52 protein-coding genes and 1 pseudogene (2 of these 53 only partly in view) are annotated in these 56,971 nt (G+C 65.6%); 23 read left to right on the forward strand and 30 right to left on the reverse strand.

What is annotated here, in order from left to right:
• Together VNM24_02985 and VNM24_02990 are read left to right on the forward strand one after the other, a co-directional pair.
• Positions 1–1,434 carry the 3' portion of a CoA-acylating methylmalonate-semialdehyde dehydrogenase gene (locus tag VNM24_02985; GenBank protein HWQ37563.1) on the forward strand. 93 nt of this gene lie to the left of the window's left edge, so 1,434 of the gene's 1,527 nt are visible here — the last part of the coding sequence; the start codon falls outside the window, past its left edge; its stop codon occupies positions 1,432–1,434.
• 309 nt (positions 1,435–1,743) lie between these two features.
• A complete protein-coding gene (locus VNM24_02990) occupies positions 1,744–2,292 on the forward strand; it encodes a hypothetical protein (protein ID HWQ37564.1) in 549 nt (182 codons plus the stop codon).
• Here VNM24_02990 and VNM24_02995 read toward each other — a convergent pair.
• The 7 genes from VNM24_02995 to VNM24_03025 form a co-directional block, all read right to left on the reverse strand.
• Positions 2,282–2,749, reverse strand: coding sequence for an SUF system NifU family Fe-S cluster assembly protein (locus tag VNM24_02995; protein HWQ37565.1), 468 nt, complete (start codon positions 2,747–2,749; stop codon positions 2,282–2,284). The two genes, VNM24_02990 and VNM24_02995, sit on opposite strands and share 11 nt — an antisense overlap.
• A 10-nt stretch (positions 2,750–2,759) precedes the next feature.
• A complete protein-coding gene (locus tag VNM24_03000) occupies positions 2,760–3,497 on the reverse strand; it encodes an SDR family oxidoreductase (GenBank protein ID HWQ37566.1) in 738 nt (245 codons plus the stop codon).
• A 193-nt stretch (positions 3,498–3,690) separates the two neighbouring features.
• Entirely contained in the window at positions 3,691–4,977 is a 1,287-nt protein-coding gene (gene hisD, locus VNM24_03005) for a histidinol dehydrogenase (GenBank protein ID HWQ37567.1), read from the reverse strand.
• A 191-nt stretch (positions 4,978–5,168) separates the two neighbouring features.
• Positions 5,169–5,852 carry a DUF2306 domain-containing protein gene (locus VNM24_03010; GenBank protein HWQ37568.1) on the reverse strand — a complete coding sequence of 228 codons (684 nt, stop codon included), beginning with the start codon at positions 5,850–5,852 and terminating at the stop codon, positions 5,169–5,171.
• A 100-nt stretch (positions 5,853–5,952) separates the two neighbouring features.
• Positions 5,953–8,019: an ATP-binding protein gene (locus VNM24_03015; protein ID HWQ37569.1), complete on the reverse strand. Its 2,067-nt coding sequence runs from the start codon at positions 8,017–8,019 to the stop codon at positions 5,953–5,955.
• 93 nt (positions 8,020–8,112) lie between these two features.
• Positions 8,113–9,384, reverse strand: a complete 1,272-nt coding sequence (locus VNM24_03020; GenBank protein ID HWQ37570.1) for a D-amino acid dehydrogenase — start codon at positions 9,382–9,384, stop codon at positions 8,113–8,115.
• A 215-nt stretch (positions 9,385–9,599) separates the two neighbouring features.
• Positions 9,600–10,358 (reverse strand): SDR family oxidoreductase, encoded by a 759-nt coding sequence (locus tag VNM24_03025; GenBank protein HWQ37571.1) that lies wholly within the window; start codon positions 10,356–10,358, stop codon positions 9,600–9,602.
• A 147-nt stretch (positions 10,359–10,505) separates the two neighbouring features.
• Here VNM24_03025 and VNM24_03030 point away from each other — a divergent pair, with 147 nt between their 5' ends.
• The 7 genes from VNM24_03030 (at position 10,506) to VNM24_03060 (ending at position 19,235) form a co-directional block, all read left to right on the forward strand.
• Complete coding sequence (locus tag VNM24_03030; GenBank protein HWQ37572.1) at positions 10,506–12,182, forward strand: long-chain fatty acid--CoA ligase; 1,677 nt, start codon at positions 10,506–10,508, stop codon at positions 12,180–12,182.
• Entirely contained in the window at positions 12,179–13,852 is a 1,674-nt protein-coding gene (locus VNM24_03035; protein HWQ37573.1) for a long-chain fatty acid--CoA ligase, read from the forward strand. Before VNM24_03030 ends, VNM24_03035 begins: the two co-directional genes overlap by 4 nt.
• 166 nt (positions 13,853–14,018) lie before the next feature.
• Positions 14,019–15,329, forward strand: coding sequence for an ArgE/DapE family deacylase (locus VNM24_03040; protein HWQ37574.1), 1,311 nt, complete (start codon positions 14,019–14,021; stop codon positions 15,327–15,329).
• Complete coding sequence (locus tag VNM24_03045) at positions 15,326–16,420, forward strand: MBL fold metallo-hydrolase (protein ID HWQ37575.1); 1,095 nt, start codon at positions 15,326–15,328, stop codon at positions 16,418–16,420. Before VNM24_03040 ends, VNM24_03045 begins: the two co-directional genes overlap by 4 nt.
• Before the next feature lie 190 nt (positions 16,421–16,610).
• Positions 16,611–16,967 carry a large-conductance mechanosensitive channel protein MscL gene (mscL, locus tag VNM24_03050; protein HWQ37576.1) on the forward strand — a complete coding sequence of 119 codons (357 nt, stop codon included), beginning with the start codon at positions 16,611–16,613 and terminating at the stop codon, positions 16,965–16,967.
• Between the two features lie 174 nt (positions 16,968–17,141).
• Positions 17,142–17,600 (forward strand): C40 family peptidase, encoded by a 459-nt coding sequence (locus VNM24_03055; protein HWQ37577.1) that lies wholly within the window; start codon positions 17,142–17,144, stop codon positions 17,598–17,600.
• 168 nt (positions 17,601–17,768) lie between these two features.
• On the forward strand, positions 17,769–19,235 hold the full coding sequence (locus VNM24_03060; GenBank protein ID HWQ37578.1) for a DegQ family serine endoprotease: 1,467 nt from the start codon (positions 17,769–17,771) through the stop codon (positions 19,233–19,235).
• A gap of 49 nt (positions 19,236–19,284) precedes the next feature.
• Here the strand turns inward: VNM24_03060 and VNM24_03065 are convergent, their stop codons facing one another.
• Both VNM24_03065 and VNM24_03070 read right to left on the reverse strand, forming a co-directional pair.
• Positions 19,285–20,715: an amidase gene (locus tag VNM24_03065; GenBank protein ID HWQ37579.1), complete on the reverse strand. Its 1,431-nt coding sequence runs from the start codon at positions 20,713–20,715 to the stop codon at positions 19,285–19,287.
• Entirely contained in the window at positions 20,712–21,458 is a 747-nt protein-coding gene (locus tag VNM24_03070; GenBank protein ID HWQ37580.1) for a rhomboid family intramembrane serine protease, read from the reverse strand. Before VNM24_03070 ends, VNM24_03065 begins: the two co-directional genes overlap by 4 nt.
• 495 nt (positions 21,459–21,953) lie before the next feature.
• Between VNM24_03070 and VNM24_03075 the strand changes: the two genes are divergently transcribed.
• Positions 21,954–23,459 (forward strand): diguanylate cyclase, encoded by a 1,506-nt coding sequence (locus tag VNM24_03075; GenBank protein HWQ37581.1) that lies wholly within the window; start codon positions 21,954–21,956, stop codon positions 23,457–23,459.
• A gap of 64 nt (positions 23,460–23,523) precedes the next feature.
• Here the strand turns inward: VNM24_03075 and VNM24_03080 are convergent, their stop codons facing one another.
• The 5 genes from VNM24_03080 to VNM24_03100 all read right to left on the reverse strand — a co-directional run bounded on the left by VNM24_03080 (position 23,524) and on the right by VNM24_03100 (position 29,906).
• On the reverse strand, positions 23,524–24,651 hold the full coding sequence (locus tag VNM24_03080) for an adenylate/guanylate cyclase domain-containing protein (protein HWQ37582.1): 1,128 nt from the start codon (positions 24,649–24,651) through the stop codon (positions 23,524–23,526).
• A gap of 55 nt (positions 24,652–24,706) precedes the next feature.
• Positions 24,707–26,437, reverse strand: a complete 1,731-nt coding sequence (locus VNM24_03085) for a dihydroxy-acid dehydratase (GenBank protein ID HWQ37583.1) — start codon at positions 26,435–26,437, stop codon at positions 24,707–24,709.
• A gap of 221 nt (positions 26,438–26,658) precedes the next feature.
• On the reverse strand, positions 26,659–27,828 hold the full coding sequence (locus VNM24_03090; GenBank protein ID HWQ37584.1) for a thiolase family protein: 1,170 nt from the start codon (positions 27,826–27,828) through the stop codon (positions 26,659–26,661).
• 9 nt (positions 27,829–27,837) lie between these two features.
• The gene (locus tag VNM24_03095; protein ID HWQ37585.1) at positions 27,838–28,818 is read right to left on the reverse strand and encodes an NADPH:quinone oxidoreductase family protein; all 981 of its coding nucleotides are present in this window, start codon (positions 28,816–28,818) and stop codon (positions 27,838–27,840) included.
• A complete protein-coding gene (locus VNM24_03100; protein ID HWQ37586.1) occupies positions 28,815–29,906 on the reverse strand; it encodes a phosphotransferase in 1,092 nt (363 codons plus the stop codon). Before VNM24_03100 ends, VNM24_03095 begins: the two co-directional genes overlap by 4 nt.
• Before the next feature lie 128 nt (positions 29,907–30,034).
• On the opposite strand from VNM24_03100, the gene VNM24_03105 reads away from it, so the two are divergent.
• The 3 genes from VNM24_03105 (at position 30,035) to VNM24_03115 (ending at position 32,116) form a co-directional block, all read left to right on the forward strand.
• Entirely contained in the window at positions 30,035–30,880 is an 846-nt protein-coding gene (locus VNM24_03105; protein HWQ37587.1) for an SDR family oxidoreductase, read from the forward strand.
• Positions 30,881–31,118: 238 nt separating this feature from the next.
• Complete coding sequence (locus VNM24_03110; GenBank protein ID HWQ37588.1) at positions 31,119–31,802, forward strand: AzlC family ABC transporter permease; 684 nt, start codon at positions 31,119–31,121, stop codon at positions 31,800–31,802.
• Positions 31,799–32,116, forward strand: coding sequence for an AzlD domain-containing protein (locus tag VNM24_03115; GenBank protein ID HWQ37589.1), 318 nt, complete (start codon positions 31,799–31,801; stop codon positions 32,114–32,116). The genes VNM24_03110 and VNM24_03115 overlap by 4 nt, the downstream gene beginning before the upstream one ends.
• A gap of 3 nt (positions 32,117–32,119) precedes the next feature.
• Here the strand turns inward: VNM24_03115 and VNM24_03120 are convergent, their stop codons facing one another.
• Both VNM24_03120 and VNM24_03125 read right to left on the reverse strand, forming a co-directional pair.
• Entirely contained in the window at positions 32,120–32,647 is a 528-nt protein-coding gene (locus tag VNM24_03120; protein HWQ37590.1) for a response regulator transcription factor, read from the reverse strand.
• Positions 32,644–33,912 (reverse strand): ATP-binding protein, encoded by a 1,269-nt coding sequence (locus VNM24_03125; protein HWQ37591.1) that lies wholly within the window; start codon positions 33,910–33,912, stop codon positions 32,644–32,646. Before VNM24_03125 ends, VNM24_03120 begins: the two co-directional genes overlap by 4 nt.
• Before the next feature lie 134 nt (positions 33,913–34,046).
• Here VNM24_03125 and VNM24_03130 point away from each other — a divergent pair, with 134 nt between their 5' ends.
• Together VNM24_03130 and VNM24_03135 are read left to right on the forward strand one after the other, a co-directional pair.
• Entirely contained in the window at positions 34,047–34,991 is a 945-nt protein-coding gene (locus VNM24_03130; GenBank protein HWQ37592.1) for a hypothetical protein, read from the forward strand.
• Positions 34,992–35,223: 232 nt separating this feature from the next.
• The gene (locus VNM24_03135) at positions 35,224–36,861 is read left to right on the forward strand and encodes a peptide chain release factor 3 (GenBank protein ID HWQ37593.1); all 1,638 of its coding nucleotides are present in this window, start codon (positions 35,224–35,226) and stop codon (positions 36,859–36,861) included.
• 41 nt (positions 36,862–36,902) lie between these two features.
• Here VNM24_03135 and VNM24_03140 read toward each other — a convergent pair whose 3' ends face one another.
• Positions 36,903–37,325, reverse strand: coding sequence for a sterol desaturase family protein (locus VNM24_03140; protein HWQ37594.1), 423 nt, complete (start codon positions 37,323–37,325; stop codon positions 36,903–36,905).
• 5 nt (positions 37,326–37,330) lie between these two features.
• Here VNM24_03140 and VNM24_03145 point away from each other — a divergent pair.
• Positions 37,331–37,564: pseudogene (locus tag VNM24_03145) on the forward strand (rhodanese-like domain-containing protein).
• Between the two features lie 89 nt (positions 37,565–37,653).
• On the opposite strand, the gene VNM24_03150 reads toward VNM24_03145, so the two are convergent.
• Positions 37,654–38,043, reverse strand: coding sequence for a PA2779 family protein (locus VNM24_03150; GenBank protein ID HWQ37595.1), 390 nt, complete (start codon positions 38,041–38,043; stop codon positions 37,654–37,656).
• Between the two features lie 97 nt (positions 38,044–38,140).
• Positions 38,141–39,358: a pyridoxal phosphate-dependent aminotransferase gene (locus VNM24_03155; GenBank protein HWQ37596.1), complete on the reverse strand. Its 1,218-nt coding sequence runs from the start codon at positions 39,356–39,358 to the stop codon at positions 38,141–38,143.
• A gap of 157 nt (positions 39,359–39,515) precedes the next feature.
• On the opposite strand from VNM24_03155, the gene VNM24_03160 reads away from it, so the two are divergent.
• Entirely contained in the window at positions 39,516–40,109 is a 594-nt protein-coding gene (locus tag VNM24_03160; GenBank protein HWQ37597.1) for a DUF924 family protein, read from the forward strand.
• A gap of 72 nt (positions 40,110–40,181) precedes the next feature.
• Here the strand turns inward: VNM24_03160 and VNM24_03165 are convergent, their stop codons facing one another.
• Positions 40,182–40,841, reverse strand: coding sequence for a peroxiredoxin (locus VNM24_03165; GenBank protein ID HWQ37598.1), 660 nt, complete (start codon positions 40,839–40,841; stop codon positions 40,182–40,184).
• 213 nt (positions 40,842–41,054) lie between these two features.
• On the opposite strand from VNM24_03165, the gene VNM24_03170 reads away from it, so the two are divergent.
• Positions 41,055–42,035, forward strand: a complete 981-nt coding sequence (locus VNM24_03170) for a tripartite tricarboxylate transporter substrate binding protein (protein ID HWQ37599.1) — start codon at positions 41,055–41,057, stop codon at positions 42,033–42,035.
• Between the two features lie 14 nt (positions 42,036–42,049).
• A complete protein-coding gene (locus VNM24_03175; protein HWQ37600.1) occupies positions 42,050–42,859 on the forward strand; it encodes a methyltransferase domain-containing protein in 810 nt (269 codons plus the stop codon).
• Positions 42,860–42,910: 51 nt separating this feature from the next.
• On the opposite strand, the gene VNM24_03180 is transcribed toward VNM24_03175, so the two are convergent.
• From VNM24_03180 to VNM24_03225, 10 genes are all read right to left on the reverse strand, one after another.
• A complete protein-coding gene (locus tag VNM24_03180; GenBank protein ID HWQ37601.1) occupies positions 42,911–43,621 on the reverse strand; it encodes an SDR family oxidoreductase in 711 nt (236 codons plus the stop codon).
• A gap of 91 nt (positions 43,622–43,712) precedes the next feature.
• Positions 43,713–45,011 (reverse strand): GGDEF domain-containing protein, encoded by a 1,299-nt coding sequence (locus VNM24_03185; protein HWQ37602.1) that lies wholly within the window; start codon positions 45,009–45,011, stop codon positions 43,713–43,715.
• Positions 45,012–45,576: 565 nt separating this feature from the next.
• Positions 45,577–46,275 carry a TonB family protein gene (locus VNM24_03190; GenBank protein ID HWQ37603.1) on the reverse strand — a complete coding sequence of 233 codons (699 nt, stop codon included), beginning with the start codon at positions 46,273–46,275 and terminating at the stop codon, positions 45,577–45,579.
• A 16-nt stretch (positions 46,276–46,291) separates the two neighbouring features.
• The gene (locus VNM24_03195; protein ID HWQ37604.1) at positions 46,292–46,708 is read right to left on the reverse strand and encodes a biopolymer transporter ExbD; all 417 of its coding nucleotides are present in this window, start codon (positions 46,706–46,708) and stop codon (positions 46,292–46,294) included.
• Positions 46,705–47,403 carry a MotA/TolQ/ExbB proton channel family protein gene (locus VNM24_03200; GenBank protein HWQ37605.1) on the reverse strand — a complete coding sequence of 233 codons (699 nt, stop codon included), beginning with the start codon at positions 47,401–47,403 and terminating at the stop codon, positions 46,705–46,707. The genes VNM24_03195 and VNM24_03200 overlap by 4 nt, the downstream gene beginning before the upstream one ends.
• 246 nt (positions 47,404–47,649) lie before the next feature.
• Positions 47,650–48,666: a transporter substrate-binding domain-containing protein gene (locus VNM24_03205; protein ID HWQ37606.1), complete on the reverse strand. Its 1,017-nt coding sequence runs from the start codon at positions 48,664–48,666 to the stop codon at positions 47,650–47,652.
• Between the two features lie 249 nt (positions 48,667–48,915).
• Positions 48,916–50,091 (reverse strand): iron-containing alcohol dehydrogenase, encoded by a 1,176-nt coding sequence (locus tag VNM24_03210; protein ID HWQ37607.1) that lies wholly within the window; start codon positions 50,089–50,091, stop codon positions 48,916–48,918.
• A gap of 212 nt (positions 50,092–50,303) precedes the next feature.
• Entirely contained in the window at positions 50,304–51,695 is a 1,392-nt protein-coding gene (locus tag VNM24_03215; protein HWQ37608.1) for an aldehyde dehydrogenase family protein, read from the reverse strand.
• A gap of 166 nt (positions 51,696–51,861) precedes the next feature.
• Positions 51,862–53,229: a glutamine synthetase gene (locus tag VNM24_03220; protein HWQ37609.1), complete on the reverse strand. Its 1,368-nt coding sequence runs from the start codon at positions 53,227–53,229 to the stop codon at positions 51,862–51,864.
• Positions 53,230–53,328: 99 nt separating this feature from the next.
• Positions 53,329–54,861, reverse strand: coding sequence for an amino acid permease (locus tag VNM24_03225; protein ID HWQ37610.1), 1,533 nt, complete (start codon positions 54,859–54,861; stop codon positions 53,329–53,331).
• 274 nt (positions 54,862–55,135) lie between these two features.
• On the opposite strand from VNM24_03225, the gene VNM24_03230 reads away from it, so the two are divergent.
• The 4 genes from VNM24_03230 to VNM24_03245 all read left to right on the forward strand — a co-directional run.
• Positions 55,136–55,846 carry a gamma-glutamyl-gamma-aminobutyrate hydrolase family protein gene (locus tag VNM24_03230; GenBank protein HWQ37611.1) on the forward strand — a complete coding sequence of 237 codons (711 nt, stop codon included), beginning with the start codon at positions 55,136–55,138 and terminating at the stop codon, positions 55,844–55,846.
• Positions 55,843–56,295 carry a hypothetical protein gene (locus VNM24_03235; GenBank protein ID HWQ37612.1) on the forward strand — a complete coding sequence of 151 codons (453 nt, stop codon included), beginning with the start codon at positions 55,843–55,845 and terminating at the stop codon, positions 56,293–56,295. The genes VNM24_03230 and VNM24_03235 overlap by 4 nt, the downstream gene beginning before the upstream one ends.
• Before the next feature lie 83 nt (positions 56,296–56,378).
• Positions 56,379–56,771 carry a VOC family protein gene (locus tag VNM24_03240; GenBank protein HWQ37613.1) on the forward strand — a complete coding sequence of 131 codons (393 nt, stop codon included), beginning with the start codon at positions 56,379–56,381 and terminating at the stop codon, positions 56,769–56,771.
• Positions 56,772–56,868: 97 nt separating this feature from the next.
• Positions 56,869–56,971, forward strand: the start of a protein-coding gene (locus VNM24_03245) for a DUF3617 family protein (protein HWQ37614.1). 317 nt of this gene lie beyond the right edge of the window; the window shows 103 of its 420 coding nt (coding positions 1–103); its start codon is at positions 56,869–56,871; the stop codon falls past the right edge of the window.

Below are 56,971 nucleotides of genomic sequence, written 5' to 3' on the forward strand. Positions count from 1 at the left end.
GGCGAGGTGTACAACCCCGCCACCGGCCAAGTGACCGGCCGGGTGGCGTTCGCCACCGAATCGGAGGTGGCTGCGGCAGTTCGGGTCGCGCACGAGGCTTTTGCGTCGTGGGCCGCCACGCCGCCGCTGAAGCGCGCGCGCGTGATGTTCCGCTTCAAGGAACTGCTCGAGCGCGACATGGACCACCTGGCTGCCATCATTACTTCCGAGCACGGCAAGGTGCTGTCCGATGCGCGCGGCGAGGTGATCCGCGGGCTTGAAGTCGTCGAGTTCGCCTGCGGCATCCCGCACCTGCTCAAGGGCGAATACACCGAACAGATCGGCGCGGGCATCGACAGCTACTCGGTGCGGCAACCGCTGGGCGTGTGTGCGGGCATCACGCCGTTTAACTTCCCCGCGATGGTGCCGATGTGGATGTTCCCGCTCGCGATCGCCTGCGGCAACACGTTCGTGCTCAAGCCTTCGGAGCGCGACCCGTCCCCCGGCAACCATCTGGCCAGTCTGCTCAACGAAGCCGGCCTGCCCGAGGGGGTGTTCAACGTCGTGCACGGTGACAAGGTCGCGGTCGATGCGCTGCTCAAGGATCCTCGAGTCGCCGCGGTGAGCTTCGTGGGCTCCACGCCGATCGCGGAGTACGTCTACCGCATGGGCACCGCCGCCGGAAAGCGCGTCCAGGCGCTCGGAGGCGCCAAGAACCACTTGGTGGTCATGCCCGACGCCGACCTTGACCAGGCGGTCGATGCGCTGATCGGCGCGGCCTATGGCTCCGCCGGCGAGCGCTGCATGGCGATCTCGGTCGGCGTTGCGGTCGGTCCGATCGGCGACAAGCTGGTCGAGAAGCTCGCCGGGCGCGCTCGGGCGCTGCGGGTGGCGCCCGGCTCCGACGCCACAGCCGAGATGGGGCCGCTGGTTAGCCGGCAACACCTCGACAGAGTAACCGGCTACGTCGAAAAGGGCGTGCGGGAAGGCGCCAGGCTGGTGGTCGATGGACGGGGTCTGAAGGTACCCGGCCACGAGAACGGTTTCTTTCTCGGCGGCTGCCTGTTTGACCACGTGCAGCCGGACATGACGATCTACCGGGAGGAGATCTTCGGGCCGGTGCTGTCGATCGTGCGCGTGCCTGATTTCGAGTCCGCGGTCCAGCTCGTCAATGGGCACGAGCTGGGCAACGGGGTGTCGATCTTCACGCGCGATGGCGACTGCGCCCGCGAATTCGCCGCGCGCATCCAGATCGGAATGGTCGGCATCAACGTCCCCATTCCCGTTCCGATGGCCTTTCACAGCTTCGGCGGCTGGAAGCGCTCGCTGTTCGGCGACCACTACGTCTACGGTGCAGAAGGCGTGCGCTTCTACACGCACCTGAAGACCGTGACCAGCCGCTGGCCGACCGGCATCCGCAAGGGCGCCGAGTTTGTCATGCCGACGATGAAGTAGATCCCACCGCCCCTTCTTCGGCTTGCACAGACGACGGGCAAGCGGGCGCCGGCCATGGCAACCATCGACTCGACGACCCGGCTGCGCGAGCCGATCGGCACCCCGAGCGAGGCCGTCCGTCTCGAGATTCACCGCGGGTTGAACGCCAACGCGCGCTCCCCGGCAGGGTCGCGAGGCCTCGTCGCGGCGTTTGACGCCGGGGTACGCTCGCGCTACAAGACGAATCTGCAGTCCGGTGGCCGCCCCGCATTCAAGAACGGGAAGCCGGCACGCGAACGAAAGGGAGGGCTGCCATTCAAGGAGGCAACCATGTTTCGTTCGATCCTCGTCACCGTAGCGGCCGCTGGCGTGGTGTCTACGGCCTACGCCCAGGGCGATCCCTGGAGTCAGCGCGGCGACTGGCTGAAGAGCCAGATCGACACCTGCAAGGCCGCCACGTCGGCTTCGCGCGACGTTTGCCGTTATCTGGCCGCGGAAGCGCTGAGGGAGCTGTTCGGCATCGAGGACTTCTGCCCGGCTAGCGCGTGCATGACGGGACCGGAGATCGAGGCGGCGCTGCGCAACGATCCGCACAATTGGAGCGTGCTGGGCAGCGCCGTCGATCAGGCCGTGCTCGACAAGGCCCGCGAACTGGCGGATCAGGGCAAGGCCGTGGTCGCCGGGCACAATGCAGAGGACCGCAGCCAGGTCGCGATCATCATGCCCGGCAAAGCGGTACCCTCCGGCAAGTGGGCCATGGAACGCGTGCCGCTCGGGGTCGCGGCCCGCAGCGACGCACCGGAGCGGTCGATCTACGCCGAAGGGATCAACTGGGTCTTCTCCGACCCGGCCAGAGTCACGCTATACGTCAGGCAGTAGCGCTCGAGATCACCGCCTGAGGGCGGCCGTCGAGTGCCGCTTCGAGCGCCGCCCAGGACAGGCGGGCGCAGTTCAGCCGTGACGGAGACTGGCGCACCAAGTCCACGATCGCCGCGGCTTCCTCGGATGGGGCGCCTGCACCCAGGGAAGATTCGGAGCGCTGGGCCAGCAAGGCGGCGAATTCGCGCGCCAGGCGGCGAACCTCCCCTACCGCGCGACCCGTGACCAGCACGGTCATGATCGAGGCCGAAGCCATCGATATGCCGCAGCATTCGCATTGAAAAGCGGCTTCCCGTACGATCTCGCCCTCCAGCCGCAGGTACACCGAGAAGCTGTCCCCGCACAGAGGGTTCACGCCTCGTGCGACGTGGCTCGCGTCCGCGATCGCGCGGTAGTTGCGCGCGTTCTTGATGTGGTCCATCACCACATCGTCGTAGAGGCTGCGGCGCTCGCTCAAGGTGGCCTCCTCAGGCAAGCGGGCGCCCGCCGTCCACCGGGATGATGCATCCCGTCGAATACTTCAGATGCGTGGCCACCGCCAGCGCCGCGGCGCCCACCTCCTCGGCGCGCGCCAGCCGCTTGAGCGGCGTTCGCGCGGCCTGTTCGTCGCGCCACTTCTTGTCCAGTCCCTTCACGAACTCGGTGTCGACCAGACCCGGCGAGAGCGAGACCACGCGGATTTCGGGCGCCAGGGCTCGCGCCAGCGACTTGGTCATCGAATCGAGCGCCGCCTTGGAGGCGCAGTAGGCGACGTTGCTTCCCATGGCGGTCACGCCGGCGATGGAGGAGACGTTGATGATGAGTCCGCCTTCGCCCGCCCTGAGCAGGTCGCGGAAGGCGCGAACCGCCGCGAAGGCTCCGCGCCAGTTGACGCGAAAGATATCGTCGATCAGTTCGTCATCCAGCGCGTCCAGGTCGGCGTGAGGCACGAAACGCGTGATCCCGGCGCAGTTGACGAGCACGTCCAGCCTGCCTTCGCGCTCTTCGACCTCCCTGGCGAAGCTCTTGATCGCTGTGGAGACGTCGACCGGCACGTACTTCGTCCAGTGCCCGCCGCCGGGCAGCGAACCGACCAGATCGCGGGCCGCCTGCTCGTTGTTGTTGTAGGTGGGGATGCACCTCGCACCGGCGTGGGCGAAATGGCGGCAGATCGCCGAACCGATCGCACCCGAGCCGCCGATGACTACGCAGACCTGCCCCTGCATGTCGATGCGTTCCTTAGCCTGCCGAACCCTGGAGACACGGGGCAACAGAGAACTTCAAGGCCGAATCTACCACCCCGATGCCCCGGCACAAAGCAACCCGGCACAAGAGATCCTGGGGTTTCTTGGCGCCTTGGTAGCGAATATTGAAGTCGATTGTCTCTGTGCCTCTGTGTCGTTTTGTGGCGAAAAACCCCTACGCCGCCCGCCGCTTGCCATAGCGGCGCACGCGCAGATCGGCCTGCGCCTTGTGGCCTGCGAAGCCCTCGATTGCGCACAGCCGCGAGCAGTACTCGCCGATCATCGCCGTGGCTTCCGGCCTGACGCGCTGGTAGGTGCAGGTCTTGATGAATTTTCCGACCCACAACCCGCCCGTATAGCGCGCCGCCTTGCGCGTGGGCAGCGTGTGGTTGGTGCCGATCACCTTGTCGCCGTAGGACACGTTGGTTTCCGGCCCCAGGAAAAGCGCCCCGTAGTTGGTCATGTGCTTCAGGAAATAGTCCGGATCGCGCGTCATGACCTGCACGTGCTCGGAAGCGATGCGGTCGGCCTCCCGCACCATTTCGGCGTCGTCCTTGCACAGGATCACCTGGCCATAGTCGCGCCAGGCCTTGCCGGCAATCTCCGCAGTCGGCAGAGTCTGCAACTGCCGCTCGATTTCCTTCATCGTTTCCTCGGCCAGGCGGCGCGAAGTGCTCAGCAGGATGGCTGGGGAATTCGGCCCGTGTTCGGCCTGGCCGAGCAGGTCGGTGGCGCACATCTCGGCGTCCACCGTGTCGTCGGCGATGATCAGCGTTTCGGTCGGTCCGGCGAACAGGTCGATTCCGACCCGGCCTGAAAGCTGGCGCTTGGCCTCGGCGACATAGGCGTTGCCGGGCCCCGCGATCATGTCGACCGCTTTGATCGAGCTTGTGCCCAGCGCCATGGCACCGATCGCCTGGACGCCGCCCAGGGTGTAGATCTCGTCCGCACCCGCAAGGTGCATCGCGGCCACGATCGCCGCGTGCGGCTTGCCCTGATAGGGCGGGGCACAGGCGATGATGCGCTTCACGCCCGCCACACGCGCGGTCACGATGCTCATGTGCGCGGAAGCCACCAGCGGGTATTTGCCTCCCGGCACGTAGCAGCCCACGCTGCCGACCGGGATGTTCTTGTGCCCGAGCACCACGCCCGGCAGTGTCTCGACCTCGACTTCGCGCAGCGCATCGCGCTGGATCCGGGCGAAGCGGCGGATCTGTTCCTGGGCGAACTTGATGTCGTCGATCACCCGCCCGGGCAGACTGCGCACCAGGTCCTCGATCTGCGCCTTCGAGAGCCGGAAGTCCGGCGGATTCCAGTGGTCGAACTTCTGGGACAGCTCGCGTACTGCCGCGTCTCCGCGCTTCTCGATGTCGGCAAGAATCTCCTCTACGGTCTTGCGCACCTGAGCGATGTTGGCGGCATCTTCCTCGGCGGAAATGCCTTTCTTGAGCCAGATAGCCATGGCCGTAACCTTTCGGATCGGGGTAAGTAAACGCGTCCGGAGAAGGACGCGCTGCCTTCTGTTCGGGGAGGGACGCTGGAAGTAGCGCTATTTTCGACCGTATACGACGCAGCGTCAATGCATGCGCCCGTCCCGGGACGGGCGCCGGTGGATCGCGGGCCGATTTTCGGCCGCTCGTCCGGACGCCGCGGTCAACCCGGACGGCGCCTCGAACCGGTACAGCGGCGCCACTGCAGCAGGACTTCGGCAGCCAGCAATGGGAGAGTCCAGCTCATCCAGAGAAAAGCCGTGAAGCGTTCGAGCCGGGTGCCGGTATCGGCGAACAGCGGACTGACCAGCAGCAGGCGAAACGTCACGAACGCGAAAGTCAGGACGTAGCTGCGGATCATCCATTCGCGATGCGCTTCGATCTGCTGGTTACGAATGGCGATAAAGGCCATGCTCGTCGTGGCTACCCAAGCGCATCCGAGGAAAAAGGTCGCCACGCCGAATGTCCAACCTATCACCGAGTGGAACGACAGGTAGAAGGCACTGATCGCCCCGAGTGCGACGGCACACAGGTACACGCGGCCGGTCACGCGGTGCGCGTCCGGGAAGCGCTGGCGCAGGGCCGCCAAGAACTGCAGCAGCCCGCACAGCAATGCCAGCGACCCCGCGCTGAAGTGCAGCAGCAGCCAATAGCGGTTCGGCCAGAACCCACGGTACGAACTCTCGGTGAATACCAGATAACGCTGTGCCGCATGCGCGGCGAACGCGACCGCGAGGATCGCGGCGATGCCCCACATCACCCGGCCCGGCCATCGCCCCGCACGAGCGGCCTGCAGCGAAGCGGACGCGTTCGAGGCGGAAAGGGTCGCGGCGCCTGCTCTTCCCATGATCATGTCCTCCTTGCAACGACCAGCAGGCAGTGTCCAGCCGCGGCTGAGCGAAAACCAGCCCAAACCCTGCCCAATTCCTGACGAAAAGGCGGGAACGCTACCCGTGCGGGACGGCGGCCAGTTCCTGCTGCCAGAGCCAGGCAGCCACCCGGTCGGTCGCCCGCGCCAGCCGATAGCGGTAGGTGTTGAAGGGAAGATCGAGCAGCTCCGCAGCCTGCTCCTGGGTGGCGGCCGGTTCCAGATAGGTCTGCAGAAGGGCGAGATAGAGCTTGTGGTCCTTGGGGTTGGTTGCGAGCGTTTGCGCCGCCTCCTGCAATAGTGTGCGCAGCCGCTCGACCGGCTGTTCGGTGCCCTCATGGCCCGCCACCAGGCGGGTGTGCAACAGCGGGTTGTGACACAGGCTCGCCGGCCGCGAGTAGTCGCGCAGAGCCGCGCGTACCGCTGCCGTAAACGCTTCCTCGGTCAGCACGGCATACGGCGCGCACGCGGGCTTCTCGCTGACGCGCTCGGCCCCCGACCGCAGCCAGAGTGCGGCGGGTTCGCTGCGCCAGTCGTGCGCAAACACCGCATAGCGCCGTGCGCCGACCTCGAAGTCCGCGGCCGGGGCGCGGCGTATGCGGATCTTCTCGAACATCGGCTCGAAGCGCCCGGGGTGAGCCATCGCATGAAACCACCAGGCGAGCTTCGGGCGCCGGATCCAGCAAATCATCGATGCGACCGCCGTCAAGTTGAACACCTGCGAGACCTCCTGGTAGCCATCACGGCTCATCCAGTAGCGCCCGTGCAGGATCTCTTCGCCGGCCCGCAGTGGAGCGGTCCGTCGTACGAACTCGAGGGCTTGGGCCGCGGCCGGATCGGTAGCCACGTCCTCGGGGCTGGCCATGTCGAGGCGCACCAGCGCGCAGAATCCCAGCAAGTCGCCGTGCATCCGGCGAATGGCAAGGAACGCCTTGGGCTGCCGTGCCAGCCAGTGGCGGGCGATGGCCGCCGATTGCAAACCTTCGTGCCTCTCGACCATCGCGACGATCTCGGCATGGTCGGCCGGGGATGCGGGCTCGGCGTAAGCGTCCCCGAACGATGCCCAGTCGAAATATGGGCGGATCGCCGGGTTGTGGCGCTGGACGTGCAGCATGTCGAACCACGCGCGCTGCTGTTGCAGCCCGCGAGCGCGCTCCAGCCGCGAATGGAGATAGTCGAGAACGCGCTGCTTGAGGGTCTCGCAGAGGTCCGGATTGCGACGGCGCAGCTCGGCGTAGATCACCTCGCGTGCGAGATCGTGCGGAAACAGCCCGTGCACACCGTGCTCGATGAAGGACAGCTGGCCGAGCCACTCGAACAGCACGCCCGCGTCCGTGTCCCGCAGACAGGCGGCCAGCAGCGCCTCAGTGGTCGCCCACACGGTCACGCACACATACAGCGCACACCAATGTCGGTGACTCGGAACTTCCCCAACGAACCGGTCGAGCAGGACGCGCACGACTTCAGGCTCGTTGCCGGGGTGGACCTGCCTTGGGTCGCCGCGTGCCGCCGCATCCGCAAACAACGACAATGCCAGCGGGTGTCCATGCGTGAACTCAAGCGCCCGAAGTCTCTGCTCCGGAGGGATCTGGCGCAGCGCGAGATAGGCCAGGCTCTCTTGCGCGGAGAAGTTGCCCAACGCCACAACACGCGTGAGCGCGGACCACTCCGGATCGGTGCGCCAGCCGGGATCCGGTTCGTTTCTGCCGGCAAACACGACGAGCGTGCGCGCAGGCAGAAGCGGAAGCCAATGCATGCGCAGCCATGCGTCCAGCGGAGCCAGCCGCTCGTAGGTGTCGATCAGCAGTACAGCGCCGCTCGGCCAGCGTGCCGCGACTGCGGCGGGGTCGACGCAATCCAGTCGGAGCGCCTGGCTGAGCGCCAGGAGCAAACCGCCCGGCGAGGGATCGACGTCGCGCGCGTCCAGGAGAACTGGCAAGCGGCCCGCCTGCGTAGCCAGCCGGCGGTACTCGCGCAGCAACGTGGACTTGCCCACGCCTCCCGGCCCGTGGATGTGCAGCACGGCGAACGGCGCGTGCTCCCCGAGCAGCGCAGCACGAAACAGCGCCAGTTCCAATTCGCGTCCGACGAAACGGCTGCGGCGCGCAGCCTCGAGCCGGTCGGCGATGCGCATGGAGTCGGTCACGAAGTCGAACACAACCAGGCCAGGGCACAGGCGTCGTGAGCACCTCGCCCCTCGGGTTTGCGGACCGATACTACGACTCTGCCCGAGTTCTGTTCAAGCGACTGGGTTTCGTGCGGTCCGGCAGAAGGGAAAATCGACCTCGGGTCGGCGCCCGGAGATCAGGTCGGCGATCGCGGCACCCGACCCGCAGGCCAGCGTCCAGCCCAGCGTGCCGTGTCCCGTGTTCAGGTACAGGTTGGCGAAGCGGGTGCGCCCGATCAGCGGCACGTTTCCGGGCGTGGCCGGCCGCAATCCGGCCCAACGGGCAGCGCAGGCGTAGTCGCCGCCGCGCGGAAACAGCAGCCGCAAACGCTCGACGATCGCCTCGCAGCGTGCGGCGGTGATCGACGTGTCGTAACCGGTCAGCTCGGCCGTGCCCGCCGCCCGCAACCGATGACCGAGTCTGGAAATCGCGATCTTCGCGTTCTCGTCGGTCAGGCACAGGCTGGGGGCTGCGTCGTTCGGGCCGATCGGCACGGTCACCGAGTAACCCTTCACGGGGTACACCGGCAAATGCACGCCGATCCGGGCGGTGAGCAGCGGACTATAGCTGCCCAGAGCGACCAGATAAGCATCGGCGCGCAGCCGTTCGCTCCGCCCGCCCTCGCGCACTTCCACCGCACCGATGCGATCGCCCTCGACGTGAAGACCGAGAATCTGCGCGTTGTGGCGCAGCGTCGCACCTTTGCCCTGCGCCAGCACAGCCAGCCGTTGCGCGAACAAATGGGCGTCGCCCGACTCGTCCTCCGGCGCATAGGTACCGCCGACGACCTTGACTGTGGACTCGCGCAACGCCGGCTCCAGCGCGAGAACCTCGCCCGCGGTCTTTACCGACAGCGCGACCCCGTGACTTTGCATCAGCGCAACACGCGAGCGAGCCGCCGCAAACTCCGCCTCGTCGGTGTGCAAGTGGAGGATGCCTTTCTGCAGCTGGTCGTAGACGATTCCGGTCTCGCGCCGCAGCGCCTGCAACTGCATCCGGCTGTACAGAGCAAGGCGCAGAATGGTCAGCGTGTTGCGCCGGGTGCGCGAAGGCAGGCATTCGAACAGGAAGCGCAACCCCCAGGACCACTGGCGCCAGTCCGCGCGCAGCCTGAACAGCAGCGGCGCGTCTTCGCGCCCTAGCCACTTCAGGATCTTGGCCGGCGCGCCGGGATTGGCCCATGGCTCGGCGTGCGACACCGAGATCTGGCCGCCGTTGGCAAAGCTCGTCTCCATACCCGGCGCGGGCTGGCGCTCGATCACGGTCACTTCGTGGCCGGCCTTGGCCAGGTACCAGGCGCTGGTCACCCCCACCACCCCCGCGCCAAGGATCAGCACTTTCATCGAGGCAAGAATTCAGTGCGAAGCACCAAAGGCAACAGGAAGATCAGTACAGACACAAGACGGCGAGAAAAGACGAGGTTGCGGCTCATCGGCGAAGAAAGCCTCTGCTCGATCGCGACTCCATTTCTGGCTCAAGTACCGAGATCTACTCTTGAACGATTTCGTCCTGGCTTTCTCGGTGTCCTTCGTGTCCGTCGCGGTGATCGATCCTATTCTCATTGGGCGCACCAACCTCCGTCCATGAGCACGTCGTTGCCGGTCATGAAGGCGGCAGCCTCCGAGCAGATGAACAGCGCGAGCTGGCCGATCTCCTTCGGGTCGCCCCAGCGCGCCATCGGGGTTGCCGCCATCAGCGCCGCGTTCTTCTGCGCATCGGCCCGCAGCGGCGCGGTCAGATCGGTGGCGTAGAAACCGGGGCTGATGGCCACCACGTTGATGCCGTCGGCCACCAGTTCGAGCGCCATGCAGCGCGTGAGCGCCAGCAGGGCGGATTTGGACGCGCAATAGGCGCCTCGGCCAGGACTGCCGACATGGGCCATGATCGAAGTGAGGTTGATGATCCGGCCCCATCGATGCGCCCTCATGTGCCCAATGAACGCGCGCGACATCAGGAAGGCACCGGTCAGATTGGTGTCGATGACGGTGCGCCACTCTTCCATAGAAAAGTCCGCCACGTTCTTGCGCACCGCGGTACCGGCGTTGTTGACCAGGATATGGGCGTTGCCGAAGTGGTTGTGCACCTGGGCGGAGAGCCTGTTGACCTCGGTTTCGTTCCTCACGTCGACCTGATAGATTTCGCTCGGCGCACCGAGCGCCTTGGCCAGCGCTTGGGTCTCCGTCAGCTTGGCCCGGTCGCGCCCGACCAGCGCCAGCCGGGCACCGGCCCCACCGAGGGCCAGCGCGATCGCCCGGCCCAGCCCGCGGCTTGCGCCAGTGACCACGGCGGTCTTGCCCTCCAGAAATCTTCCGTCCATCGCCGTCCTCGCCTGCTCGGTGTTGGAAAGCCGCGAGTATACAAGCCGTCAAATATCCGGACGCCTCGGCTAGAATCCGCGCAAAGCGGTCCGCCCGGCGGCCGGACGGCACATTCGAGCGGCGCTGCGACGCCCCCAGGAGGAGACATGCAGACACGCCACTTCGCGTTCTGGCCGAAGAACGTGGCGCGGGAGGTTTCGTTGCCGCCCGTAAGCGTTTATCGAAACCTCGAGGCGGCCGCTGCGCGCTTCCCCGAGAAAACCGCCGTCGTCTTCTACGGCTCGACGCTCAGCTACGAGCGCCTGAAGCGCGAAACCGAGGCGCTGGCGGGATTCCTGCGGCAGCGCTGCGCAGTGCGCAGGGGCGACCGCGTGCTGCTGTTCATGCAGAACAGCCCTCAGTTCATCGTCGCGTTCTACGCGATCCTGCGCGCCGACGCGATGGTGGTACCGATCAACCCGATGAACCTGACCGACGAGCTGTGCCATTACCTCGCTGACAGCGATGCGCGCGTGGCGATCGCCGGACAGGAACTCTACCCGCAGTTGCAGCCGCTGCTCGGTCGGGGCCTGGACCATGCGGTTCTGGCGGCCTATTCGGAATACCTGGACGCCCCGAGCGGCCTCAAGGTCCCGGACGCGGTGGCGGCGCCGCGGCAGATGATCCGGGAGGAGCGCGTCACGCTGTGGAGCGAAGCGCTTGCCCTGTCTGCCGACCCCGGTCCGCACGAGGCCGGCCCGGACGACCTGTGCGTCATGCCCTACACCTCCGGTACCACGGGAAGGCCGAAGGGCTGCGTGCACACGCATCGCACCGTAATGAGCACCATCGTCGCCGGCGCGGCGTGGGTCGACATGGGACCGCAATCGGTGGTGCTGGCTACACTGCCGATGTTCCACGTCACGGGCATGCAATGCAGCATGAATCAGCCGCTGTACTGCGGCGCCACCGTCGTGGTGATGACGCGCTGGGACCGCGATACCGCGGCTGAGCTGATCCAGCGCTACAAGGTGGACGGCTGGACCAACATCTCGACCATGGCGATCGATTTCCTGGCAAACCCCGACCTCTCCCGCTACGACCTGTCCAGCCTGAAGCACATCGGCGGCGGCGGCGCTGCGATGCCGGAGGCGGTCGCCTCGCGCCTGGAGGCGCTCACCGGACTTTCCTACATCGAAGGCTACGGTTTATCGGAGACGATCGCCCCCACGCACATCAACCCGCCCGGGCGCCCGAAGAAGCAGTGCCTGGGAATCCCGATCTGCGCCACCGATTCGCGCGTGATCGATCCGGACGCTCTGCGGGAGCTGGGGCCGAACCAGGTCGGGGAGATCGTCTCACGCGGTCCGCAGATCTTCCTCGGCTACTGGAAGAATCCGGCCGCGACCGAAGCGGCCTTCATCGAACTCGAAGGCCAGCGCTTCTTTCGCACCGGTGATCTCGGTTACTACGACGAGGAAGGGTATTTCTTCATCGTCGACCGGTTGAAGCGCATGATCAACGCTTCGGGCTACAAGGTCTGGCCGGCAGAGGTGGAAGCCGTGCTCTACGGTCATCCCGACATCCAGGAAGCCTGCGTCATCGGCGTGCACGACTCGCACCGGGGGGAGACGGTCAAGGCGGTGGTCGTGCTCAAGGAATCGAGCCGCGGCAAGGTGCGTCCGGAAGATATCATCGCCTGGTCGCGGGAGAAAATGGCGGCCTACAAAGTGCCGCGCCTGGTCGAGTTCGTCGCGAGCCTCCCCAAATCGGCGACCGGCAAGATCCAGTGGCGCGTGCTGCAGGACGCGGAGAACCGGCGCGCTCAGGACGCGCCCGTATGAGCCAGGCGCGTCACTTCAAGTTCTGGCCGAAGAATCTCTCGCGCCACCTTTCGATTCCCGCCACTTCGCTTTTCTACAACCTCGAAGTGGCGGCCCGACGCTACCCTGCCAAGGACGCAATCGTGTTCTACGGCACCCGCCTGCCCTATTCCAGGCTCCTGCGCGAAGTGGAGCTGATGGCCGGCTTCCTGCAGCATCGGTGCGGCGTGCGCAAGGGCGATCGCGTGCTGATCGACATGCAGAACAGCCCGCAGTTCGTCATCGCCTGGTACGCCATCCTGCGCGCCGACGCGGTCGTGGTGCCGGTCAGCCCGATGAACGTCACCGATGAACTCGTACACTACTTCGACGACAGCGGCGCGGTCACTGCGCTGTTCGGACAGGAACTCTATGACCGGATGCAGCCGCTGCTCGGCCGGCAACTCAAGCACGCGATCGTGGCGAGCTATTCGGACTATCTGGCGGATGCTGCCGACCCGCAGCCGCCGGAGTTCCTGCGCGCCGAGCGCAGGCTGCTCACCGATCCGGGGGTCGTATCGTGGAGCGATGCCCTGGCTGCGGATTACAGCCCCCTGGCGTCCGAGGCATCGAGCGCCGACCTCGCCGCCATCCTCTACACCTCGGGCACGACCGGAAAACCCAAGGGCTGCATGCACACGCATTCCACGATCATGGCCACGACCGTCGGCGCGGCGCTCTGGGAAATGATGTCCCAGGACTCGGTGGCGCTCGCCACCGCGCCGATGTTCCACGTCACGGGACTGCAGCACAGCGTCAATGCTCCGATCTACGCCGGCGCAACGATCGTCATCCTCCCGCGCTGGAGCCCGGAGGCGGCCGCGCTGCTAATCGAGCGCTACGGTTGCACGCACTGGGCCAACGTGCCCACCATGGTGGTGGACCTGCTGGCGCATCCGGCCACGGAGCAACGCGACTTGTCGTCGCTGCAGGTGATCTTCGGAGGTGGCAGCTCGATGCCGGAAGCCGTCGCCCAGCAGCTCTACGAGCGCTGCGCAATCCGCTACATGGAAGCCTATGGAATGACCGAGACGATCTCGCAGACCCACATCAATCCGATCACGGACCTGCGCAAGCAATGCCTGGGCATTCCGACTTTCGACACGATCGCGCGCGTCATCGATCCGGACACCCTGCGCACGCTCGGGCCGAACGTCCTCGGCGAGATCGTCGTTCACGGTCCGCAGGTCATGAAGGGCTACTGGAATCGCCCGGACGCCGACGCGCAGACGTTCATCGAGATCGACGGCCTGCGTTTCCTGCGTACCGGCGATCTGGGACGCTACGACAAGGATGGCTTCTACTATATTGCGGATCGCCTCAAGCGCATGATCAACGCCTCGGGCTACAAGGTCTGGCCGGCGGAGGTCGAGGCCGCTTTGTACAAACACCCCGACATCAAGGAAGTGGCCGTCATTTCGGCGCCCGATGCGCGCCGCGGCGAGACGGTCAAGGCGGTGGTGGTGCTCAGGGACGAGGCCAGAGGAAAGCTCACCGCGGAAGCGCTGATCGCGTGGGCGCGTGGACACATGGCGGCCTACAAAGTACCGCGGCTGGTGGAATTCGTCGACGCGCTCCCGCGTTCCGGGACCGGAAAGATACAGTGGCGCGCACTGCAGGAAGCGGAGTGGTCCAGGGTCGGGTCTTCCTGATGACCCCTCCACTGGCGCCGAAAACCCGAAGGCACCAGGAATCGCCGGGAAACCGGCCAATCGACGGGCCGACGAATCGTGCATTCGTGTACATGCTTGCGCGCGTATTCCGGTCACCCGGGCGATCGGCGCTGTCGATGACTTACCGAATGGACACGAGCAAATCATGAACGCACCACTGGATGTGGCCGATCCGGCGCTGGAGAAGGATCTGCTGGCCGCGGTCGAAGCGAGCCGCGAGGAACTGCTGTTGCTCGCCGCCTCGCTCGTTCGATTCCCGAGCCTTTTGGGCGAGGAAGGCGCTGCGCAGGATTTCATGGAGGGGCTGTTTCGCGGCATGGGCCTGACGGTCGACCGCTTCGCGGTGGATGACGACCAACTCAAGAACCTTCCCGGCTACGCCCCGGCACTCGGGCGCTGGCCGCGGCATGACAACGTGGTCGGCATTCATCGGCCGGCAGTCGAGCGCGGGCGCTCGCTCATACTCAACGGCCATATCGACGTCGTGCCGGTTGGCGCCGAGTCCCTGTGGACGTCACCTCCGTTCGAGCCGGTGGTCAGGCACGGGCGTCTGTACGGGCGCGGCAGCGGCGACATGAAGGCGGGGATCGCGGCTTATGTCACGGCCTTCCAGGCACTGCGCAAGCTGGGGCTGCAACCCGCGGCGACGCTGTTCCTGCAGTCGGTGGTGGAGGAGGAATGCACCGGCAACGGCGCGCTTGCCTGCCTGCACCGCGGCTATCGAGCCCGGGGCGCCGTGATTCCGGAGCCGTTCGACGAGACGATCCTGCGCGCGCAGGGCGGCGTGATCTGGCTTCAAGTCGAGGTTTTCGGCAAGCCGGCGCACGTGGCCAGCGCCGGCCAGGGCATCAACGCGATCGAGGCGGCCTATGCCTTGTGGCAGGCGTTGAAGGCCCTGGCCGATGAATGGAACAAACCCGCCGCGCGCCATCCTGCATTTGCCCACCTCGATGCGCCCATCAAGTTCAACCTCGGCCGCATCGAAGGCGGGGAATGGGCCTCTTCGGTGCCGACGCGCTGCCGCATGGATCTGCGCTGCGGCTTCTACCCCGGCACCACCGCCGCTCAGGCACGCGCTGCGCTGGAAGCCACGCTGGCGGCGGCTGCGGAACACGATCCACGCCTGAAGGGCACGCGTTACGCAGTGCGCTACGCCGGTTTCCAGTCCGAGGGTTGCGTAATCGACGTGGACCAGCCGCTGGTGAGCCTGCTCGCTGACAGCCATGAGCGCGTGGCTGGATGCCGGCCGGAGTGGTTTTCCTCCGCCGCCACGACCGACGTGCGCGTATTCAACCTCTACGGCGACACGCCGGCCACCTGCTACGGTCCGCAGGCCGGCAGCATTCACGGCATCGACGAGTGGGTCTCGATCCAGAGCATGCAACGGGTGGCGGCGGTGCTGGCTTTGTTCATCGCCCGCTGGTGCGGCGTCGAAAGGCAAAGGAAGCAGCCGTGAAGCGTCCCGGCCTGGCGGGACTGGTGCTGTCTCTGTTCTGCTGCGTGGCCTGGCCTGCGGGTCCGGCACATGTCGATATCACGTGGATGTCGATTGCCAACCTGTACATCGAAGCCGGTCCGGTCAAGGCGGTATTCGACGGCTACATCACGCGGCTGCCGCAATCAGCGTTTCGCGGCGGCGGCGGCGGTTACGCCTACACGACGCGGCCGTTCAAGCCCGATGTCGCGGCGGTGTCGCGCGTGCTCGATGCACTGGGCGGTCCCCGGGCGGTCAATCTCCTGCTGACCGGCCACAGTCACTGGGACCACTCGTTCGACACCGCCACATGGTCGCGGCTCTCCGGCGCACCGGTGATCGGCTCACGCACGACGTGCTTCCAGGTGAGGGCCGAGAACATTCCCGCCGAGCGCTGCACTCCGGTGGAGGGCGGAGAAACGTTCAGGCTCGCCGATGGCGTGACGATGCACGTAATCCGCTGGAACCACAGCGGGGATCCGGCCGTGAACTGGGAACAGCACGATCCGGTGGAACTCGATGGCGTGCCGCGGCCCGATCCCGGCACAGGTGGACTGCGCCCGGGTGTGGCGGAAGACTTCCCGAACGGCGGGGGCAATCGTGCGCTGCTCTTCGTGTTCGACGGGCCACGGGGCCGCTACAGTCTGTTCGTGCAGAACTCCGCCAGCCCGATCGATCTGCACATGCCGATCGTCGTCGACGGCGTGAATTACGGCGCGCCGCTCGACAACCTGCAAAAGGCGATCGAGCAGTCCGGGCTCGCGCGCGTGGATCTGTGGATCGGTACCGGCGGCAGGCCGATCGCGGAGAGCGTCGTTCCGATCATCCGGCCGCGCGCCTACATTCCGATTCACTGGGATGGGTTGTGGGAACCGTTCGAGGCTGGGCTGCCGTGGGCGTTCAACGATACGGCGCTCGAAACCTATCTCGGGCAACAAGGCGTGCGGTTGCTCAAGCCCGGCCAGTACATGGACAAGTGGCGTCTGTCCGCGCTCGGCACGCAGCCGGCGCCCAATGCGCAAATCAAACGCGCACTGGGATTCTCCGAGGTTCAGTCGTTCGATCGGCGATAGCGGCCGGAAGCATCCGGGCCGAGAACCCAATCAGAAGAGTTCGATGCAGACGTGCGCAGCGCGTGCAGCATCAGGACGAAAGACGAGCCTGCCTCAAAACCCGAGGCCTTTTCTGACGTCTTGCTTTTTTCACGCTATCGCTTCGAGCTCGCAGTTCTTTTTTGCAGACCACACCTGAAGGAGGTGAAAGATGGGCATGCTGCAGGAGTTCAAGGAGTTCGCAGTCAAGGGCAACATGATCGACATGGCGGTGGGCATCATCATCGGCGCCGCTTTCGGAAAAGTGGTCGATTCCCTGGTCAAGGACATCATCCTGCCGCCTATCGGGCTGCTGCTGGGCGGTGTCGATTTCAAACATCTGTACGTCAATCTCGGGACTGCCCGCTACGAATCGCTGGAGGCGGCGGAAAAGGCCGGCGCGCCGCTGCTGAAGTACGGCGCGTTCATCTCCACTCTGGTCGATTTTCTGATCGTGGCCTGCGCTATCTTCATCGCGGTGAAAGCGATGAACAGGCTTCGGGCAATGGGCGCCTCCAAAACGGCCTGAACTCGGGCGCGCGGGCTGCGAGGGGGCGTCGCGTGGCAGCGACAGGTCCGGTTGGGCAGCGTCCAGCGTCGGCCGACTGACATTGAATGTCAGCGCGGCGCTGGACAGCCGCGTCCTGGGTGCACCATCCGCCCGGCATGGGGCTTGCGGGCTCGACGTGCGATCGAGGTTCTCGTGATCGCGAACACCGCACTGCGTTTTGCCCTTCCGGCGGCCATCGTCCTGACGCTCGCCGCCTGCGCAGGTGCGCCCCCGCGCGGCAGCTCCGCTCCCGCGGTGCGCGCCGCTGACTACGCGCTCGAGATGGTTGGTCGGCCCTATCGCTACGGCGGTTTCACGCCCGCCGGCTTCGACTGCAGCGGGCTGGTGCACTACAGCTTCGCGCGTGCCGGGGTGCGCACGCCACGCGATACGCCGGGGCTACGCCGCCTGGGCGAGCGGCTCGACCGCGAAGCCGTGGCCAAGGGCGACCTCGTCTTCTTCGACCAGGAGGGCAAGAAAGCCGCCCACGTCGGCATCTATCTTGGCGACGGCCGCTTTGTCCACGCCCCCTCGACCGGCGGGCGCGTTCGCGTCGATCGCATCGATTCTCCCTACTGGCGGCGGCACTTCAACGAAGCGCGCCGCATCTGACGCGTCAACCGCAGCGCATCCCGCGCGTTTGCACGGGTTTCGAGCAGCCGGCATCGTCTCGGCGGCTGTCGTGAACCGCGCGCCGCAATCTCTGTCTGTGATGTCGTAGCCGGAATCGGCAACCGCGGGCCGGAAGGTTCGCCTGCGTCCTTTTCGTGGAGGAATACGATGTCAGTCGGACAGAATCTGAAGAAGCTCCTCGCCGCGCTGCTGCTACCGGCAGTGCTCGGCGGGATTTATGTTCTCGCCCTGCCCGGAGACCGCCAGGCGGGCGCCGCCAACCAGAGTGTGGCCCCGAGCACTCCGGTCGCGCAGGTGCAGGGCCTGCCGGACTTCACAGCCCTGGTCGAGAAGTACGGGCCGGCGGTCGTCAACGTCTCGGCCACGCGCAGCACGCCGGTGGCGATCCCCTCACCCTTCCGGGGACTTCCCGAAGACGATCCATTCTTCGAGTTCTTCCGCCGTTTCGGCGTGCCCGTGCCGCCGCCGGGCGATGCACCGCTGCAGCGCGGCCAGGGCTCCGGTTTCATCGTCAGCGCCGATGGCCTGATTCTGACCAATGCCCACGTAGTGGCCGATGCCACCGAGATCACGGTCAAACTGACTGATCGGCGCGAGTTTCCCGCCAAGGTGGTCGGCGTGGACCGCCGCACCGACATCGCGGTGCTCAGGATCGATGCCAAGGACTTGCCGGCGGTCAGGATCGGAGATCCCGAGCAACTGAAGGTGGGCGAGTGGGTGATCGCGATCGGTTCGCCTTTCGGCTTCGAAAACAGCGTGACCGCGGGCATCGTCAGCGCGAAGGCGCGCTCGCTGCCGCAGGAGAACTACGTGCCGTTCATCCAGACCGATGTCGCGGTCAACCCCGGCAACTCGGGCGGCCCCCTGTTCAACATGAAAGGCGAGGTAGTCGGCATCAACTCGCAGATCTTCAGCCGCACCGGGGGTTACATGGGTCTGTCCTTCGCCATCCCGATCGACGTGGCGATGGATGTGAAGGACCAGCTGGTCAAGTACGGATCGGTAACCCGCGGACGGATCGGCGTGAACATCCAGGCAGTCGATCAGGCCCTGGCCAACTCATTCGGCCTGCCCAAGCCTCAGGGCGCGCTGGTGAGCCGTGTGGAGCCCGGCAGCCCGGCTGCCAGGGCCGGATTGAGGGAAGGCGACGTGATCCTCGGCATCAACGGCAAGGAGATCTCGCATCTCTCCGAGCTGCCGGCGCGCATCGCCGCCACCCGCCCGGGCACGACGATCGAGCTGCAGATCTGGCGCGACCGCGCCCGCCGCGACGTGACGGTCACGGTCGGCAAGCTGGAAGAGGCCGCGGTGGCGCGCGCCGACGACGACGCCACGGACGCGGCCACCGGCAAGCTGGGCCTGGCCGTGCGCGAGCTCACGCCGGAAGAGCGCTCACGGCTGCAGTCCGAAGGCGGACTCATGGTCGAGGAGGTGCGAGGGGCGGCGGCCAAGGCCGGCATACGCCCCGGCGACGTGATTCTGGCGGTCGGCAACACCCCCGTGAAGTCGGTCGAGGAGCTGCGCAAGCTCACGGCCAAGCCGTCGGGCAAGAGCATCGCGCTGCTCATCCAGCGCAACCAATCGCGCACTTACGTGCCGGTGCAGATCGGCTGAAGGGCTTCCCCGAGAAGGGCGTGCGATCCGGCGATCACTCGCCCTTCGTTCATGCGCGGTCCTCGTAACCGGGCGGCGGGACGAAACCCCCGACGGCAGCCGCCATGCAGCGCGCAAAGTGGATCGTGACGCGGTCGCCAAACTCCGGCCCGACGATCTGCAGACCGACCGGGAGGCCATTGCGGGTCAATCCGACCGGCGCGACGGTCGCCGGCAGATAAGCCATGGTGGCCAGAGCGATCCACGCAAGCTGTTCCCAGTACCAGCGCGCCTCGCCGTTGATCCGGATGGTTCTGGCCATCAGGTCTTCGCTGTGGTCATGGGGGATGGCTGCCACGGGGCTCGTCGGCATCAGCAGCACGTCGAACTCTCGGAAGAAATCGCGCAGCCGGGCACGCAACTGCTCGCGCCGCTCGTGCACCGCGAGCCAGTCCCGGTGCGCGGCGTTGGCGTAGCGCGCGAGCTTCGCATGCCAGCTCTCGGGCGGGCTTGCCGCGCCCGTCTCGATCACGCGGGCCATCGCCTTTTGCGACAGATGGGCCGTCGTGACCGGCCAGAGCAAACGCAGGTAGTCGTCGAACAGTGCGCCCAACCGCGGCACGGGTCGGGCGCGGCGGATGCTCACGCCCGCCCTGCCCAAGGCGTCCAGGCAGTTCTCGAGCAGTTCCTTGACCGCGCCGTCGATCGGAAAATCGCCGTCGTCGATCCACACCGCGGCGCGATAGTTCTGCAGTCGGCGCACGCAAGCTTCCTTCAGGGCTGCCGCCGGTCGCGCCGCTGCCAGCAGAACCGTTTCCAGATCGTCCGCATGGCGCGCGATCGGACCGACGACCGCCAAGTCGGGCGCTGCGACGTTGCCCGGCGGCGGTGGAATGTGTCCCTGGAAAGGGATGAGCCCGTAGGTCGGCTTGTGACCGTACACGCCGCAGCAGTGCGCCGGAATGCGGATCGAGCCGCCGATGTCGCTGCCCAGCTCGAAGGCCGAAAACCCGCAGGCCACCGACACTGCGGAACCGCCCGAAGAGCCGCCGCAGCTGCGCGTGCGGTCCCACGGATTGCGGGTCACGCCGAACAGCGTGTTGTAGGTCTGCAGGTCTCCCGTATAGATCGGTGTGTTGCTTTTGCCAAGCACGATGCAGCCGGCGCCAATCAGCATCTGCACAGCGGCGGCGTTGCGCTCGGGCACGTACCGGCTCCACTGCGCAGCGCCGCACGTGGTGCGCATGCCGGCCGTTTCCAGCGAGTCCTTGATTGTCACCGGCACCCCGGACAGCGGCGGCAACGCCTCGCCGCGGGCACGCGCGGCGTCGGCCCGATCGGCACTGCCGCGCGCACCCTCGTAATCGAACGTGACCACCGCGTTGAGCCTCGCGTTGTCGGTGGCGATCCGCGCAATCACGCGCTCCAAAAGTTCCCGTGCCTTGACCCGCCGTTGCCGCAGCGCCGCCGCCAGCTCCGCGACAGTGGAAAATCCGTTCATGGCCGTCCGGCGCCGCGGCGAGCCATGACCAGCGCGGCGATCGCGCCGGCGACAAAACCGCCGATATGCGCGCCGTAGGCAACTCCAGTGGCCGACGGGGCAACGACGAAGGGCAACAGGTTATCGACCAGCAGATACAAGCCCAGCGCCACCCACGCGGGCACCAGCACCACATGGGCGAAGAACGGAATCAGTACCAGGAAGCGCACGTAGTTGCGCGGGAACCACACGAAGTAAAAGCCCAGGACCCCGGAAATCGCGCCCGAGGCGCCCACCATCGGCAACGGCGAGTCCGCCGCGAACCACGCGTGCGAGAGCGTCGCCGCCACGCCCGTCGCCAGATACCAGAACAGGAACCAGAAAGAACCCAAGCGATGCTCGACGTTATCACCGTAGATCCACAGAAAGAGCATATTGCCCAGCAGATGCATGAGCCCGCCGTGCAGGAACATGGCGGTAAAGAGCGCGACCACGCTCGGGGCGGCCGGGCGGTAGCCGTACTCGAAGGTCACGAGATCGTAGGCGCTGAGCTGACGGAGCACGCTCTGCAGCGAGGTTCCCGGCGGCAAATTCTCCGCGATTGCCTGCAGATACAAAGGCAGCCGAGGATCGCCCGGCGCAGGCGCGACCGCGGACAATGGCACGCTCACCATCACGAACACCGCGACGTTCGCCATGATGAGCAGAATCGTCACCGGTCCGATGCCGCGGGGGTTGGGGTGATCTCCGATCGGGATGAACATGCGTCGAGAAGCGAACCAGCGCCCGGGCGCGCGGATCAACAGCAACCAGGTCGTAAGGATTGGGGTCCGGGTAATGCGAAGAATAGCGTGAACACCGCTACAGGGGCGCGCAGGCCTTGGCGTGATCGGGGACCGCTGTCGGTAGGGCAAGGCCCGGCATCGGTGGCGCTTTCGGGCTTGTGCCCGGGCGTGTTGCACGGCTCGAGACCCCGAGCTGGCAGCCGTGTGCGATGCCTGCCCAAGGTATCCTGGATACAAGACGCGAGGACTCAGCTGGTTAGCTCATGGTTTTAAAGTCGAGTCGCAACCTGAGGGTCCAGTGGAACGCGCCGCGCTGTCTTGCAGTTCGGCGATCAGACATCTGCAGAGGCGCGCATCTGGCGGTTGCGGTGCGCGCCGAAACATGGCTCAATTTCAAGCTACAACGAAGAACAACAAGATACGCAGCCAACGAGATCCGAAGTCCAAACACCCGCTGTGACTAGGGAGGCGGCGGTGCAGCAACAAGATTCCGCACGGGAGTATCCGGATCTCAGTCCGGAGCTGGTGGAGATCGTGCGCGCTGTTCAGGCCGCGCTCATGGAGAGGAGAGCGCGGCTTCAGCTCGAGTTGATCGACACCGGGCCATCCAAGCTCGAGTCCGCATTTGCCCGGGAGAGTGCCAGGCGCCTGCCGGTGGCCGGCGCCATCGCTTCCCATCCCCAGTTGATCGCCGCGATCGTCGAATCGGCCGACGCCGCAATCATCAGCGAAACCGTCGACGGCATCGTGCTCACCTGGAACAAGGGCGCCGAGCAGATCTTCGGCTATGGCGCGGAGGAGGTCATCGGGCAGAGCCACCTTTGCCTGTTTCCGGATTTCCTGAAACACGAGGAGGCCAAGATCTGGAAGCAGGTGGTGGCCGGCGATTCGGTCACGCAGTACGAGGCGGTACGCCAGCACAAGAGCGGACGATTGATCGATCTGGCGATGAGCATTTCGCCGATCCGCGAGAACGGCGAGGTGGTGCGCGTGGTGATCGTCGCCCACGACGTGACCGAGCGCAAGCGCATCGAGCGCGCGCTCATGGAGAGCGAGCGCAAGCAGCGCCAGCGCGCGGCCGAACTGAAGGCCGTGCTCGACTCGGTGCCGGCCGCGGTCTGGATCGCTCACGATCCCGAGTGCAAGGTAATCACCGGCAACCGTGCTGCCTATGACCTGCTGCGGCTGCCCCAGGGCAGCAACGTCTCCTTGAGTGCGCCCGACGCCGAGCGACCGAAGCACTTCGCGGTATACCGCAATGGACGCGCGCTCGCGCCCCACGAGCTGCCGGTGCAGATGGCCGCTTCGCGGGGGATCGAGGTGCGTGACTTCGAGGAGGACATCGTCTTCGACGATGGCACGATCAAGCACCTGATCGGCAACGCCACACCACTGCGTGATGCCCAGGGAAATGTGTACGGTGCGGTGGCCGCCTTCGTGGACATCACCGCACGGCGCGCGGCGGAAGACCAGATCCGCCACATGGCACACTTCGATTCGCTCACCAATCTGCCGAACCGCGTGCTTCTGATGGACCGTCTGGAACAGGCGATCGCCATGTCGGCGCGCAACCAGACGCATACCGGGGTGATCTTCGTCGATCTGGACTACTTCAAGCAGATCAACGATACGCTCGGCCACCATGTCGGAGACCTGCTGCTGCAGCAGGTGGCGGAGCGGCTGCGCAACGGAGTGCGCGAAGTCGATACCGTTTCGCGGCTCGGCGGCGACGAGTTCCTGGTGATTCTGCCGGAGCTGCGCCAGACCGAAGATGCACGCAACATCGCGCGCAAGCTGCTGTCGGTGCTGTCGGCCGATTACATCGTCTCCGGCCACAAGCTGCAGATCACCCCGAGCCTGGGCATCAGCGTCTATCCCGAGCACGCCCGGGAAGCGAGCGCTCTGATCCGGCTCGCCGATCAAGCGATGTATCAGGCCAAACAGGCCGGTCGCCACACTTTCCGTTTCTACGGCAACTAACTGCGGCGCGCGGCGCGCTGCGCGCGGACACGCATCGTCGGCCGCACGTACCCGGACGGCACGGCTAAGCCGGACGGATGTCCAGTCGTTCGCCGACCGGGATGCAGTAGATGTGCACGGGCTGACTGCGGCCGCGCAACACGAGCGGAGGCAGCGCCAGGGGAGCCAGCTCGAATTTCGCTGCCTCCAGAGAGCGCTTCACCGCCTCGGAAAACAGCATCTCGCCGGCGCGCGCCCGCTGGCCCAGGCGCGATGCCACGTTCACCGTGTCGCCGATGATGGTGTAGCTCATGAACTGCGGGGAGCCGACGTTGCCCGCGATGACTTCGCCTTCGTTGATTCCGATGCCAAGACCGACCTCGATGCCGAGCCCGCGCTTCCACTGCTCTGCCAGCTCGCGAAAGCGCGACAGCATGTCGCCCGCGGCTCGAACCGCGCGCACCGACGCGTCCGGTTGTTCGATCGGAACGCCGAACCCGGCCAAGAGACAGTCGCCGGCCATATTGAACACCGTGCCCTGGTGCTCGAAGGTGATCCGGGTAAGCAGCGAGAAGTATTCGTTGAGCAGAGGCACCACCTCCGCCGGCGAGAGCTGCTCGGAGATGCGGGTAAAACCGCGCATGTCCGCGAAGAGCACCGTGGCGCGAACCCGCGTGTTGCGATCGGCCAGCGCCGTCTGGCGCAGCGCCTCGTCGGCCAGTATCCGGTCGACCAGCGCAGGCGAAACATAGCGGCGGAACGCCTCGCGGATTTCTTCCCCGCGCCGGATTTCCGCGTCCAGGCGCGCCGCCGCCAGCGTGCGCCGCGTGGCTCCGACGCGCAGCAGCGCGCTGACGCGCACCAGGAACTCCTCGCGACCGACGTCCCGGGTCATGAATTCGTCCACCCCGACCGCGAAACCTTCGAGCCTGTGCTGCGAGGAGTCGGCCAGCACGAGAAACGGCAGCGAGACGGTCTCGGGATCGTTTTTCAGGAGCCGGCACAGATCAAGACCGGTTAGGTCGGGGCCGTCGACGTCGGCCACGATCAGATCCGGTGGCTGCCCTGCCTGCACCAGGCGCAAGACGTCCTCGCACGACTCCGCGCCTTCGACCACGATGCCGGAGCCGTCGAGATGGCGGCTGACCAGAGCATGATTCGCCCCCCCGCGCCCGACGACCACGACCCGAAACGGTCGCTCCCGTGCCAGCACGCTGCGCTCCCCCGTCAGGATGGACTTCCTGAACTACGGCATCCCCGCCGTTTCTTCACTCCTGCCGCGCGGGTGCCTTCGCCCCCCGCAGAAAATCGAAATCGCAACCGAAATGTGCCTGCAGCACGTGGTCGCGATACAGCTTTGCGTAGCCTCGCGAGGGAGTCGGCGGCGGCCGCCAGGCACTGCGTCGGCGGCCGAGTTCCTCCTCGGCGACCAGCAGGTCGAGCCGGCGCTCCCTGACCGAGAGCCGGATGCGATCTCCGGTGCGCACCAAAGCAAGGTTCCCGCCAGAAGCGGCGTCCGGTGCGACGTGCAGCACCACCGTGCCGAACGCAGTGCCGCTCATCCTGGCGTCCGAGATGCGAACCATGTCCTTGACCCCGGCCCGCGCCAGTTTTCTGGGGATCGGCAGGTATCCGGCTTCGGGCATGCCCGACGGGCTCGTCGGGCCGGCGTTTTTCAGCACCAGGAAGTCATCCGCGGTGACATCGAGATCCGGGGCGTCGATCCGCGCCGCCAGGTCCTCCAGCGATTCGAAAACCACCGCGCGCCCCTCGCGCTCGAACAGCCTTGGATCGGCGGCCGCGCGTTTCAGGATCGCGCCTTGTGGCGCCAGAGTGCCGAACAGCGCAACCAGGCCGCCGCTCGCCTGATAAGGATCCTCGAGCGGGCGGATCACGCTGCGATCGACGAACGCCGGCGGATTCGCCAGCCGTTGCCCGAGTGTCTCGCCGGTCACCGTCTTGCAGCCGAGGTCGAGCAGATCGCGCAACTCGTAGAGCACCGCCTGCATCCCGCCGGCGGCGAACAAGTCCTGCATGTAGTGGCTTCCGGTCGGCTTCAGGTCCACCAGCACCGGCGTGCGCTCCGAAATCGCGTTCAGCGTGGCGAGCGGCACGTCGATCCCGGCGCGGCCCGCGATCGCCGCGAGATGGATAATGGCGTTGGTGGAGCCTCCGATCGCCAGCAGCACGGTCAACGCGTTGCGCACCGCCGCGGGCGTGACGATCTCCAAGGGAATCGGTCCGCGCGCCAGCGCCATGCGCATCGCGAGTTCCCCGGTCGCTTCTGCCGCGCGCAGCCGGTCGGCGTGGACCGCAGGGATTGCGGCCGTTTGCGGCAGCATCATCCCGAGTGCTTCCGCCAGACAGGCCATGGTGCTCGCGGTGCCCATCACGGCGCAGGTGCCCGCGGTGGTGGCGAGATTGCCTTCGATCTGCTCGATCTCTTCATCGTCGATCTCGCCGGCGCGGTACTTCGCCCAGAAACGCCGACAGTCGGTACACGCACCTAGGCGTTCGCCTCGATAAGACAGTGCCATCATTGGACCGGTGACCAACTGAACGGCCGGCACCGCGGCCGAAACCGCGCCCATCAACTGCGCGGGAACGGTCTTGTCGCAGCCACCGATCAGGACCGCCGCGTCCATGGGCTGGGCGCGCAGCATTTCCTCCACGTCCATCGACATGAGATTGCGGAACATCAGGCTGGTGGGCGAAAGGAAGACCTCGCCCAGAGAAATCGTCGGAAAATCGACAGGAAGCCCCCCGCTTTTCAGCACTCCCCGCTTCACCGCCTCGACCAGTTCCGGCATCAAGCGATGGCAGTTGTTGAAGCCGCTGGGCGAGCTGCAGATGCCCACGATCGGCCGATCCAGCGTGTCCCTGGAATAACCCATCGATCTGGCGAACGAACGACGCAGATAGGCGGCGAAATCCGGGTCGCCGTAGTGGGTGAGATTGCGACGGATGCCTCGCGGCTGATCGCTGCGGTTCTTGGTCATGGTCGAGCATCGTCCCCGAGCGCGAGTTCGAAAGCAAATATGCCGGTGCACCTCGCAAGCCCCCGGCGCTTGCCGGCCAGTCTCACTCCCGATCCGGCGCCGCCAACCGGTCTGAAGGACGGTCAGGCCGAAGAACAACGCTTCGGAGATCCGGTGATGCGCTGCGCTGATCGGGAGTCGTCGCCGAGGGCGTCGATCGAGATCCGGCGATGCGCACAGGCTCAAAGACGCTCGAGGACGGTCGCGGTCGCCTGACCGTGCCCGATGCACATGACCTGCAACCCGAGGCTGCCTCCGGTCGCCTCCAGGCCGGCAAGCATCTTCGCCATCAGGCCTGCTCCTGTTGCACCCAGCGGATGTCCGTGGGCGATGGCACCGCCCCACGGATTGACCTTGGCCATGTCCGGCTCGACCTCTCTTGCCCACGCGAGCACAACCGAGGCGAAGGCCTCGTTGATCTCGATCCAGTCGAGATCCGAGACGGTCAGCCCCGCCCGCTTCAACGCCAGGCGCGTGGCGGGGATCACGCCCGTCAACTGCATCGTGGGATCGTCACCGATCGCCACGCGCGCGCGGAATCGCGCTCTTGGCCTCAAGCCGTCGGCCAGCGCCGCCGACCGCTCGCCGATCAGGACCGCCGATGCGCCGTCGGAGATCTGGCTCGAATTCGCCGCCGTCACTACGCCGCCCTGCGCACGGAAAGCGGGTTTGAGCGAGCGCATCTTCTCCTCGTCGATAATGGCCCGCACGCCTTCGTCCCGCTCGAGCAACATCGTCCGTCCTTCGGGCGAAACGGCAGGCGTGGGAAGGATTTCCACGTTAAGCCTCGATGCCTGAGCCCGAGCAGCGCGGCGATGGCTCTCCTTCGCGAAATCGTCCAGCGCCTCGCGCGTAAGCCCCCATTTCCGGGCGATGCGTTCGGCGCTTTCTCCCTGATGGATCAGATCGTGCCGCTTGAACAGCTCGGGATTGAGGCGCTCGAACCCCTGGTTTGCGGCTCCCAGCGAGATGTCCAGAAACATCGGCACGCGGGTCATGCTCTCCACCCCGCAGCCGATGACGTATTTCATGTCTCCGGCTGCGACCGCCTGGGCGGCGAAGTGAACCGCCTGCTGCGAGGAACCGCACATGCGGTTTAGCGACACGCCGGGCACTTCCACCGGCAGCGCGGACAACAGTACCGCCAGGCGCGCAGGATTGGCGCCCTGCTCTCCGGCCAGCGTCACGGTCCCGGCGATCACGTCCTCGATCTTTCCCGGATCGATCCGGCTGCGAGCCAGCAATCCATCGATGGCGTGAGCGAGCAGGCTGTCCGGTCGCTGCTCGCGCAGCGCGCCGCCGCGCCTGCCGAACGGCGTTCTAACCGCTTCGATGACGACAGGTTCGCCCATGAGCGTGGCTCAAGTATTCGTCACCAGCACCACCTTGCCGCTGACGCGCTTGTACATGACCTCGTTCAGCGCCTCGGCAGCGCGTTCGAGCGGATACGTCGCGTGCACGTGCGGCCTGACCCGCCCCTCGACGTAGAGCCTCATCAGCGCTTCGTTGTTGCGCCGGTTACGCTCCGGCTCGTTGCGGGTGAACGCGCCCCAGAACACGCCTACGATCGAGCATCCTTTCAGCAGGGCCAGGTTCAACGGAATTTTCGGAATCTCGCCCGCGGCGAAACCCACCACCAGAAAGCGGCCGTTCCATGCCATATCGCGCAGCGCGGGCTCCGAGTAGGAGCCACCCACCGGATCGAACACCACATCGACGCCCTTGCCGGCGGTCAGCATCTTGATTCGGCCGCGCAGATCCTCGGTTCCGTAGTTGATGAGTTCGTCGGCACCGTTGGTCTTGCAGACCTGAAGCTTCGAATCCGATGAGGCGGCGGCGATGACTCTCGCACCCATGACTTTACCGAGTTGAATCGCGGCGATGCCGACGCCGCCTGAGGCTCCAAGCACGAGCAGCGTCTCGCCCGGTGCCAGTTGCGCGCGGTCCTTCAACGCATGGTAGGACGTCCCGTAGGTCAGGACGAAGCCCGCCGCCGAGACGAAATCCATCGAGGCAGGCATGGCGATCGTGCGCTCGGCGTCGACCGCCAGTTCCTCGGCAAACCCGCCCCACGTCGTGAACGCGATCACCCGATCGCCCGGTTTCGGCGAAACGACGTCCGGCGCGACCTCCTTGACCACGCCGGCGACCTCTCCACCGGGCGAGAAAGGCGGCTCCGGCTTGAACTGGTATTTGCCCTGGATGATCAGCGTGTCAGGGAAGTTGACGCCGCAGGCCTTCACCGACAGAACCACCTGACCCCTGGCGGGCCTGGGCGATGGCACGTCCTCGACCCTGAGCTTCTCCGGCGGCCCCAGCTCCTTGCACAGGACTGCTCTCACCGGCTCACGCTCCCGAGGGTCTCACCAGGGTCGTTCCTCAGGATTTTCTCGACCTGGCGCCAACCGGCCTCGGCCATCGGGCGAGCACGCTTGCCCTGCTCATAGGCATAAGCGCTTGCGGCGGTACCGTCCTTGACTCTGCCCATGATGCCCTGAAGGATGGCCGCCAGCCGGAACATGTTGTAGGCCATGAAGAAGTCCCAGTGCGCGATGCTGGAGCGCCCGGTGCGCTCGCAGTACATGCGCACGTACTCCTCTTCGCTGGGAATGCCGAGCGCCTTCAGATCGACGCCGCCGATGCCGCGGAACTCGGCGGAGGTCAGGCGCCAGTACATGCAGTGATAGGCGAAATCCGCCAGCGGATGCCCCAGCGTCGAGAGTTCCCAGTCGAGCACGGCCAGAATGCGCGGCTCGATGGGATGGAAGATCACGTTGTCCATGCGGTAGTCGCCGTGCACGATCGTGGTCTCGTCTTCCGGCGGGATGTTCCTGGGCAGCCACTCGATCAGATTCTCCATCGCTTCGATGCGCTCGGTTTCGGAAGCGCGGTATTGCTTGATCCAGCGATGGATCTGCCGCTCGATGTAGTTGCCGGGCTTGCCGTAGTCGGCAAGTCCGAGCGTGACGTAGTCCACGCAGTGCAGGGCCGCGATGACCCGATTGAGTTCGTCGAACATTGCCCGGCGCTGCGCCTTGCTCATCCCCGGCAAGGTCTGGTCCCACAGGACGCGGCCTTCGACGTAATCCATGACGTAGAACGTCGTGCCGATTACCGATGGGTCCTCGCACAGGCAGTAAGTACGGGCCACCGGGACTTCGGTGCCGTGCAGCGCCGTGATCACGCGATACTCCCGTTCCACCGCATGCGCCGAGGGCAACAGCTTGCCAGGCGGCTTGCGACGCAATACGTAACGCCGGCCACCGGCCTTGAGCAGAAAAGTGGGATTGGACTGCCCGCCCTTGAATTGCTCGACCTGCAGAGGACCGGAGAAACCTTCGATGCGGGCGCTCAGGTAGCGCTCGAGGCTGGCGACGTCAAAGCGATGTCGCTCCTGGACCGGCATCGTGCCGATGAACTGCTCGTGCATGCCCTCCTCCTTGGCGCCGTCGAGAATAGCATAGGCCCGCCTTCGCTCCGCGCGCCGCCGGGCCCGGGCGCAAACCACTGTGCCCTTGTGCCCCTGTGGTTAAATTGCCTCCGGCAGGAAGGGTAGGGATGAGACAGTTCAAGGATCGCGTCGCGGTGGTTACCGGAGGAGCCAGCGGCATCGGGCGCGCCATGGCTCTTCGCTTCGCGCGCGAGGGCATGAAGGTCGTTCTCGCCGACATCGAGGGCCCGGCCCTCGAGGCCACGGAACGGGAGTTTCGCGATCTCGGCTTGTCGGCGACCGGCGTTCTCTGCGACGTCTCCAAGGCCCGGGACGTCGAGGCGCTGGCGCAGGCTGCGCTGCGCGCCCACAATGGGGTGCACGTCGTTTGCAACAACGCGGGCGTGGCACCGCTCGGGCTGGTTTGGGAACACTCGGTCAAGGACTGGGAGTGGGCCTTGGGGGTGAACGTCTGGGGCGTGATTCACGGAATCCGTGTCTTCACGCCGATCCTGCTCCGACAGGGCGACGAGGGCCATATCGTCAATACCGCTTCGGTCGCGGGATTGCTCTCCCTGCCCGGAATGGGCATGTACTGCCTGACCAAGCACGCGGTGGTCGCACTCACCGAGACCCTGTATCACGACTTGACCAGGCGCTCCGACAGGGTGCGCTGCTCGGTCCTGTGCCCGGCCTACGTGCCGACCCGTATCTCGGATTCCGAGCGCAACCGTCCGCCCGACCTGCGCGACGGCCGCACCAGGTCCGAGGAAGAACAGGCCCTCGAGCAACAACTGCGTCACGCGGTGCAGTCGGGACGGATCTCTGCCGAGCAGGTGGCCGACATGGTGCTTGAGGCCATCCGGGCCGAGCGCTTCTACATCCTGCCGCACCAGAGAATCAAAGGCGCGATCGAAACCCGCATGCAGGACATCCTGATGGAACGCGCGCCGACCGATACGCTAAAGCGCTGACGACTGATCGTCGGCGCCCGCGGTCAGGTAGTCTTCCGGAAGCCCTACGCGATTGCCCAAGGCAGTGTGAGCACCGCCCACAAGGCGATCATCAAGGCCAGCGGCAGTGTCAGTTTCAGAACTTTTTCGAGCATCGTCGTCGCGCGAGCGCCGGGCCGGCGCCTCGGCACCCGACAGGCATCTTAATTAAGAATGATTATCATTTCCTAATCATTTGTCAACCGACCGACAGCTCCAAATGCCTTCTTCAAGAATCGCCTTTCTGGCGGGATTGCGCGACGTTGTCCCCTTGCTCGTAGGCGCCGCCCCGTTCGGAGTCATCTACGGCGTGCTGGCCGTGGAGGCCGGCATTGCACCGGCTGCGGCGCAATTCATGTCTCTGGTCGTGTTCGCCGGCTCGGCGCAACTCATCGCGGTGCAGCTCACGAGCGCCGGGGCGTCGGGCGTTGTGATCGTGCTGAGCGTGTTCATCGTCAACCTGCGCCACGCCCTGTACAGCGCCTCCCTCGCGCCCCACACCAGGGCGCTGCCGCGCAGCTGGAAGTGGCTGCTGTCGTACCTGCTGACCGACGAGGCGTACGCCGTCGCGATCAATCGCTACCGAGAGCAGGCCGATCAGTCTAACAACCACTGGTATTTTCTCGGTGCAGGGCTTGCGCTCTGGACCACGTGGCAGGTCGCGACCGCGGCCGGAATCGTTCTCGGCACCGAGATTCCCGCCGGCTGGTCGCTCGATTTTGCCCTTCCGCTCACGTTTATCGCCATCGTGGCGCCCGGGCTCAGGACAAGAGCCGATCTCGCGGCGGCACTGGTCGGCGGGATAGTGGCGCTGCTCGCTTGGGCCTTGCCCTACAAGCTGGGGTTGATCGCTGCGGCTTTGGCGGGTATTACGGCCGGCCTTTTGGTCGCGAGGCGCGGATGACCGAGCTATGGATGGCGCTGCTCGCAGGTGGGGCGCTGACCTTCCTGAGCCGGCTGTCGTTCATTTCGCTGCTCGCCGGCCGCGAGATTCCGCCGCTTGCCATGCAGGCGCTGCGTTTCGTACCACCCGCGGTGTTGAGCGCGATCGTCTTTCCCGAGCTGCTGATGCGTAACGGCACGCTGGACGCCGCGCCCGACAACCCGCGCCTGATCGCGGGCTGCATTGCGATCTTCGTGGCGTGGAAATTCAGACGGATCCTTCCCACGATCGCTGCGGGGATGGTGAGTCTGTGGCTGCTTCTGTCGCTTGCCTGAAGCTCACATCCTGATTGGTTTCTTGGCGAGTTTTCGCTGCAGCGTTCTGCGGTGCATCTTCAGCGCGCGCGCGGTGGCGGAGATGTTCCCGCCATGTTCGGCCAGTACGCGCTGAATATGCTCCCATTCCAGGCGCGCGAGAGAGGGTGGATCGGCAAGCGGCACATGCGCATCGCCCGCTTCGCGGCACAGCGCCTCGAGGATCTGATCCGCATCCGCCGGCTTGGCGAGGTAGTGCACGGCGCCCAGTTTGATCGCTTCGACCGCGGTGGCGATGCTGGCGTATCCGGTCAGCACGATCGTGCGCGTGCGCGGCAACGCGGCTTTCAGCCGCGACACCACTACCAGCCCTGAATCGCCGGGGAGTTTGAGATCGACGATTGCATAGGTGGGCCGCACACGCATGGCGAGCTCCAGCGCCTGCTTGGCCGATGTCGCCAATGACACGTTGTACCCCCGCCGAACGAGAGACCGGCCGAGGACCGCGCCGAATGTGTCGTCGTCCTCCACGAGCAGAACGGTGCAGCTCATGCCGCACCTCTGGCCGTGGTCGGCAGCGTTACGCGCGTGGTGGCACCGCCTTGCGCACGGTTCCCGAGGTCAACGCGGCCACCCAGTCGTTCGACAGCGGCCTTCGCAAGCAGCAGCCCGAGCCCAAGTCCCCGTCCTGGCTTTTCCGTATAGGGCACCACACCGGCCATCCGTCTGGCTTCGTCCGACATCCCAGGCCCTTCGTCTCGGATCTCGATCGTCACTTCGCGCGCTGACCAGTCGCACACCACCTCAATAGGCTCCGCCGAGGCGTCGGCAGCGTTGTTCAGCAGGCTTACCAGCGCCTGGACGGTCGTCTCCTCCACCATGACGGCCGGCGCCTCACCATCTCCTGCGATACGCACAGTCAGACGAGACGCGGGGCGAAGGATGCTCCATCGGTTTTCCGCCTCAGCGATCAGTTCGCGCAAAGCGATCAGCCGGACGCTCTCGGCCCGAGCGCTTCCTGCGCGACCGACCAGGCTGGTCACGATCCGTTTGCAGGCTTCCACCTGTTCGCGCAAGGCGCGCAAGTCTTCGACGAGGCGGGAACCTTCAGGACGTTCCCGCTCCATGTCCTTGACGATCACCGCCATGGTCGACAGCGGTGTGCCCAGCTCGTGTGCCGCACCGGCAGCAAACGTACCCAGCGCCACCAGCTGCCGATCACGCAACGCCCGTTCTCGTGCCGTCGCAACCTCGCGATCCCTTGCCCTCAGCGACTCCGCCATGCTTGCGACGAAGGACGCGATCAGCGCGGCGCTCAGCAAGAAGTTCAGCCACATGCCCAGCACGTGGAGCCCGAATGCGTCCGAGTGCCGCGCATGATCGTCACCGAGCGGCTGGTACCAGAAGAGCAGAACGGTGTACGCAGCAACCGTCAGGATGGTCATGGTCCATGCGTAGCGCATGGGCAGCGCTGTGGCCGCGATCGTGAGCGGAAGAAGATAGAGCGACACGAAGGGGTTGGCTGCCCCGCCCGTCAAGTACAACGCCACGCTCAGAAGCACGACATCGACCGAGAGCTGCCCGAACACCTCCGGATCGCTCGCGGGCCGACGATCCCGCAGCCGCCAGGCGGTGAGCGCGTTGAAGGCGGCAAACGCTCCTGTGATCGCTGCAAGTGCAGCAAGCGGGAGTTCGATGTCTAGCACAAAGGCGGCGATCAGCACCGCCACGAGCTGGCCGGCGATGCTTACGTTGCGCAGCCAGAACAACCTGCCGAGACGGGCCTCGGCAGACACTGCAAGCATGCGGTCCGGCATCCTGGTCTCCAGTAGCGAAAGTTGGAATTCTACGGTGCGCACGCGCCGCGCCCGCGGTGCGACAAAGTGTCGCATTCCCTCGGCGGCACACCTTCGCCTAGCATTCGCAAAGCTTTTCCACCCGTGAGCTCGCGATGCGACCGATTTGGTGGTTTCTCGCCGCGTGTCTTGCCGGCAGAGCTGCCCCCGCAGCGGCCGGCTGTGGCACTGCATTCTGCTCGCTCAGCACGGATTGGAGCATTCAGGGCGCCTGGACCGATCCGGGCAGTCGCGTTGATCTGCGCTACGAGTTCATCGACCAGAATCAACCGCGCACAGGCACTCGCAACATCTCCGTCGGAGACATCCCTCAGCACCACGATGAGATCCGCACCATCAATCGCAACTGGATCGTTGGATTCGAGCATACCTTCGGGCCCAACTGGAGCACCGGCTTGCAACTGCCCATAGCGAGCCGCAGCCATTCGCACATCCACAACCACCATGGGGCACAGCTGTTCGAGGCCTGGAACTTCACGGAAGTCGGCGATGCGAGGATCGTCGGCCGCTATCGCTTCGCGCCCGAGCTGCCGGATTCCGGCGCTTTCGGTTTGCAGTTCGGCTTGAAGCTGCCCACCGGCAAACACAACGTCAAGAACACGCAGGAAGACTTAGCGGAGCGGTCGCTGCAACCGGGCTCCGGTACCGTCGATGCGATTCTCGGCGGATTTTTCTCTGGTCAGCTGGGAGACGATGCACTCTGGTTCACGGATGCAACATGGACCTCCGCGCTCGCCGAGCGGGACAACTATAAACCTGGCAAGCGGGTCGTGGTTATCCTGGGGGCTACGCTTCCCTGGACCACCCACCGCGCCTTTCTGCTCCAGTTCTATGCTCAGTGGAAGGACCGCGACTCGGGCTCGGAGGCAGACCCGGAGAATACCGGTGGCGCCTATCTGCATGTCTCTCCGGGCGTGAGCTTCGAGGGCCGCAGGACACAGATCTACAGCTTTGTGCAGCTTCCCCTGTATCAGCGGGTGAATGGAGTCCAGCTCGTCGCAGACTGGGCTCTTGTCGCGGGCTTGAGCCGCAGATTCTGACGCGGGTACATCCCGCACCTACGCGTGCCATGGGCCGCTCGTGGCGATTCGCGCCAGCTGCGCTGCACGCGATGTCCTGTGTCGATTGCAGGTGTCGGCCATTGGTCCTAAAATGCCGCGCGCCATGTAGATCGCCTTCCATCGCCGCCTTCGGCGGCACCCGCGGCCCCTGGTGTTTCCGGGGGATTCCCCAATCGCGGCCTCACGTGCCGCCGTAGCCAGTAGTACCGTCATGGATCGATTCAATCCGCCCTTGTCTCCGGAAGTCGCCCGGCGCCGGACGTTCGCCATCATCTCTCATCCGGATGCCGGCAAGACCACGCTCACCGAGAAGCTGCTGCTGTTCGGTGGCGCCATCCAGGCAGCGGGTACCGTGAAAGCCAGAAAGAGCGGCCGCTACGCGACCTCGGACTGGATGGCGATTGAAAAGGAGCGCGGCATCTCGGTAGCCAGCTCGGTCATGCAGTTCGAATACAAGGACTGCGTCATCAATCTGCTCGACACGCCGGGCCACCGCGACTTCTCGGAAGACACCTACCGCGTGCTGACCGCGGTGGATGCCGCGCTCATGGTGATCGATTGCACCAAAGGCGTGGAGCCGCAGACCGTCAAGCTGCTCGAGGTGTGCCGCCGCCGCAACACGCCGATCATCACGTTCATCAACAAGCTGGACCGGGAGGGCCGCCATCCCTTCGAACTGATCGACGAGATCGAAGAAGTGCTCAAGATCCACTGCGTGCCGGTCACCTGGCCGATCGGCATGGGCAAGCGCCTCGCCGGGATCTACGATCTGGGAGCCGATCGCATCTTGCTCTACCCCGGCGCAGGGGCGGCGGACGAGCGCGCGGTCGAGGACGTTCCGGGGCTCGGCGGCGACGCGCTGCAGACCCGGTTTTGCGCCGAGATCGCCGATGCGCGCGAGGAGATCGCGCTGCTGCGCGCCGAAGGCCGCGCATTCGACCGCGAACATTTCCTGGAGGGAGAGTTGACCCCGGTGTTGTTCGGCTCGGCAATGAACAATTTCGGCGTTGACCGGGTGCTGGACACACTGGTTTCGCAGGCGCCCGCTCCGCGTCCACGCGCGACCCTGCAACGCGAAGTCCATCCGGACGAGCCTCGCTTCTCCGCGTTCGTCTTCAAGATCCAGGCCAACATGGACCCGCAGCACCGCGACCGCATCGCTTTCCTGCGCGTATGTTCAGGCCGTTTCGAGCGTGGCATGCGCCTCTTGCACGTGCGCTCGGGAAAAGAGCTGCGCGCCAACCAGGTCGTGAGCTTTCTGTCCCAGCGCCGGGAGACCGTGGAGGACGCCTGGCCTGGGGACATCATCGGCTTGATGAACCACGGCAGCATCGACATCGGCGACACCTTCACCGAGGGCGAAACGCTGTCGTTTCTCGGCATACCCTATTTCGCGCCCGAGCTGTTCCAGGCGGTGACGCTGCGCGACCCGCTCAGGAGCAAGCAGCTGCAGAAGGGGTTGCAGCAACTCGGCGAGGAAGGTGCGATCCAGGTCTTTCGCCCGCTGCTCGGCAACGAAGTCATTCTCGGCGCGGTCGGCGCGTTGCAGTTCGATGTCGTTGTGCATCGCCTCAGGACAGAGTACGGGGTGCAGGCCACGACCCGGCCGCTGTCCCTGTATGGCGCACGCTGGATCACTTCGCGCAATCCCTCGAAGCTCGCCCAATTCCGTGAGAAGCTCGCGGCGAACCTGGCGATCGACGCCTCGGGCAGTCTCGCCTACTTGGCTACCTCCCGCCCCAACCTCGAACTGACCATGGAACGTTGGCCGGAGATCGCGTTCCACGACGTCCGCGAGCACGCCGGACAGCCGGCCGGCGCTGCGACGGAGGGTCCGGGCCGCGCCTGAGAAGGGCGTTGAAGCTGCGCTCCGATCCGTAGGGCGGATCGTTAAGGATGAATAGCGCCTTCATGTCGATCGCGATGAGTGACGGCGTTGTCCGTCACCGGCAGAAAAGGAATCATGAGCAGGCCGTGCAGTTTCAGCGACCGTCGCGGGTTCTCCAGCCCGTTCACGCCGATCTGCATCGCGCGATGGCCGAGGCGCGGTTGAGCGCGGTTGCTGCCGAACAGCCGGTCCCAAACCGAGCGGTTGAACCCGTAGTTGCCGTTGGTTTCTCGCGGGTCCTTTGAGTGATGCACGCGGTGCATGTCGGGCGTGACGATGAGCCAGCGCAGTATCCTGTCCGGCCCCGCGGGCAGGCTCGCATTGGCGTGGTTGAACACTGCGGCGCCGTCCAACACCACCTCGAAGATCATCACCGCCTGCGCCGTCGGGCCGAAAGCAAAGATCACCGCCGCCTTGACGAGCATCGACGGGGGCGATCAACATTCCGCTGCCGGAGCTGCAAAAACGGCTCGGCGATCTGTCCAAGCGCAAGGAGATCGTCGCCTACTGCCGAGGGCCTCATTGCCTGATGGCGTTCAGCGCCGTGAAGACATTGCGCAGCAAGGGCTACAAGGCGCGCAGACTGGAGACCGGACTGCCGGAGTGGAAGAGCGCCGGCTTGCCGGTCGAGGCAACCGGCCCGGCCCCGCTCCATCGAGCTTGAGCAGGCGGGCAAACAACCGGCGTGAGTTCTCCGGGTCTTGCCCTCCGGCGGTCCTCGAGCGTGCCCCGCGGCAAGCGCGGGAGCACCCGTTACCTGGGCTTGCCGCTGCCGTGCTTGACGAACGGAAAGATCTGGGTATAGCCGAGGATGTCGGTGATCAGCAGCACGATGAAGATCACCAGCAAAAAGCCAAGCACGCTCACTCCGCCGGCGGGCGCGCTCTCGATCTTGTGCGCCAGCGTCGAGACTTCCTCGTCGGAGAGCGCCGCCACCCGTTCTTCGGCTGCCCGGGGATCCACGCCGAGTTCCTGCATCTTCGCCCGCACTTCGGCCCGTCGCAGCGTCTCCAGCACAAAGCTCCGGTCGGCGGTTGCGTCGCGCGCCGCGACGATCTGCTCGGTCGTGATCAGGCCCGCGGCCTGCACCTGGCCCAGCAACGCCATCCACACAACCAGAAACCCCGCAAGCAGTCTTTTCACTTTTCGATCTCCCTGGTAAAGAGCGGTTGAGTCACGCAGGCCGCGCAGATCGCAGACAAGAGTCGTCGATGCCCGTTGCTCTTCATGTCCCCTCTGGCTAGGCCGTTTTCTTGAGTTTCGTGTTCTTCCGGATGAAGTCCGCCATGCGTTCCACGCCTTTGTGGATGGCCTCGTTGGAAGCGGCATAGCTGAAGCGCAGGTGCTGGCCTTCATTGGGCACGCGGGGACCGAAGTGGATGTCGGCCAGCACCGCCACACCGGCTTCGTTGAGCAGCCGCTTGCGGAACTCCTCTGAGTCCTTGGCGCCGATCATGGCGCAGGCCTCGCTGATATTCGGCCACACGTAGAACGCGCCGCCCGGCGATTTGCAAGTCACGCCCGGCACCTCGTTCAGCAGCCTTACGATCAGGCTGCGCCGCTCGCAGAAGCTCTCGCGCATTCTCTTGGCATCGTCCTGCGGGCCGGTGAGCGCTTCCACCGCCGCCCACTGGCTGATCTGAGAAGCGCAGGAATCGGTGTTGGTGACCCAGCGCGTGAACACCGGTGCAAGCATCTGGTTCGCGGCGAATCCCAGCCGCCAGCCGGTCATGGCCCAGGTCTTGGAAGCGCCATCGCAAATGATCGTGCGCTCCTGCATGCCGGCAAAATGCGTGAGCGACACGAATTCGCCCTCATAGCACAGCTGCGAATAGATCTCGTCCGCGAACACCCAGACCTGGGGATGCTTGCGCAGGATTTCGGCGATCGCCGCCATGTCGTGCTTGGGAATGATGCCGCCGGTCGGATTCTGCGGAGAGTTCAGAATCAGCAGCTTGGTCTTCGGCGTGATCTTCGACTCCAGCTCGTTCGGATCGAAGCTGAAATTGCGCGCCTCGTGCAGGTGGACGGCAACCGGTACCGCACCCATGGCGCGAATCTGCGATTCGTAGATCGGGAAGCCGGGATTGGGGTAGATCACTTCGTCGCCGCTCCCGTGGTCGGTGGTGGCGAGAATCGAATACATGATGAAAGGCTTGGCGCCGGCTCCGACCACCACGTCGTCGGCATCGATCTGGATGCCGCGGGTATGGCTCAGGTACTTCGCTGCCGCTTCGCGCAGTTCGAAAATGCCGGCTGAAGGCGTATAACCGTGCCTGCCCGCGTGAATCGCCTCGACCGCGGCTTCCTGGATATTCTTCGGCGTGTGGAAGTCCGGCTGACCGATGCAGAACGAGATGATGTCCTTGCCCGCGCGAAGCAGGTCGCTCACCTCGGCCAGCACGACGAAAGCGTTCTCGGTGCCCAGCTCGTTGGACCGGCGCGATATCGAAGGCATGATTCCGATTGCTCCCCCGGGAATTGAAAAAGGCGGGATTCGCGGCTCCGCGACCCGCCCGTAAGTCATTAATAGTGCTTAGCTTTATATCACGCGGTCGAATACAGGGTCAAACCACCTGTCCCATCGTCTTGAGGCCCGGGCGCGGGCGAGCGGCATGACCCAGGAAATCCTTCGCTTCTGGTTCGGTTCGAACGCCGATGACGCCGCTGCGGCCGCGGAGAAGTCCAGGCTGTGGTGGAGCAAGGATTCCGCGGTCGACGCGCAGATCAGGGAGCGATTCCAGGATCTGGTCGAAGCCGCGGGGCGCGGCGAGCTCACGCACTGGGCCGCTACCGCACACGGGCGACTGGCGCTTATCCTGCTGACCGATCAGTTCCCGCGCAACATCTATCGCGGGACGCCGCGGGCCTTCGCCTTCGATCCGGTGGCGCGGCTGCAGTGCCAGGAAGGCATCGCTGTGGGCGACGACCGGACGCTGCGACTCATCGAGCGGGTGTTTTTCTACCTGCCGCTCGAGCACTCCGAATCAGCCGAGGACCAGGCACAGTCCGTCGGGCTCTTCAGCGAGTTGGCAAACCGCGCACCGGCTGCGCAGCGCGCGCTGTTCGACGGCTTTCTCGATTACGCCGTGCGCCACCGCGACATCATCGAACGGTTCGGCCGATTTCCCCATCGCAACGCGATTCTCGGTCGCCCCTCCACGCCCGAAGAAATCGCGTTTCTTCGGACACCGGGATCATCGTTCTGATTCCGACATGCGGCGCTCTCCGCCAAGAGAAGACGCCCAAGGCGCCTTCCTCTCATGTCCATGCGACCGGGGCTACTTCGGCTGCGGCACGATGCGCAGGTAGGGCTTTGGCGCCTTCCAGCCGCCGGGAAACACCGTCTTCGCCTCCTCGTCGCTCACCGAGCCGGCGATGATCACCTCCTCGCCCTGTCTCCAGTTGACGGGCGTGGCCACCCGATGTTTGGCGGTCAGCTGGATCGAGTCGATCGCGCGCAGCACTTCGTCGAAGTTGCGCCCGGTTGTCATCGGGTAGTACAGGATCATCTTGATCTTCTTGTCCGGGCCGATCAGGAATACGCAGCGCACGGTCTGGTTGTCGGCGGGCGTGCGCGAGCCTGCGTCGCCGCTGGCGCTGGCCGGCAACATGTCATAGAGCTTGGCAATTCTCAGATCCGGATCGCCGATCATCGGGTAATTGGGCGCGACCCCCTGGGTCTCCTCGATGTCCCTGGCCCATTTGCGGTGGTCTTCCACCGAATCGACGCTCAGACCGATGATCTTGACATTGCGCTTGTCGAACTCCGACTTCACGCGCGCCATGTAGCCCAGCTCGGTGGTGCACACCGGAGTGAAATCCTTTGGGTGGGAGAACAGCATCGCCCAGCCGTTGCCGATCCATTCGTGAAACCGGACCGTTCCTTCGGTGGTTTCGGCCGTGAAGTCCGGCGCTTCATCTCCGATACGCAACGACATATTCATTCACCTCCAATAGGGTTATTGATGCCGGTCCCGGACTGGATGTCGCCGCACGCACCGCGGCAGGCATTGCTCTCGCCATCCAGTCGGGCGAAAGTCCCGCAAGAGAGGGGCGTTCATTCTACGCCGCGCGCTGTGCTGTGAGGAGCGATTCCGTTCTGCGTCGCGGTGACGCACCGCGCGTGTGCGCCGATGCGATAAGCTTGACCCATGTCACCGCGCATGCACGCGCTGCTCTGTCTGGCAGCGGCCACGGTCCTGCTGCCGCCGGGCGGCTCGGGACTGGCCGACAGTTTCCCGAACAGACCCATTCGCCTGGTCGTCCCTTATGCGGCAGGTACCACGGTGGACATCCGCGCGCGCCAGGTGGCGGAGCGGATCAGCGGTCCGCTCGGCGTTTCGGTACTCGTGGAGAACCGGCCGGGCGCAGGCGCAACCATTGGCGCGGCCTACGTGGCGAAATCGCCGCCGGACGGCTACACGCTGCTGGTTGGCAGCGTGGCAGAACAGGCGGTGGCCCCGGCGGTGCAGTCGAGCCTCCCTTACGATCCGCGCAGGGACTTTGCGCCGATTACCCAGTACGCGGAAACTGCGGCGATTCTGGTTGCAGACCCCGCCCTCGGAGTCGATTCGATGCGGGAGCTGATCGCGCTCGCCAAACGCAAACCGGGCGCGCTCACGATCGGTTCCTGGGGCAACGGCACGCTCAGCCATCTGCTCTGTTTCCAGCTCAACAAGGTCGCGGGCATCGAAATCGTCCACGTCCCCTACAAGAGCTCCAGCCAGGGATTGATCGACGTAGCCGGCGGCCGCTTGTCGCTGATGTGGGATTACCCGGTGTCCAGCGGCCCGCTGATCAAGGCGGGCAAGCTCAAGGCGCTGATGGTCATCGGCGAACAGCGGGTGGCGCCGCTGCCCGACGTACCCAGTGCGTCCGAGGTGGGCCTTGCGCAGATGCGACACAAGTCGTGGGGCGGATTCTTCGCGCCGGCGGGCACACCGAAGGACATCGTGGCGCGCCTGAATCGGGAGATCGTGCGCGCGCTGCGATCTGCCGAGATGGAGCGCATCCTCGCCGAGCAGGGCAGCCGGGTCGTCACCAATACGCCGGAGGCATTCGCCGCCTTCATTCGGCGCGAACAGGAGGCGCTCGCGGCGCTCGCCCGGGCAGCCGGCGTGCGCGTCGACTGAAGTAGGCCTAGGCCATGGACGCGTTCGGTGCCTTCGAGCACGAGGGCTGGCAGAAGGTCGCCACGACCTACGACGATGTCTTCGGTGAACTCACCGCACAGTGCATCCAGCCGCTGCTCGACGCGGCGGATGTGCGAGCAGGCAAGTCCCTGCTCGACGTGGCGAGCGGTCCCGGCCATCTGGCCGGCGCAGCTCAGGAGCGCGGCGCCATGGTCACCGGCATCGACTTTTCTTCCGCCATGGTTACGGAGGCAAGCCGGCGCTATCCGCGCGTGGTGTTCTGTGAAGGCCTTGCCGGACGGCTGCCCTTTGCCGATCGCAGTTTCGATGCCGTGACCATCGCCTTCGGCTTGCTGCACTTTCCGGATCCGGACAAGGCCCTCGCCGAAGCGCAGCGCGTGCTGCGACCGCAGGGAAGAGTCGCCTTCACGGTCTGGGCACAGGCGGACCGGGCGGTGGGCTTCGGGCTCGTCGCCGGGGCGGTCGAGCGATTGGGCAACCCGGCGGCGGGCTTGCCCGAAGGTCCGCCCTTTTTCCGCTTCAGCGATCCCGGCGAATGCCGCCGCACGCTGACCGGCCTGGGTTTCACCGACGTGAAGACGACAGAGATCGCCCAGACCTGGCGCTTTACTTCGGCGAGCGCGTGGATCGAAGGCGTGGCGCGGAGCACGGTTCGCACCGCGGCCCTGTTGCGCGCGCAGTCCGCCGAGGCCATGGCCGCAATTCGCGCGGCGCTCCTGGAAGCGGCGCTACCCTACGAGGCGAAAGACGGCGCAGTGGAATTGCCCATGCCCGCGGTGCTTGCCAGCGCCCGCAAGCCCTAGGCTGCCGTCACCGAGGAGCCTTCGTGTTTCGCTGCCACCCCGCTCAGCCCCTCACGACACCTTTCCGACGTCGGCACGCTTCCGCAGATGCACGACGGCCTCCCTGTCGCTGGCCGGGTCTGCTGCCAGCGCGATCAGGTGGCGCGCGACCTCGCGCGGCGTGATCCAGGCCGGGTCGACACTGCCGCCGTGAGCGCGGGTCGCGATGGTCGTCCAGACCATGAGTTCCTGGATGCGGATCGGCTGCCCCTTCGCCTCGGCGCGCAGGACCCTGGTCAACATCGCCTGGCCCGCCCCCGCGATCGATACCGGGCCGGAGTTCGGAATCGGGATTTCCGCCGAAGCTCCCCCGATCAGGAAGTAGAAGCCCGCGGGCTTCTTCAAGATCAGCGGGACGATCGCTTTCGCGGCAAGAAAGTGCGAAGTGAGCCGCTGCGCGATGACGGCATCGAAATCGTGCAACGCCGTCTGCAGCAGCGGCGGACCCTGCCACCAGCTTCCGATCGACGCGATGGCGCCGTCGATCGTCGCGCTCACCCCGCTCACGTCCCGCGCGAGGCGGGCAGCCTCTTCTTCCGAGCCGGCGCCCCCTGTAACGCCCTTCAGAGCCGCCGGACTTCCGAGTCGCGATCGGAGTTCTTCGAGCTTTTCGGGTGAGCGCGACGTAGCGATGACATTGGCTCCGGCCTCCAGGAACTCCTCGACCAGACCTTCGCCGACTCCGCCTGTCGCTCCAATGATCACCACGGTCCTGCCGCGCATGACGCACCTTGTCTCATCAGGTTCGAGATAGCGAACAAGCTATGCGAGCAAAGCCGCCGAGGCAACTGGCCCGAGAGCCGGCGCTGGCGGCTCAGGGTAACGGAGTGGCGGAAGGCCAGCGGCAGATGCGATTGCGGCCTTCGGCCTTTGCCCGGTAGAGCGCGGCGTCCGCCGCTTTCAGGACTTCACCCGGCGTGCTCTGATGCTCGTTGCGCTCGGCCACGCCGACGCTCACCGTGACCGAGGCCGGCGTGCGCGGCGCATCCGCCGGCATGGCGGCGCGGGCCTTGGGGCTGTCCCTCTCGACGCGGCGGCCCTCGCGAATCAGAAAACGGTAGTTCTCGATGTCGCGCCGCAGACTCTGCAATCGCGGCAGCACCTCGAGCAGCCGCCGCCCGGGAAACAGGAGCGCGAACTCCTCGCCCCCGTATCGATAGGCCTGACCGCCGCGGCCGGGGTGGCGCAGGCGCGAGGCGACCAACTTGAGCACCTGATCGCCCACGTCGTGCCCCCAGCGATCGTTGAACGACTTGAAATGATCGACGTCCACCATCGCGATGGTGTAGCGCCCGGCCAGACTCAGCATTCTCTCGTTCAGCGCTCGACGGCCGGGCAGGCCGGTCAGTTCGTCGTGAAAGGCCATCCGGTAGGAGTCCTGCAGGACACCCACCGTGATCATCCCGCCCGCGGCCGCGACGTAGATCGCCAGGCCTTCCGGCGCCGACAAGGCGGCGGAGGCGACGGCGAAAGCCACGATCGCCCCGCAGAACGCCGCGTCGATCGGCGCGTTGCGGATCGTCGCGTTCAGCCCGGTCACCAGCAACGCTAGCGCCGTGACCGGCAGGGCGAGCTGGGGCAGGCGCGCGTCCCAGAAGGATAGAGCGCCGAACAGTGGATAAAAGATCAGATCGGTGATCTCGGTCTGACGGTCCAGCAGCACCAGGACCAACAGACACTCGAAAAGGATGAGCGCGCCCCTTCGCAACCCGTAGACATTGAGCGCGCCGCGCTCCTGCACCAGCGAATACACCGCGATGTTGAGCGGCACGAGGATGGCCGCCGCGCCTCCCAACGTCCTGGCCACGAAACCGCTCGCTTCGCCATGCAGCAGGAAGCGAAGCACGGCGTAAGCCACGGCCAGCGACAGGATCGCGAACAGCGCGCGCCCGCGCCGGAAAGCGAGGCTGACCAATGCGCCCACGAAAAGCACGAGCGCCGGTCCGAACGCCCTGAGCGCGGAAAGCGCTCCGGGACGATCCGGAAGATGCTCCGCGAGCAGCAGCGCCAGTCCGAGTACGCCTGCTGGCGCGGCGAAGTTCAGAGCGGCGCGTGAGGCCGGGCTGGATGCGGACAGGTCTCGGGACGCACCATGGTGACCGATGATCACCATGCCGGCCCCTGGGTCATCCCGAGGGGCGCGGCTGTCCGTGACGGATGGCACGCCTCGGGGCCGCATTCCATCGAGCGCGTGGACGCGCGGGAATGCGGTTCGAGCGCTGGCTTCGCACGCATGGTCACTCCTCCGATCGCGCTGCGGCCGGTTTTCTGCTATCGGTCCTTTTGAGGCCGCAAATCCGGGCGCAAGTTCAGTGCCATTCGTCGACCCGCAAGGAAAGACTCAATACAACAAAGTTGTACTCACGCAGCGGGTATCGACCGGCGCTGCGCGCAGGCAGGGGACGTAGCCGAACGGCGACAATTGCCCCGCGGATTTCCGCAAGCGGACGCAGTCCGGAAAATTCCCGCCGGCTGCGGCCGCGCAGGCGCGAACCGCGGAGCGCCCGTACTGCCATGCATCATGCTCGATGCGTCGGGCCCATCTGAGCCGACAGCGTAGTCGAAGCGAGCTACGCAGACCGGACCCCTGTGAAACGGCCCGCCCGAGTGAAGTCTCGAGCGTCCACACCACCCGGTGTGCATCGATGGCTGACGCGCCGACCGATTCGCGCGCCCTCTTATTCGTCGATCTTGAAGAAGATCTCCTGGTCGGCCTGATAGGTCGTGCCGTCCTTCTTGAACTTGTACTGGCGCACGGCTTCGAGCACAGCCGCGTCGAACACGCCGGGCGGTTCGGACACGAGGATTTCGGCGTCGGTGACCGAGCCGTCGAGCGCAACGCGAAGCCGCACCTTCACCCGGCCCTGAATGTGTTGAGCCTCCGCTTCGGACGGGTACTTCGGTTTCACTTTCTTCACCGGCTTGACGTCGCGAAACACGGAAGGCAGCGGTGGCAGCTCGGGTGGAGCCTCCGGCTTCTTCTCTTCTTCCTTCGGCCTGGGCAGCGGCTTGGGTTCCGGCTTCGGCAGTTCGATCTTCGACGGTGCCTCGTCCGGCAACGGCTTCGGCGCTACGACGGCGATCGGATTACGCAGCGGCGCCGGGCGCTTGGGCTGTGGAACCCGCTCGGGCTTGGGCTTTTCCGGAGGCGGCAGCGCAACGGTCTCCGGCGGCTGCTCCAGCCGCACCGACACGACCGGAATGGGTGGCGGCTCGTAGAAAGCCAGAAAGGACCAGTCGACGCCGAAGACCAGAAAGGGAACGATCACCTCCAGACCGAGCGCGATCAATGCCGCCCGCCACCACGGCAAAGTCTGTTCGCTCAGATCTTCGGGCTGCGCCCACAGGGCACCGCGCACCGTCGAGGCCTGCCACATCAGGCGTGAGCGCCGCTCATTTCTTTTCGGCCCTGGCTGCGATACCCACCGAAGAGATGCCGGCCCCGCGAATCGCGTCCATCACGCCGAGCAGCACTTGCAGCGACGCCTCCTTGTCGCCGGCGAGAACGACGTCGACCACCCCATCCTTCTTCAGCTGCACCAGCCGGTTCTTCAACTCGTCGCTGCTGACTTTTCTTCCCTCCAGCACGATCTCGCCGGCGCGCGTGACCCCCACCGTCACCGTCGACTTCTTGATTTGCTGCGTGGTCCTGGAGCCCGGAATTTCCAGCGCAACACCGCTACCGGCGATCATGTTGAGCGAAATCACGACGAAAAAGACGAGCAGAAACATCATGATGTCGATCATCGGAATGACCTCGACCCTCGGCCGATCCGCCTCGAAATAGCCGGTGCGCACGTGCCGCTTCACTGGGTCCTCCGGTCGCGGATCGCCATCACGTTTCCGGCATGGGCCTCGCGTACCGGCACGCCCTGGTGCGCCGAGCCGCCGCCATAGAAGCGGTTGATCACCATTACCTTGAGCAGATCCATCTGATGCAGCGCCAGCCTCACGCGCTTGTTGAAGTCATTGAGGAACAGCACGGCGATGATGGCGATGAACAGGCCTGCGCCGGTGGCCACCAGTGCCTCGGCGATCCCTCCGGTCACCATCTGCGTGGCCGCCCCGCCGGCGCCCGTCGTGCCGAGCACGTCGAAGGCGTGAACCATGCCGATGATCGTGCCGAGCAAGCCCATCAACGGCGCCAGTGTGACCGAGGTGTCGAGTACCCAGACATAGCGGTCGATCTTCGGCAGCTGCCACATGATCGCCTCCTCTATGTGCCGGTCCATCGTGTCCGCGTCCTGGCCGCGCGAGGCCAGGGCCGCGGAGATGATCGAACGCTGCAGCGAGCCTTCGTAGTGCGCCGCGAGCTTCTCCAGCTTTTCAACGTTCTGATATTCGACCAGTTGCAGGTCGTGCTCCATCGCCAGGCCGGATTTCAGCACCCGGTGGAAGAAGTACGAGCGCTCGACGATCACGGCCAGCGTGACGAGCAGCAGCACGGCCATCAGCGGCAGCAGGCCGCCGGACATGACGCTCAGCTGTATCAGTTTCTCGAACATTGATCGTTTCCTATGACAATCCGGCTGGAGAAAAGCAAACCCAAAGAGCGAAACACGAGACACGAAGGCACGACGAAAGCAATCGAATCAGGCCACTGCAAGCACCTTGTTGGGCAGACTGCACGCAACCCCGGCCGTTACCGAAGGAGGAACACAGCACGGGGCCTGCTCGGTGGTGACCCAAGTCCCTGGTACATTCATTCTGCGCTTCACATTCTTCGTGTCGTCGTGTTTCGCTTTGCTGGTCTAGTTCTCGACAGGCGGGTAGAAGGGCATGCCGTAACGCTCCACGATGCGCTTGATCTCTCCGCTTTTCAGCATCTGCTGGAACGATTCGTCGATGAACTTCTTGAACTGCACTTCCTTCTCCTTGACTACCCAGGCGCTGTTCCAGCGCATCTCCGGTATCGGCACGTAGCCCTTCACCATCTCGAACTCCGCTTCCGGGTGTTCGAGTCTGGCCTGGGAGATCGAGCCAGACCAGATCATCGCCGCGTTGATCTCCCCGCGCACCATGGCGTCGATCACCTGGTAATTCTGGAAGAACGTGGTGTACGGGATGCCGTGCGCCTGCGCGTACTCCGCGACAGGCGAGTAGGCGGGCACGCCGACCTTGATGCCCATGGCCCTGGCATCCTCCAGCGTCCGCACGGACTTCGCCGGGCCCTGTGTCACCAGCACGAAGCCGGTGCTCATGAACGGACGCGTGAAGACAAGCCGGTTGCGCGGCATGTGATGATCGTCTCCGGTGATCGTGAGCCCCAGCACGATGTCGCAGACGCCCTTGTTGATCGAGCGATCGTACGCCGCTCCCGGCGCCCCCGGCCCGAAGCGCGTGGACATGTTGACCCACGCCATGTCGACCTGCCAGCCGTGCTTGGCGGCGATCGTCTTCAGCAGTTCGATCTCGATGCCCGCCGGCTCGTTCTTTCGCGCGGTGCGTGAAAAGGGCCAGAACCAGCCGTCGGCGCAGGCCAGGATGCGGCCCATCTTCTCCACCCGCGTCATCGCATCCACCTGCTTGAGTTCGTCGGGAACGGCGGTGGGCGGGTAGTCGCGGTAGCCGGACTGGTAGAGCCGGTCGGAAAGCGGGTCGAACACTTCGGGCGGTCGATAGCCGAGGCGCGGTTTGCGATTCTTGCCCCAGACGTATTCCGGTTCGAGCGCGAATACCTGATCCTCGGCCAGCACACGCCCGGGTCCCGGGGCGCCCACGGCCAGAATGAGCGCGAGGAGCGTGGCCCGTCGAAGGTATCGGAGCATCCGGGTATTCTCGAAATCGTCGTTCGGTCTTAGGCTGCGCGAGACAATGCTGCATGGCCGGCGTGGGATGACCACGTCGTCGCGAGCTTGTCCCGGGATTGGCTGCGACAAGGTGCCGAATGCGTGGCGGCGCCTGGAGTCGAACGGCGCAATGCTATAGCAAATCGACCCTCTTCGGCACGTGGCGACGGAGGCACGTACCCGCCTCACGAAAGGCGAACATCGGCTGTGTGGCCGCCGTGCCGTGGTCTAGCTCAGATCGCCCCGGATGGCCTTGACGAACATCTGCCGCATTTCGGCATGACCGACCGGCCGAGGGTTGCCGCCGGTGGATGGATCGTCCACCGCCATCGGCGTGAGCGTGTCGAGATCGGCTTCCTTCACCCCCAGCTCGGCCAACGTGTGCGCGATCCCGATTTCCTTCCTGAGCCGCAGTACCCAGTCGAGCACGGCCTGGAAACCCGGGTCCGGCAGGCCGAGATAACGCGCGAGCCGGGTCATCCGCTCCTCGATTGCTGGGCGGTTGAAGATCAGCACGTACGGCATGACCACGCCGTTGGTCTCGCCGTGATGGGTGTTGTAGAGCGCGCCCACGGGATGCGAGAGCGAGTGGATCGCGCCGAGACCCTTCTGAAAGGCGGTCGCGCCCATGCTCGCGGCGGCGAGCATGTGCGCGCGCGCCACCAGGTTCTTTCCATCTTGCACCGCGGCCGGCAGCCACTCCTTGATCAGCCGCATCGCTTCCACCGCGATGCCGTCCGCGAGCGGGTGGAATCCGGGTGCGCAATAGGCTTCCAGGTTGTGGGCCAGCGCGTCCATCCCGGTGGCCGCGGTGATCCGCGCGGGAAGTCCCACGGTCAACTCCGGATCGGCGATGACCACCGCCGGCATCATCCCGGGATGAAAGATGATCTTCTTGACGTGCGTCGCCTCGTCGAGGATCACCGCCGCGCGTCCCACTTCGGAGCCGGTTCCGGCCGTGGTCGGAACGGCGATCGTCCGGGCCATGCCCGAGACGTTGACCCGCTTGTACCAGTCCTCGCGGTCCTCGAAGTCCCACACCGGGCGCGTCTGCCCCACCATGAGTGCGATGGTCTTGCCGACGTCGAGCGCGCTGCCCCCGCCGAAGGCGATCACCCCGTCGCAGCCGCTCGCCCTGTAACAGGCCACGCCGTCCTCGACGTTGCGGCCGACCGGATTGGGACGGATGTCGGAGAACACCGCCTCGCCTAGGCCGGCGCGCTCGAGCGCGGCAAGCGCACGCTCGATCATCGGCAACTTGCGCAGTCCCGGATCGGTCACGAGCAGCGGACGTTTCATGCCCAGTTCCCTGCACACCGCGGGCAGTTCGGCGATGCGGCCCACGCCAAAGCGCACCGAGGTCGGATAGTTCCAGTTCCGGCTCAGCGATTTCGGATCGATCATCGGGGAATCTCAGGAAAAGGGCGAACCACCAGGTACAGCACGGCCGCCAGGAATACCCGGCAACAAAGCGAAAGACCACCCACGCGGACGCACAATGCGCGCACGACCGGCGAGGTCCTTGCAGTGGTGTAGCGCATCTTGCGTTGTTGCGTTGATAATTCCGGGTCTCCGGCCCGTGGATCTGCTTGACGTCCCTGGCGATGTGCCGGAAGCTACGTCCTGATGCGAAGGTGAAACGACTTCGGGCGGGTGAGCTGCTCGTAGCCCACCCGCGAGAGCGTACAGCCGCGGCCGGAATCCTTCACTCCAGTCCAGGCAAGCGCCGGATCCAGATAGTCGCAGCGGTTCAGGAACCAGGTTCCGGTCTCGACGCGATCGCCGATCGCGATCGCCGCTTGCGGATCCTCGGTCCAGACGGCAGCGGTGAGCCCATAGCGGCTGTCGTTCATCAGCGCGATCGCCTCTTCGTCGCTTTTCACTTTCATGATGCCGATCACCGGCGCGAAGCTCTCCTCGGTCATCAGGCGCATGCGGTGGTCGACGTCGACCAGCACCTGCGGGGCCATGTAAGGCGTGCCTTCGCGATCGGCGGGGAATTCCTTCGGATCGATCAGCGATCGCGCGCCCTGGGCGATCGCTTCCCTCACCTGCCCGCGCGCGAAGTCCGCGGCGCGTGCGCGCACCATCGGTCCGAGATTGATGTCCGGATCGAGCGGGTTGCCCAACCGATACGTGCGTGTCAGCGCCACGAACCCGTCGACGAACCGGTCGTAGATCTTCTCGTGCACGTAGATGCGCTCGATTGCGCAGCACGACTGCCCGGAGTTGAAGAACGACCCGTCGACCAGATTCTCGATCGCGTGCCGGAGGTTCGCGTCAGGCCGTACGTACGCCGGGTCCTTCCCGCCAAGTTCCAGGCCGGTGCCGACGAAACGCGCCGCGGCGGCGTTCTGCACCGCACGCCCGCCTTCGACCGATCCGGTGAAGGCCACGAAATCGACGAGCGGCGAAGCGATCATGCGCGCCACGTCATCGTGTGTGCAGTGAACGTACTGGAACACCCCTTCCGGCAATCCTGCCTCGCGGAAACATTCCGCATAGCGCTCGGCACACAGCGGCGTCTGGTTCGAGTGCTTGAGGATCACGGCATTGCCGGCCATGATCGCGGGTACCACCGAGTTCACGGACGTCAGGTAGGGGTAGTTCCAGGGCGCGAGGACCAGCACCACGCCCAGGGGTTCGCGCCGGATGAACCGTCGAAAACCCTCTTTGGGTCCTGCGTCGATCTCGGCCAGCGCTTCGGCCGCAATCGACACCATGTAGCGTGCCCGCTCCTCGAATCCGCGCACTTCCCCGGGCGACTGGCTGATCGGCCGCCCCATCTGCCAGGAGATTTCCTCGGCGATCGGCTGCTTCCTCGCGACGAAGGCGTCGATGAAGCGGGTCAGCGTCGCCGCGCGCTGTGCGAGCGGCACCAGCCGCCACTTGGCCTGGGCTGCCTTCGCGCGCTCCAGCGCCTGCTGGATTTGTGCGGCAGTGGCGAGCGGCCGCTCCACGTACACCCGGCCGTCAACCGGCGAAATCGTCCTCTGCAGGTCGCTCACGGGATTTCAAGTCGCGAACCACCGGGGCCCACCCGATCCGGGCAGCGCGCAGCACAGTCCCTGTCCCGCAACTTGCGCTCGGCACGGCTTGCAGCATAGGGGCAAGCGGCGCCTTGGTCGTGTCGATTCGGCATGCACTCTTGACGTTCTTGTCGCGCTGGGCGGTCTAGATGATCTCGAAGTAGCGAGCCAGCTCCCAGTCGGTGATCGCTTTGCGGAACTGGCGCTCTTCCCATTCGCGGGTTGCGGCGAAATGGTCGACGAAAGCGTCGCCGAACCATTGGCGTGCGGGCTTGGACGCCTTCAGGCGCTGGGCGGCCTCCCACAACGACGTCGGCAGCGCGCCCTTGGGCGAGGGCTTCTGGTCGTAGGCATTGCCCTCCACCGGCTTGCCGAGCGTCAAGCCGTTCTCGATCCCGTACAAGCCCGAGGCGAGCGCGGCCGCCAGCGCGATATAGGGATTGGCGTCCGCCGCTGCGATCCGGTACTCCACGCGCTGGCTCTTCTCGGAACCGGGAATTACGCGCAGCGCGCAAGTGCGGTTCTCCACGCCCCAGGTCGCATTGGTCGGGGCCCAGAAGCCGGGTACCAGCCGCGTGTAGGAGTTCACCGTGCTGGCCACCATGGCGAGCCACTCGGGCATGAGCGCCTGCTGGCCGGCGACGAACTGCTTCATCAGCTTGCTCATCCCGTGCGCATCCCGGGGGTCGTGGAACAGCGCCTTGCCCGCGCGTGACCTCAGCGAGACGTGAATGTGCCCGCTCTGTCCCGGATAGTCCGGCGACCACTTCGCCATGAAGGTCGCCATGCGATTGCGTTTTTGCGCGTGCACCTTGACGAAAGTCTTGAACAGGGCCGCCTTGTCCGCGGCTTCCAGCGCGCCGTCGACCGCGATCGCGGCTTCCAGCACGCCGGGACCGGTTTCCTCGTGCAAGCCCTCGAGCGGAAAGCGCATCTTCTCGCACAGATCGAGTGTCTCGAGGTAGTGGTCCGAATGCACGGAATTGCGGATCATCGAGTAGCCGAAGAAGCCCGGCGCCATCGGCTTCAGATCCCGGTAGTGCTTGGCACGCACCGAATCGGGAGTCTCGTCGAAGACGAAGTACTCGTACTCGAAACCGGCCTGCGCCTCGAAGCCCATGCTGCGCGCCCTGTCGATCACCTTGCGCAACACGCCGCGCGGGCAGATCGCCTCCCCCGCGTCCGCGAACTCGCCGAGGAAAAGCAGCATTCCGGGCTCGAATGGAAGGTCGCGGCAACTCTCCGGCAGGATGCGCACCGGCGCATCCGGGTAGCCCGTATGCCACCCCGTGTACTTGACGCAGTCGTAGAGCTGGTCGTTGGAGTCCCAGCCGAGCACGACGTCGCAGAACCCGAACCCCTTGTCCAGGGCGCTGAAGAATTTCTCGCGCGCCATGTACTTGCCGCGCATGATGCCGTCGATGTCGAACACGCCGACTTTGACGTGAGTGAGCTTGCGCTCGCCGACGATCTTCTTTGCGTCGGCGGCCGTCCTGACCTCGGAAGCTTTCATGGCGGCAGTTGCGCTCCGTCGTTTCGATCGCGGGCAGGATAACAAACATCCGGCCTCCGGCCGTGACCGGCCGGCGGCCGCAGTCCTAGAACTCCGCGCTCAGGCCTTGTCGATCCCGGCCGCCGCGCGCGCCTTGACGGCGAAGTCCTCTTCCGGCGAGTACACCAGGGTCTTGCGGCCGTACACCGCGAAGTACACGATGCCCGCCGCATACCAGATCGCCACCCCGATCACCCCGCCGCGATACGCCGGATCCTGGAACTGCATGTACAGGGTCACCGCCGCGATGAGAATCGTGATATAGGCACCCGCGAGTCCGAGCGGGCTGCGATACGGCCGCTCGATGTTGGGCAGGCGCATGCGCAGCATGATGAACGACAGGCCCTGCAGTCCGTAAGAGATCATCGCGCCGAATACGGCCATGTTGAGCAGTTGCGCGCCGATGAAGGCGCCCGCCGCCTCGCCCTTGATGAGGTAGACGGCCATCATCACGACGAAGCCGAGCACCGCGCCGGCGATCAACGCCACGTGCGGTACCTTGTGCTTGCCGTGGGTCAGCGACAGCCAGTGCGGGATATAGCCGGCGCGCGACAGCGAGTAGATCTGGCGCCCGAACGCGAAGATGATGGTGTGAAAGCTCGCGATCAGCCCGATCACCGCGCACAGCGACAGGATGTTGGCGGCTTCGGTGCCGTAAAGCGCGCGGAACCCGTCGAGCAGCGGCTCTCCCGAGCTGCCGAGGTAGAACGCGCCGCTCGCCGTTCCGTCGGATGACCTGACCGGAATGCTGGCGTTGAAGAAGGAGATCATGAACGCGGAAAAGACCAGCGTAGCGATCCCGAGCAGCAGGCCCTTGGGCATGTCCTTCTTCGGATCGTGTGACTCTTCCGCCGCCAGCGGCAGCTCCTCGATCGCCAGGTAGAGCCACACCGCGAAGGGCAACGCGGCCAGGATGCCGTTGATTCCCATCGGCAGAAACTCCCCGCCGCCTTCCGGCAACTCCACCGGCTTTCCGTCCGGTCCGACACCGATGTTCAGCGCCCAGCGCGAGAAGTCGACCTGCCCCGAGAAGATCGCACTCACCCAGAAGATCACGAGCACGGTGAGCGCCAGCAAAGTCACCAGCACCGACACCTTGAACGAGAGCTCGACGCCGAGCACGTTGAGGCCCACGAAGACCACGTACATCAGCACCCACCAGACCGGCTGGAACTGCGCCGGCGTGCCGAATATGCTGCCCAGGTAGGAGCCGATGAAGAACACGATCACCGCCGGCGTCAGCACGTATTCGATGTTCTCCGCCAGGCCGGTCACGTAGCCGCCCCAGGGGCCCATCGCACTGCGCGCGAACGAATAGGCGCCTCCGGTGTGCGGCAGGGCGGGCGACATCTCCGCCAGACAGAAGCACAGGCATACGTACATGATGCCGATGATGATCGCCGCCCAGAACAGACCGCCCCATCCCCCGGCGCCGATGCCGAAGTTCCAGCCCGAGAAGTGCCCGGAGATGACGGCGCCGACCCCCAACGCCCACAGCGACCAGACGCGGGCGTGACGTCTGAGTTCCCGCTTGGCGAAATACTCCGATCCGGCCTCGTGATATTCGACGCTACCGACCTTTTTCTTCTGCATGTTTCCCCCTGGATGACGCGATGTTGATCATCTGGGCGCGGTTACGACGCGCGCCCACACACCCTGGAGTCGCACCCGACGCAGCCGGATGCGGCATGGCAGCAGGCGCAGGCATGACAACGGCGTGACACGCGAACTGCCGCGCCGTGCGGCCAGCGCGGAGTATGGTGGATAAGGCCGGGACGGGCAACGGGGCGCGGCGATTCTGCCCTCTGGCCCGCCGAGACTTGCCTTTACAATCGGCGTGTTCTCCCCAGCCAGCCGATGGAGCCGCATGCCGCGCCGTGACAGACCGCTGATCGGGCTCACCACTTACGGTCGCACCAGCGACGGACGCTTCACCCTGCCGGCCGAATACGTGGATTGCGTGCGTCGCGCCGGCGCCGTTCCGGTACTGCTCGCGCCCGGGGAACCCCACTGGCAGGCCGTGCTCGGGGAGGTGGACGCGTTCATCCTGACCGGCGGAGGCGACGTGGACCCCGACCGCTATGGGGGGCGCCGGCATGAAACCAATTACGGGGTGGATTCGGAGCGAGACGCGCTCGAGCTGGCCGTGGCGCGCAGCATCATCGACACAGGCCTGCCGACGCTCGGAATCTGCCGCGGCGCGCAGATTCTCAACATCGTGCAGGGCGGCACGCTGATCGAGCACATTCCCGAAGAAGTCGGCGAGCGCGTCCTGCACCGGGCCCCCCCGCGCGAGCCGGTGCCGCATCCGATCGCAATCAAGCCGGGCTCGCGGCTCATGCGTATCTTCCAACGCACGCAGTGCGAGGTCACTTCCTGGCACCACCAGGCGCCGCGCAAGGTGGCCGACGGCTTCGAGGTCGTCGCCACGGCGCCGGACGGCATCGTCGAAGCCATCGAGATGCCGGATCACCCCTGGCTGGTCGCCGTTCAATGGCATCCCGAGCTTTCGGCCGCAGCCGATCCGTTGCAGCAGCGCCTGTTCGACGCGCTGGTGGAAGCGGCGCGCCAGCGATGAACCTGGAGCAGGCCCTTCCGCGCCTGTTACCCAAGGCCGTGGCCTGGGCCCAGGAGCAAGCCAGCCGGGCCCTGCGGCACGGCCAGCCGCTCGATGACGCCGGAAGGGCGCTGGCAAAGCAGGCCGGGGTCCGCGCTGGCGAGCGGGTTCGCGTGCGGGTGGTCGAATCCATCCCGCAGCCGGAAGACGCGGAACTGCGCGAAGCGGCGTTGCAGACCGGCCTGCTTGGCCCGGACACCGTCGGCCTCGCCCTGGGCTACGCTGTGCTCATCCGCCAGGGGTTCGAGAGCGAGGCGCTGCTCGCGCACGAACTGCGTCACGTCCATCAATACGAATGCTACGGATCGATCGAAGCCTTCCTGTCGGTGTATCTGCCGCAGATCGTGCAGTTCGGCTATGCCGATGCACCGCTGGAGGTCGATGCGCGCCTGCACCGGCCGTCCTGCTAGTTCCATGGTCGTGGGAACGCCTGCTCCCGGAGCGGCACGGCGCATGAGCGCGAGCGATCCGATCACGAATCCGGAGATCCGTCATGAAGATCGACCGCATCGACCATCTGGTCCTCACCGTGGCCGACGTCGAGCGCACCTGTGCGTTCTATTCGCGCGTGCTGGGAATGGAGGACGTCACTTTCGCCGAAGGCCGGCGCGCGCTCGCCTTCGGGCGCCAGAAGATCAATCTGCATCGCGCGGGCGCCGAGCATGTTCCGCATGCGCACCGACCCACACCCGGATCGGGCGACCTGTGCCTGATCGCCGCCGTGCCGCTGCAGCGGGTGATCGCTCATCTGCGGCGCTGCAGCGTGCAGATCGTCGAAGGGCCGGTCGCACGCATTGGCGCGCTGGGAAAGATGCGCTCGATCTACTTTCGCGATCCGGACCTGAACCTGATCGAAATCTCCGAATACTCCGAGGACGGCGCGTAGCGCGCAGCACCCGGCCGGATCCGGAAAGAATTGCGGCGATTGCGCACGGGCATTACTCTTTGCCCCATCCCGTGCGATCGAAAGGGCGTGCTCCCCGATGTCAGGCCGATTGTTCTTCGCCGCCACGCTGAGCGCCAGCCTCGCGCTGCTGAACGATCGCGCCGCCGGTCAGGGCCTGCAAGTCCGGCCGGGACTCTGGG

This window comes from Burkholderiales bacterium, from assembly GCA_035560005.1.
Taxonomy (GTDB): Bacteria; Pseudomonadota; Gammaproteobacteria; order Burkholderiales; family Eutrophovitaceae; genus DASRFY01.

Excerpts from the sequence above, each read along its gene's own strand:
- VNM24_03190 (HWQ37603.1), bottom strand. The coding sequence starts at position 46,275 with ATGTGGCAGGCCTCGACGGTGCGCGGTGCCCTGTGGGCGCAGCCCGAA.
- hisD (HWQ37567.1), bottom strand. The coding sequence starts at position 4,977 with ATGGCTATCTGGCTCAAGAAAGGCATTTCCGCCGAGGAAGATGCCGCC.
- VNM24_03185 (HWQ37602.1), bottom strand. The coding sequence starts at position 45,011 with ATGGTGATCATCGGTCACCATGGTGCGTCCCGAGACCTGTCCGCATCC.
- VNM24_03130 (HWQ37592.1), top strand. The coding sequence starts at position 34,047 with ATGCGACCGATTTGGTGGTTTCTCGCCGCGTGTCTTGCCGGCAGAGCT.
- VNM24_03175 (HWQ37600.1), top strand. The coding sequence starts at position 42,050 with ATGGACGCGTTCGGTGCCTTCGAGCACGAGGGCTGGCAGAAGGTCGCC.
- VNM24_03000 (HWQ37566.1), bottom strand. The coding sequence starts at position 3,497 with ATGCAGGGGCAGGTCTGCGTAGTCATCGGCGGCTCGGGTGCGATCGGT.
- VNM24_03210 (HWQ37607.1), bottom strand. The coding sequence starts at position 50,091 with ATGATCGATCCGAAATCGCTGAGCCGGAACTGGAACTATCCGACCTCG.
- VNM24_03040 (HWQ37574.1), top strand. The coding sequence starts at position 14,019 with ATGAACGCACCACTGGATGTGGCCGATCCGGCGCTGGAGAAGGATCTG.
- VNM24_03155 (HWQ37596.1), bottom strand. The coding sequence starts at position 39,358 with ATGCCTTCGATATCGCGCCGGTCCAACGAGCTGGGCACCGAGAACGCT.
- VNM24_03200 (HWQ37605.1), bottom strand. The coding sequence starts at position 47,403 with ATGTTCGAGAAACTGATACAGCTGAGCGTCATGTCCGGCGGCCTGCTG.
- VNM24_03125 (HWQ37591.1), bottom strand. The coding sequence starts at position 33,912 with ATGCCGGACCGCATGCTTGCAGTGTCTGCCGAGGCCCGTCTCGGCAGG.
- VNM24_03070 (HWQ37580.1), bottom strand. The coding sequence starts at position 21,458 with ATGTTCATCCCGATCGGAGATCACCCCAACCCCCGCGGCATCGGACCG.
- VNM24_03220 (HWQ37609.1), bottom strand. The coding sequence starts at position 53,229 with ATGAAAGCTTCCGAGGTCAGGACGGCCGCCGACGCAAAGAAGATCGTC.
- VNM24_03240 (HWQ37613.1), top strand. The coding sequence starts at position 56,379 with ATGAAGATCGACCGCATCGACCATCTGGTCCTCACCGTGGCCGACGTC.
- VNM24_03235 (HWQ37612.1), top strand. The coding sequence starts at position 55,843 with ATGAACCTGGAGCAGGCCCTTCCGCGCCTGTTACCCAAGGCCGTGGCC.
- VNM24_03230 (HWQ37611.1), top strand. The coding sequence starts at position 55,136 with ATGCCGCGCCGTGACAGACCGCTGATCGGGCTCACCACTTACGGTCGC.
- VNM24_03140 (HWQ37594.1), bottom strand. The coding sequence starts at position 37,325 with ATGCTCGTCAAGGCGGCGGTGATCTTTGCTTTCGGCCCGACGGCGCAG.
- VNM24_03100 (HWQ37586.1), bottom strand. The coding sequence starts at position 29,906 with ATGCACGAGCAGTTCATCGGCACGATGCCGGTCCAGGAGCGACATCGC.
- VNM24_02990 (HWQ37564.1), top strand. The coding sequence starts at position 1,744 with ATGTTTCGTTCGATCCTCGTCACCGTAGCGGCCGCTGGCGTGGTGTCT.
- VNM24_03105 (HWQ37587.1), top strand. The coding sequence starts at position 30,035 with ATGAGACAGTTCAAGGATCGCGTCGCGGTGGTTACCGGAGGAGCCAGC.
- VNM24_03180 (HWQ37601.1), bottom strand. The coding sequence starts at position 43,621 with ATGCGCGGCAGGACCGTGGTGATCATTGGAGCGACAGGCGGAGTCGGC.
- mscL (HWQ37576.1), top strand. The coding sequence starts at position 16,611 with ATGGGCATGCTGCAGGAGTTCAAGGAGTTCGCAGTCAAGGGCAACATG.
- VNM24_03025 (HWQ37571.1), bottom strand. The coding sequence starts at position 10,358 with ATGGACGGAAGATTTCTGGAGGGCAAGACCGCCGTGGTCACTGGCGCA.
- VNM24_03065 (HWQ37579.1), bottom strand. The coding sequence starts at position 20,715 with ATGAACGGATTTTCCACTGTCGCGGAGCTGGCGGCGGCGCTGCGGCAA.
- VNM24_03060 (HWQ37578.1), top strand. The coding sequence starts at position 17,769 with ATGTCAGTCGGACAGAATCTGAAGAAGCTCCTCGCCGCGCTGCTGCTA.
- VNM24_03110 (HWQ37588.1), top strand. The coding sequence starts at position 31,119 with ATGCCTTCTTCAAGAATCGCCTTTCTGGCGGGATTGCGCGACGTTGTC.
- VNM24_03170 (HWQ37599.1), top strand. The coding sequence starts at position 41,055 with ATGTCACCGCGCATGCACGCGCTGCTCTGTCTGGCAGCGGCCACGGTC.
- VNM24_03010 (HWQ37568.1), bottom strand. The coding sequence starts at position 5,852 with ATGGGAAGAGCAGGCGCCGCGACCCTTTCCGCCTCGAACGCGTCCGCT.
- VNM24_03225 (HWQ37610.1), bottom strand. The coding sequence starts at position 54,861 with ATGCAGAAGAAAAAGGTCGGTAGCGTCGAATATCACGAGGCCGGATCG.
- VNM24_03205 (HWQ37606.1), bottom strand. The coding sequence starts at position 48,666 with ATGCTCCGATACCTTCGACGGGCCACGCTCCTCGCGCTCATTCTGGCC.
- VNM24_03035 (HWQ37573.1), top strand. The coding sequence starts at position 12,179 with ATGAGCCAGGCGCGTCACTTCAAGTTCTGGCCGAAGAATCTCTCGCGC.
- VNM24_03115 (HWQ37589.1), top strand. The coding sequence starts at position 31,799 with ATGACCGAGCTATGGATGGCGCTGCTCGCAGGTGGGGCGCTGACCTTC.
- VNM24_03090 (HWQ37584.1), bottom strand. The coding sequence starts at position 27,828 with ATGGGCGAACCTGTCGTCATCGAAGCGGTTAGAACGCCGTTCGGCAGG.
- VNM24_03030 (HWQ37572.1), top strand. The coding sequence starts at position 10,506 with ATGCAGACACGCCACTTCGCGTTCTGGCCGAAGAACGTGGCGCGGGAG.
- VNM24_03135 (HWQ37593.1), top strand. The coding sequence starts at position 35,224 with ATGGATCGATTCAATCCGCCCTTGTCTCCGGAAGTCGCCCGGCGCCGG.
- VNM24_03165 (HWQ37598.1), bottom strand. The coding sequence starts at position 40,841 with ATGTCGTTGCGTATCGGAGATGAAGCGCCGGACTTCACGGCCGAAACC.
- VNM24_03160 (HWQ37597.1), top strand. The coding sequence starts at position 39,516 with ATGACCCAGGAAATCCTTCGCTTCTGGTTCGGTTCGAACGCCGATGAC.
- VNM24_03120 (HWQ37590.1), bottom strand. The coding sequence starts at position 32,647 with ATGAGCTGCACCGTTCTGCTCGTGGAGGACGACGACACATTCGGCGCG.
- VNM24_03020 (HWQ37570.1), bottom strand. The coding sequence starts at position 9,384 with ATGAAAGTGCTGATCCTTGGCGCGGGGGTGGTGGGGGTGACCAGCGCC.
- VNM24_03085 (HWQ37583.1), bottom strand. The coding sequence starts at position 26,437 with ATGACCAAGAACCGCAGCGATCAGCCGCGAGGCATCCGTCGCAATCTC.